Annotated in this window: 47 protein-coding genes (1 of these 47 only partly in view); 27 read left to right on the forward strand and 20 right to left on the reverse strand. The window is 63.3% G+C overall.

Annotated features, from left to right (window positions below):
• The 8 genes from EV688_RS01310 to EV688_RS01345 all read right to left on the reverse strand — a co-directional run.
• Positions 1-396, reverse strand: partial view of a YfgM family protein gene (locus tag EV688_RS01310; protein ID WP_117316578.1) — the 5' portion only. 267 nt of this gene lie to the left of the window's left edge; only the first 396 of its 663 coding nucleotides appear in the window; its start codon is at positions 394-396; its stop codon lies beyond the left edge, outside the window.
• A gap of 11 nt (positions 397-407) precedes the next feature.
• The gene (gene hisS, locus EV688_RS01315) at positions 408-1,688 is read right to left on the reverse strand and encodes a histidine--tRNA ligase (RefSeq protein ID WP_117316580.1); all 1,281 of its coding nucleotides are present in this window, start codon (positions 1,686-1,688) and stop codon (positions 408-410) included.
• Entirely contained in the window at positions 1,685-2,812 is a 1,128-nt protein-coding gene (gene ispG, locus EV688_RS01320) for a flavodoxin-dependent (E)-4-hydroxy-3-methylbut-2-enyl-diphosphate synthase (protein ID WP_117316582.1), read from the reverse strand. The genes hisS and ispG overlap by 4 nt, the downstream gene beginning before the upstream one ends.
• A gap of 47 nt (positions 2,813-2,859) precedes the next feature.
• Positions 2,860-3,663: a type IV pilus biogenesis/stability protein PilW gene (gene pilW / locus EV688_RS01325; RefSeq protein ID WP_117316914.1), complete on the reverse strand. Its 804-nt coding sequence runs from the start codon at positions 3,661-3,663 to the stop codon at positions 2,860-2,862.
• Entirely contained in the window at positions 3,656-4,828 is a 1,173-nt protein-coding gene (rlmN, locus tag EV688_RS01330; RefSeq protein ID WP_162883855.1) for a dual-specificity RNA methyltransferase RlmN, read from the reverse strand. The genes pilW and rlmN overlap by 8 nt, the downstream gene beginning before the upstream one ends.
• A gap of 14 nt (positions 4,829-4,842) precedes the next feature.
• The gene (gene ndk / locus EV688_RS01335; RefSeq protein ID WP_117316584.1) at positions 4,843-5,271 is read right to left on the reverse strand and encodes a nucleoside-diphosphate kinase; all 429 of its coding nucleotides are present in this window, start codon (positions 5,269-5,271) and stop codon (positions 4,843-4,845) included.
• Between the two features lie 119 nt (positions 5,272-5,390).
• Positions 5,391-6,557 carry an IscS subfamily cysteine desulfurase gene (locus EV688_RS01340; protein WP_117316918.1) on the reverse strand — a complete coding sequence of 389 codons (1,167 nt, stop codon included), beginning with the start codon at positions 6,555-6,557 and terminating at the stop codon, positions 5,391-5,393.
• 7 nt (positions 6,558-6,564) lie between these two features.
• Positions 6,565-7,344 carry an RNA methyltransferase gene (locus tag EV688_RS01345; protein ID WP_117316586.1) on the reverse strand — a complete coding sequence of 260 codons (780 nt, stop codon included), beginning with the start codon at positions 7,342-7,344 and terminating at the stop codon, positions 6,565-6,567.
• 144 nt (positions 7,345-7,488) lie between these two features.
• Here EV688_RS01345 and EV688_RS01350 point away from each other — a divergent pair, with 144 nt between their 5' ends.
• A complete protein-coding gene (locus EV688_RS01350) occupies positions 7,489-8,295 on the forward strand; it encodes an inositol monophosphatase family protein (protein WP_117316588.1) in 807 nt (268 codons plus the stop codon).
• A 96-nt stretch (positions 8,296-8,391) separates the two neighbouring features.
• Here EV688_RS01350 and secF read toward each other — a convergent pair whose 3' ends face one another.
• The 3 genes from secF to purL all read right to left on the reverse strand — a co-directional run bounded on the left by secF (position 8,392) and on the right by purL (position 15,215).
• A complete protein-coding gene (secF, locus tag EV688_RS01355) occupies positions 8,392-9,303 on the reverse strand; it encodes a protein translocase subunit SecF (RefSeq protein ID WP_117316589.1) in 912 nt (303 codons plus the stop codon).
• Positions 9,300-11,195: a protein translocase subunit SecD gene (gene secD, locus EV688_RS01360; protein WP_117316591.1), complete on the reverse strand. Its 1,896-nt coding sequence runs from the start codon at positions 11,193-11,195 to the stop codon at positions 9,300-9,302. The genes secF and secD overlap by 4 nt, the downstream gene beginning before the upstream one ends.
• A 96-nt stretch (positions 11,196-11,291) precedes the next feature.
• Positions 11,292-15,215 carry a phosphoribosylformylglycinamidine synthase gene (gene purL, locus EV688_RS01365; protein ID WP_117316593.1) on the reverse strand — a complete coding sequence of 1,308 codons (3,924 nt, stop codon included), beginning with the start codon at positions 15,213-15,215 and terminating at the stop codon, positions 11,292-11,294.
• A 103-nt stretch (positions 15,216-15,318) separates the two neighbouring features.
• Between purL and mltF the strand changes: the two genes are divergently transcribed.
• Positions 15,319-16,761 (forward strand): membrane-bound lytic murein transglycosylase MltF, encoded by a 1,443-nt coding sequence (mltF, locus tag EV688_RS01370; protein WP_117316594.1) that lies wholly within the window; start codon positions 15,319-15,321, stop codon positions 16,759-16,761.
• Positions 16,762-16,771: 10 nt separating this feature from the next.
• Here mltF and tadA read toward each other — a convergent pair whose 3' ends face one another.
• On the reverse strand, positions 16,772-17,269 hold the full coding sequence (gene tadA, locus EV688_RS01375; protein ID WP_205686573.1) for a tRNA adenosine(34) deaminase TadA: 498 nt from the start codon (positions 17,267-17,269) through the stop codon (positions 16,772-16,774).
• 183 nt (positions 17,270-17,452) lie between these two features.
• On the opposite strand from tadA, the gene bchE reads away from it, so the two are divergent.
• Entirely contained in the window at positions 17,453-19,120 is a 1,668-nt protein-coding gene (gene bchE, locus EV688_RS01380; protein WP_117316599.1) for a magnesium-protoporphyrin IX monomethyl ester anaerobic oxidative cyclase, read from the forward strand.
• Between the two features lie 25 nt (positions 19,121-19,145).
• The gene (bchJ, locus tag EV688_RS01385; protein ID WP_240624295.1) at positions 19,146-19,715 is read left to right on the forward strand and encodes a bacteriochlorophyll 4-vinyl reductase; all 570 of its coding nucleotides are present in this window, start codon (positions 19,146-19,148) and stop codon (positions 19,713-19,715) included.
• 24 nt (positions 19,716-19,739) lie between these two features.
• Here the strand turns inward: bchJ and EV688_RS01390 are convergent, their stop codons facing one another.
• Positions 19,740-20,531 carry an SDR family oxidoreductase gene (locus EV688_RS01390; protein WP_117316603.1) on the reverse strand — a complete coding sequence of 264 codons (792 nt, stop codon included), beginning with the start codon at positions 20,529-20,531 and terminating at the stop codon, positions 19,740-19,742.
• 166 nt (positions 20,532-20,697) lie between these two features.
• Between EV688_RS01390 and EV688_RS01395 the strand changes: the two genes are divergently transcribed.
• From EV688_RS01395 to EV688_RS01435, 9 genes are all read left to right on the forward strand, one after another.
• Entirely contained in the window at positions 20,698-22,659 is a 1,962-nt protein-coding gene (locus EV688_RS01395; protein WP_117316605.1) for a serine/threonine-protein kinase, read from the forward strand.
• 15 nt (positions 22,660-22,674) lie between these two features.
• Positions 22,675-23,334: a hypothetical protein gene (locus tag EV688_RS01400; RefSeq protein ID WP_117316607.1), complete on the forward strand. Its 660-nt coding sequence runs from the start codon at positions 22,675-22,677 to the stop codon at positions 23,332-23,334.
• 157 nt (positions 23,335-23,491) lie between these two features.
• A complete protein-coding gene (locus EV688_RS01405; RefSeq protein WP_205686574.1) occupies positions 23,492-24,559 on the forward strand; it encodes an efflux RND transporter periplasmic adaptor subunit in 1,068 nt (355 codons plus the stop codon).
• A complete protein-coding gene (locus tag EV688_RS01410; RefSeq protein ID WP_205686575.1) occupies positions 24,552-27,719 on the forward strand; it encodes an efflux RND transporter permease subunit in 3,168 nt (1,055 codons plus the stop codon). Before EV688_RS01405 ends, EV688_RS01410 begins: the two co-directional genes overlap by 8 nt.
• A gap of 184 nt (positions 27,720-27,903) precedes the next feature.
• Entirely contained in the window at positions 27,904-30,165 is a 2,262-nt protein-coding gene (locus tag EV688_RS01415) for a TonB-dependent hemoglobin/transferrin/lactoferrin family receptor (RefSeq protein ID WP_162883856.1), read from the forward strand.
• On the forward strand, positions 30,162-31,028 hold the full coding sequence (locus tag EV688_RS01420; RefSeq protein ID WP_131917524.1) for a heme/hemin ABC transporter substrate-binding protein: 867 nt from the start codon (positions 30,162-30,164) through the stop codon (positions 31,026-31,028). Before EV688_RS01415 ends, EV688_RS01420 begins: the two co-directional genes overlap by 4 nt.
• Positions 31,025-32,083: a FecCD family ABC transporter permease gene (locus EV688_RS01425; protein ID WP_117316613.1), complete on the forward strand. Its 1,059-nt coding sequence runs from the start codon at positions 31,025-31,027 to the stop codon at positions 32,081-32,083. The genes EV688_RS01420 and EV688_RS01425 overlap by 4 nt, the downstream gene beginning before the upstream one ends.
• Entirely contained in the window at positions 32,080-32,859 is a 780-nt protein-coding gene (locus tag EV688_RS01430; protein ID WP_117316615.1) for a heme ABC transporter ATP-binding protein, read from the forward strand. Before EV688_RS01425 ends, EV688_RS01430 begins: the two co-directional genes overlap by 4 nt.
• A 34-nt stretch (positions 32,860-32,893) precedes the next feature.
• On the forward strand, positions 32,894-33,967 hold the full coding sequence (locus tag EV688_RS01435; protein WP_117316617.1) for a ChuX/HutX family heme-like substrate-binding protein: 1,074 nt from the start codon (positions 32,894-32,896) through the stop codon (positions 33,965-33,967).
• A 52-nt stretch (positions 33,968-34,019) separates the two neighbouring features.
• Here the strand turns inward: EV688_RS01435 and EV688_RS17780 are convergent, their stop codons facing one another.
• Positions 34,020-36,563: a methyl-accepting chemotaxis protein gene (locus tag EV688_RS17780; protein WP_162883857.1), complete on the reverse strand. Its 2,544-nt coding sequence runs from the start codon at positions 36,561-36,563 to the stop codon at positions 34,020-34,022.
• A 413-nt stretch (positions 36,564-36,976) separates the two neighbouring features.
• Here EV688_RS17780 and EV688_RS01445 point away from each other — a divergent pair, with 413 nt between their 5' ends.
• From EV688_RS01445 to EV688_RS17335, 3 genes are all read left to right on the forward strand, one after another.
• On the forward strand, positions 36,977-39,067 hold the full coding sequence (locus tag EV688_RS01445) for a PQQ-dependent dehydrogenase, methanol/ethanol family (protein WP_117316621.1): 2,091 nt from the start codon (positions 36,977-36,979) through the stop codon (positions 39,065-39,067).
• Positions 39,064-40,416, forward strand: a complete 1,353-nt coding sequence (locus tag EV688_RS01450; protein ID WP_117316623.1) for a dicarboxylate/amino acid:cation symporter — start codon at positions 39,064-39,066, stop codon at positions 40,414-40,416. The genes EV688_RS01445 and EV688_RS01450 overlap by 4 nt, the downstream gene beginning before the upstream one ends.
• Positions 40,417-40,555: 139 nt before the next feature.
• A complete protein-coding gene (locus tag EV688_RS17335; protein WP_162883858.1) occupies positions 40,556-40,729 on the forward strand; it encodes a hypothetical protein in 174 nt (57 codons plus the stop codon).
• 673 nt (positions 40,730-41,402) lie between these two features.
• Here the strand turns inward: EV688_RS17335 and EV688_RS01455 are convergent.
• The 3 genes from EV688_RS01455 to EV688_RS01465 are packed head-to-tail and all read right to left on the reverse strand — an operon-like array spanning position 41,403 to position 44,008.
• Positions 41,403-41,675 (reverse strand): acylphosphatase, encoded by a 273-nt coding sequence (locus EV688_RS01455; RefSeq protein ID WP_240624296.1) that lies wholly within the window; start codon positions 41,673-41,675, stop codon positions 41,403-41,405.
• A gap of 4 nt (positions 41,676-41,679) precedes the next feature.
• A complete protein-coding gene (locus EV688_RS01460; RefSeq protein ID WP_117316629.1) occupies positions 41,680-43,122 on the reverse strand; it encodes a dihydrolipoyl dehydrogenase in 1,443 nt (480 codons plus the stop codon).
• Between the two features lie 4 nt (positions 43,123-43,126).
• On the reverse strand, positions 43,127-44,008 hold the full coding sequence (locus tag EV688_RS01465; RefSeq protein WP_117316631.1) for a YihY/virulence factor BrkB family protein: 882 nt from the start codon (positions 44,006-44,008) through the stop codon (positions 43,127-43,129).
• Positions 44,009-44,468: 460 nt separating this feature from the next.
• Here EV688_RS01465 and EV688_RS01470 point away from each other — a divergent pair, with 460 nt between their 5' ends.
• Positions 44,469-44,846, forward strand: coding sequence for a DUF4112 domain-containing protein (locus EV688_RS01470; protein ID WP_117316633.1), 378 nt, complete (start codon positions 44,469-44,471; stop codon positions 44,844-44,846).
• Here EV688_RS01470 and EV688_RS01475 read toward each other — a convergent pair.
• The 3 genes from EV688_RS01475 to EV688_RS01485 all read right to left on the reverse strand — a co-directional run bounded on the left by EV688_RS01475 (position 44,806) and on the right by EV688_RS01485 (position 48,879).
• Complete coding sequence (locus tag EV688_RS01475) at positions 44,806-45,399, reverse strand: nucleoside deaminase (protein ID WP_117316635.1); 594 nt, start codon at positions 45,397-45,399, stop codon at positions 44,806-44,808. The two genes, EV688_RS01470 and EV688_RS01475, sit on opposite strands and share 41 nt — an antisense overlap.
• 97 nt (positions 45,400-45,496) lie before the next feature.
• On the reverse strand, positions 45,497-46,804 hold the full coding sequence (locus tag EV688_RS01480) for an ATP-grasp domain-containing protein (protein ID WP_117316637.1): 1,308 nt from the start codon (positions 46,802-46,804) through the stop codon (positions 45,497-45,499).
• Positions 46,805-46,890: 86 nt separating this feature from the next.
• A complete protein-coding gene (locus tag EV688_RS01485) occupies positions 46,891-48,879 on the reverse strand; it encodes a hypothetical protein (protein ID WP_117316639.1) in 1,989 nt (662 codons plus the stop codon).
• Between the two features lie 131 nt (positions 48,880-49,010).
• Here EV688_RS01485 and EV688_RS01490 point away from each other — a divergent pair, with 131 nt between their 5' ends.
• The 10 genes from EV688_RS01490 to EV688_RS01535 all read left to right on the forward strand — a co-directional run bounded on the left by EV688_RS01490 (position 49,011) and on the right by EV688_RS01535 (position 57,579).
• On the forward strand, positions 49,011-49,400 hold the full coding sequence (locus tag EV688_RS01490; RefSeq protein WP_205686577.1) for a hypothetical protein: 390 nt from the start codon (positions 49,011-49,013) through the stop codon (positions 49,398-49,400).
• A gap of 20 nt (positions 49,401-49,420) precedes the next feature.
• Positions 49,421-50,347, forward strand: a complete 927-nt coding sequence (locus tag EV688_RS01495; RefSeq protein WP_117316643.1) for an aldo/keto reductase — start codon at positions 49,421-49,423, stop codon at positions 50,345-50,347.
• A 34-nt stretch (positions 50,348-50,381) separates the two neighbouring features.
• Positions 50,382-51,062: a DUF6064 family protein gene (locus EV688_RS01500; protein WP_117316645.1), complete on the forward strand. Its 681-nt coding sequence runs from the start codon at positions 50,382-50,384 to the stop codon at positions 51,060-51,062.
• Between the two features lie 48 nt (positions 51,063-51,110).
• Entirely contained in the window at positions 51,111-51,311 is a 201-nt protein-coding gene (locus EV688_RS01505) for a CsbD family protein (protein WP_117316647.1), read from the forward strand.
• Between the two features lie 79 nt (positions 51,312-51,390).
• Positions 51,391-51,582 carry a YqaE/Pmp3 family membrane protein gene (locus tag EV688_RS01510; protein WP_117316649.1) on the forward strand — a complete coding sequence of 64 codons (192 nt, stop codon included), beginning with the start codon at positions 51,391-51,393 and terminating at the stop codon, positions 51,580-51,582.
• A gap of 243 nt (positions 51,583-51,825) precedes the next feature.
• Positions 51,826-52,797 carry a DnaJ C-terminal domain-containing protein gene (locus EV688_RS01515; RefSeq protein WP_117316651.1) on the forward strand — a complete coding sequence of 324 codons (972 nt, stop codon included), beginning with the start codon at positions 51,826-51,828 and terminating at the stop codon, positions 52,795-52,797.
• 26 nt (positions 52,798-52,823) lie between these two features.
• On the forward strand, positions 52,824-53,171 hold the full coding sequence (locus tag EV688_RS01520) for a chaperone modulator CbpM (RefSeq protein ID WP_117316653.1): 348 nt from the start codon (positions 52,824-52,826) through the stop codon (positions 53,169-53,171).
• 105 nt (positions 53,172-53,276) lie between these two features.
• Positions 53,277-53,702: an Hsp20/alpha crystallin family protein gene (locus EV688_RS01525; RefSeq protein ID WP_117316655.1), complete on the forward strand. Its 426-nt coding sequence runs from the start codon at positions 53,277-53,279 to the stop codon at positions 53,700-53,702.
• A gap of 191 nt (positions 53,703-53,893) precedes the next feature.
• Positions 53,894-55,480, forward strand: a complete 1,587-nt coding sequence (locus EV688_RS01530) for an amidase (protein ID WP_117316656.1) — start codon at positions 53,894-53,896, stop codon at positions 55,478-55,480.
• A gap of 515 nt (positions 55,481-55,995) precedes the next feature.
• Positions 55,996-57,579: a long-chain-fatty-acid--CoA ligase gene (locus EV688_RS01535; RefSeq protein WP_117316658.1), complete on the forward strand. Its 1,584-nt coding sequence runs from the start codon at positions 55,996-55,998 to the stop codon at positions 57,577-57,579.
• Positions 57,580-57,671 lie beyond the last annotated feature (92 nt).

Raw genomic sequence — 57,671 nt, forward strand, 5'->3', positions numbered from 1 at the left:
CACCTGATGGATGTCGCTGGACTTGTCAGCCTTTGACACCACCCAGCGCAGTTCGGTTTCGGCCCGGGCAAGATCGCCATCCTCGACCGCCATCCGCGCCAGGTGCAGCACCGCGAAGCGCGCATAGGGGGAACTGCCGAAGTCCGACTTGAGCTGCCCTGCCAGTGCGCGCGCATTGTCCGGATCGGTTTCGCCCTCGCTGCCCATGGCCTGCAGCATGCGCTGGTAAATGGACGAGGCGGCCTGGGACTGTTCCTCGCGACTGGACTGCCAGGCCTGCCAGCCAAAGCCAAGGCTGAGCGCCACCGCGACCGCGATGACGAGATTGCGGCCGTTCTCCTCCCACCAGCGCTTGATGGCTTCGACCTGCTCTTCTTCCGTTCTGTAGGATTCCACGTCAATTGTTCCTAATCGTTGGTCCGCGCCAGGGCCTGCCTGAGCGCGTTGTCAAGTTGGGCCAGCGGCAGCGTCTGCTGACCGCCCTCCCCGCGTAAGAGCTTGAGGGTCACGGCATTGCCCGCGACTTCGTCCTCGCCCCAGATCAGCGCCACCCGGGCGCCGCTGCGATCTGCCTTTTTCATCTGGCTGCGGAAGCTGCCACCGCCGGCGTGCTGTTCGATGCGGCCCGCTGCACCACTGTCGCGAAGTGACTGCACACAGCCCAGTGCGGCGTCCTGCGCGGCATCACCGACGGTCACCACATAGACGTCTGCCGTGCGGGAGGGAGCGGCCAGGTTGAGTTCGCGCAGCAGCAGAATCAGCCGCTCCATGCCCATGGCGAAGCCGATTCCGGGTGTTGAACGCCCGCCGAGCTGCTCCACCAGGCCATCGTAGCGGCCGCCGGCACAGACCGTGCCCTGGGCACCGAGGCGGTCGGTCACCCACTCAAACACAGTCTTGTTGTAATAGTCGAGCCCACGCACCAGACGCGGATTGTGCCGCCACGCCACGCCGGCCACGTCCAGCAGATCACAGAGGCGCTGGAAATCGGCGCGGGATTCGTCGTCGAGAAAATCTGCCAGCGCCGGAGCCCCGTCCAGCAGCGCCTGGGTCTGCGGATTCTTGCTGTCAAGGATGCGCAGGGGATTGCTGGCGAGACGCCGCTGGCTGTCCTCGTCGAGTTCCCCGCGGCAGGTGTCGAGATAGGCCACCAGCGCCTCGCGGTAGCGCAGCCGGCTGTCGCTGCTACCGATGGAGTTGATCTCCAGCGTCACCGCGGAGGTCAGGCCAAGCTCCCGCCACACCCGCGCCAGCAGGATGATGAGTTCAGCATCAATATCCGGCGTTGCGATGCCGAGAACCTCGGCGCCGATCTGATGGAACTGCCGCTGGCGTCCTTTCTGCGGGCGCTCGTAGCGGAACATGGGGCCGGCATACCAGAGGCGGCAGGGCGTGGTGATCAGGTTATGCTGTATCGCCGCGCGCACGCAGCCGGCAGTGCCCTCGGGTCGCAGGGTCAGGCTTTCGCCATTGCGGTCATCGAAGGTATACATCTCCTTCTCGACAATGTCCGTAACCTCGCCGATGGAGCGACTGAACAGCTCTGTGGACTCCACCAGCGGCAGGCGCAGCTGGTCATAGCCGAAGCTGTCGAGCACCGCGGCAACGGTGGTCTCGAGTGTTCGCCAGTCCACGGACTCAGCCGGCAGGATGTCGCTCATCCCGCGAATGGCTCGGATTGCACTCATCCCGAGGTCTTCAGGATCAGGTTTTCCGGGTCGTTGCCCTCGCGTTCGATGCGCGCAGCGCGCTCGCGGATCACCTGCTCGAGGTGATCGAGAAAATCCGCATTGGTAATCTTGTGGTCTGGCTCGCCGTCGACATAAATGAGGTTGTTCGGCGTTGCACCGGTCAGGCCGACATCGGCCTCGCGGGCTTCGCCGGGCCCGTTGACGATGCAGCCGATCACCGCAACATCCATCGGGGTACGGATATCTTCGAGCCGCTGCTCCAGCGCATTCATGGTGCCGATCACGTCAAAGTTCTGCCGCGAACAGCTGGGACAGGCAATAAAGTTGATGCCGTTGGAGCGCAGCTTGAGGCTTTTCAGGATATCGAAGCCCACCTTGATCTCCTCCACCGGATCGGCCGCGAGGGAGATCCTGATGGTGTCACCAATGCCCTCCATCAGCAGCATGCCCAGACCGACGGAGGACTTCACCGTACCGCCACGAAGACCGCCCGCCTCGGTAATGCCCAGGTGCAGCGGCTGCTCAATCTGCTTTGCCAGAAGCCGGTAGGCCGCCACCGCCATGAACACGTCGGATGCCTTGACACTCACCTTGAAGTCCGGGTAGTTGAACTTGTCCAGAATGTCGACATGGCGCAGGGCGGATTCCACCAGCGCCTCTGGCGTGGGCTCACCATACTTGCGCTGCAGGTCCTTGCCCAGCGAGCCGGCGTTGACGCCGATGCGGATGGGAATACCCTTGTCGCGGGCGCAGTCGATGACTTCGCGCACCTTGTCGTCGCGGCCGATATTGCCCGGGTTGATGCGCAGACAATCGACCCCGTATTCGGCCACCTTGAGAGCAATTCGATGATCGAAATGAATATCGGCTACCAGGGGTACCTGGACCTGCGCCCGGATGCGACTGAAGGCCTCTGCCGCCTCCATGCTGGGCACCGAGACGCGCACGATATCGGCGCCGGCATCCTCCAGCGCACGGATCTGCGCCACGGTTGCCGCGACATCGCAGGTCTCGGTGTTGGTCATGCTCTGCACACTGATGGGGGCATCGCCACCCACAGCAACCTTGCCCACGTGAATCTGTCGGCTCTTGCGCCTGACAATCGGAGATTTCGCCGTCATAGCCTACCTGCCCTTACACGCCGTCCGGCGTGCCTGATTCATCCATCTCACGAGTCGCCCGCCTGCCGTGCATACGCGGCATACTCGGGCGACTCCGGGTACAGGTTCCGCAGCGCGAGCGCATAGCTGCCCTCGGCATCGCGGTCACCGGTGGCCTGTGCCAGGCGAACGCCGAGCCAGAGACCCCGGGCCGACTGACGCCGCACCGCGGACCGGTACCGCTCATAGTATTGTGCTGCGGCGCGGTAGTCACCCGCCTTCAGGCGCAAACTTGCCATTTCCAGCAGGGGAATGCTGTTGTTGCCCTGCATGCTCAGCGCGCGGATGAACGCCTCCTCCGCGCCGTCATCATCGGCAAGCGCCAGACGGGACAGCCCCAGGTTGATGAAGGCCCGCGGCCGCGCCTCGTAGAGCGTATCGCGCACCACCGCCTGCAGCTGCTGTTCCGCCTCCTTGAAACGCTGCTGGGAAAACAGGAAAGCGGCATAGTTGTTGCGGGCCCTGGAAAACCGGTCGTCGAGCGCAATGGCACGCTGGTAGCTCGCCTCCGCCATCTCGATTTCACCCGTGCTCTGATAGACCAGTGCAAAGGCCTCATGCACCTCCGGCTTGCGATCGTTGATACTCGCCGCCACCTTGAGGTTGCGCTTGGCCGCGTCCCAGTTGCCGTCGCCGATGTACTTGCGCGCCAGCTCCACTCGCTGGGTGAGCACCTCATCCGGTGATGCCGGCTCGGTGAACACCGTGTCCCGGCTTGTGATGCACGCGCTCAGCGCGAACAGGCACAACAGAATTGGCAGCGCGCGTAACGCACACAGGCTGCCCGACCTCGGCGTGCGCGCCCTAGGCATGTCCATCCACCTGATCCGCCGCCTGCGCCAGACGCCGGTGACGCTCGCTACGCCGGGTTCTGTCGACCACTTCGCCCACCAGCTGGCCGCAGGCGGCGGCAATGTCATCGCCGCGCGTGGTGCGCACGGTCACGATATAGCCCGCGTCGACCAGCACCTGCCAGAAACGACTCACCGCATTGCCGCTCGGGCGCTCGTAGCCGGAGCCCGGAAAGGGATTGAAGGGAATCAGGTTGATCTTGCAGGGGAAATCCTTGAGTAACTGCGCCAGCTCCACCGCGTGTTCGCGCTGGTCGTTGATGCCCGCCATCAGCGTGTACTCGATGGTGACGACGCGCTTGCGGTCGGACTGCGCATCGATATAACGCCGCGCGCTGTCCAGCAGCATGGCAATCGGGTAACGCCGGTTGATCGGCACCAGCTGATTGCGCAGGGCATCGTTGGGGGCGTGCAGCGATACCGCCAGGCTCGCCTCGCTGACGGCGGCCAGGCGATCCAGCGCCGGCACCACCCCCGACGTGCTGATCGTGACACGGCGCTTGGAGATGCCATAGGCCAGATCTTCCATCATGAGGTTCATGGCCGCCACGACATTCTCGAAATTTAGCAGCGGCTCGCCCATGCCCATCATGACCACGTTGGTGACCACGCGCCCCTTGCCCGACTTGAAGGCATCGTAGGACTTGATCGCCAGCCAGACCTGCCCGATGATTTCGGCGGCGGTGAGATCACGCATGAAACCCTGCTTGCCCGTGGAACAGAAGCTGCAGTCCAGACTGCAGCCCACCTGAGACGAGACGCACAGGGTTGCCCGGCCGCCGTCGGGAATGAGCACGGTCTCCACCAGCCCGCCACCGTCGACCCGCACCAGCCACTTGCGCGTGCCATCCGACGAATCGTGCTGACTCTCCACCAGCGGCGGACGCACCTCGGCAATGCCCTCCAGCTTGTCGCGCAGGGCGCGGGACAGGTTGCTCATGCGCTGAAAATCCGTCTCGCCCTCATGGTGCATCCACTTCAGCAGCTGCTGAGCACGAAAGGGTTTTTCACCGATGGATTCGAGCCACGCCACCAGCCAGGCACGCGGCATGCCCAGCAGGTTGATCCGCGGGCTGGGCTGCGCCTCTTGCGTGCTGGCGATCACTGTGGGGATGACCTTGCTCATGGCGGGAGCCGCGCTCAGGCGCGGGAGAACACCTCACTGGAAGCGAAGAAATAGGCGATTTCGCGCGCTGCGGAGCTCTCCGAGTCGGACCCATGCACCGCATTGGCGTCGATGGATTCGGCAAAGTCGGCGCGGATGGTGCCCGCATCGGCCTCTTTCGGGTTGGTGGCGCCCATCAGCTCGCGATTCTTTGCAATCGCATCCTCACCCTCGAGCACCTGGACCATGACGGGGCCTGAGGTCATGAAACCGACCAGATCGGCAAAGAAGGGACGCTCGCGATGCTCCGCGTAGAAGCCGCCGGCGACGTCTTCGCTCAGGTGCAGCATTTTTGCAGCAACCACTCGCAGGCCGTTGTCCTCGAAGCGGGAATAGATCCTGCCGATCACGTTCTTGCCGACCGCATCGGGTTTTACGATAGAAAGCGTGCGCTGCACCGCCATAGGGTTGTCTCCAGCTGTAGCATTGAAAGAATGAACGGTCGGGAGGCTTTGCGCCGTCCCCTGCCGCCGGGTGCAGCATTATACGCGCACGGCGGCGCGGTTTCATCCGCTTTCGGCGCTCAGGGTGCGGCGTGTGCAAGCTCGCCGCGCAGTCGACGCACGCATTCGCTCAGGCGCCCCGCCGCGTACTCCACCTCTTCGTCGGTGGTGAAGCGGCCGAGACTGAGGCGCAGGGAGCTGTGCGCACGCTCATCCGACAGGCCGATGGCCCGCAGCACGTAGGACGGCTCGAGGCTGGCCGAGGTGCAGGCAGAGCCCGTTGACACCGCCAGATCATTCAGGGAAAGCAGCAGCGTCTCCCCCTCGACACCCCCAAAGCTGACGTTCAGTGCCCCGGGCAGGCGGGCGTGTGCATCACCGTTGAGCTGCACATCACCCAGGGCCTGCAGCGCCGACCACAGGCGATCGCGCTGACGCTGCAGCCGCGTCGCCTCCTCGACCCGCTCTGCCGCGGCAAGTCGCGCCGCCGTGCCCATGCCGACGGCCTGGTGCGTGGCCAGCGTTCCCGCCCGCATGCCGCGCTCGTGGCCACCGCCGTGCATCTGCGCCTGCAGGTGCACGCGAGGCTGTCGTCGCACGTACAGCGCGCCAATGCCCTTGGGGCCATACATCTTGTGGGCAGAAAGCGACATCAGGTCGACGTCGAGCGCGCCCACGTCCACGGGCAGCTTGCCGACGCTCTGCGCCGCATCGACATGCAGCGACACCCCGGCCTCACGGGTAACGCCGGCAATCGCGGCGATGTCGTTCACCGTACCAATCTCGTTGTTGGCGTGCATGATGCTGACCAGACGGGTCTCCGGCCGCAGGGCACCGGCAACGGCGTCGGCGGTGGTGCAGCCATTTGCCTCCGGCGCCAGATAGGTCACCTGCCAGCCGAGGGTCTCAAGATGCGCACAGGTATCCAGAACCGCCTTGTGCTCGATGGCCGAGGTCACCATGTGCCCGGGTTCTTCACATTGCCCGGCGATGCCCTTGATCGCCAGATTGTCCGACTCCGTCGCCCCGGAGGTCCAGACGATTTCCCGCGGATCGGCGCCGATCAGGTCCGCCACATCGCGCCGCGCGTTCTCCACGGCCATCTCGGCTTCCCAGCCATAGCGATGGGAGCGCGAGGCGGCGTTGCCGAAAACGCCGTCGAGGGTCAGACAGCCCTGCATGGCCTCGGCAACCCGCGGATCCACAGGCGTTGTCGCCAGGTAGTCAAGGTAAACCGGCTTTTTCATAAGCACCTCATGTCTCCCCGTCGTCGGTTTTCGCGGGCTGCGCGCGACTGCCGGCGCGTGCCACCCACTGCTGGGTGGCGGTCAGGATGCCGCGGAGGATGTTGAGCTCCATCTCGTCCAGTCTGACGCGGCTGTACAGCCGTCGCAATCGCGGCATCAGCTGTCGCGGTGCCGCCGGGTCGAGGAACTCGATGTCTGTCAGGGTTTCTTCCAGATGGGCGTAGAATCGCTCCATGTTTGCCGCCGTGGCAAAGGGCGTGTCCCACTGCGCGTCGGCCTCGGCGGGCAGCGAGTCGGCCACGGCCAGCATGCGCACTTCATAACAGACGATCTGCACCGCCATCGCCAGGTTCAGGGAACTGTATTCCGGTGCGCTGGGAATGTGCAGATGCAGATTGCAGCGCTTGAGTTCATCGTTGGTGAGACCACGGTCCTCGCGCCCGAACAGAATGGAGACGCGCTCGCCGGCGTCGGTATGCTCACCGATACGCGCGGCGCAGCCTCTCGGGTCGAGGAGCGGCCAGGGGATGCGGCGGTCACGTGCGCTCGTGCCGACAATGAACTGGCTGTCGGCAACCGCCTCGTCCAGGGTGCTGACAACGCGTGCCTGTTCCAGCAGGTCAATGGCAGACGCGGCGCGCCACACCGCCTGCGGATCGGGGAACTGCTTCGGCGCGACCAGGCACAGGCGCGACAGGCCCATGTTCTTCATGGCGCGTGCGACACCGCCGATATTACCGGGGTGGGTCGTGTTGACCAGAACGATTTCAATACTCTCTGTGCGCATGGATCAGTCTGTCGCCATCAATGTGAAAAGGACTCGAAGTTTACCAGAGCCGCAGGGAGTCCTGCGCGAGGCGGTCTGTTATACTGCGCGCCGCGCAAAATCCCGACCACAGCGCGCAACACTCGTGAGCACCCGGAAAACACTATGGAACCGATGATTAACATGGCCCTGCGCGCTGCGCGCCGCGCCGGCGAGCAGATTGTCCGGGCGTCGGACGATCTCGAGCGGCTGCACGTGAAGACCAAGAGCGCCAACGATTTTGTCTCGGATGTGGATGAATCTGCCGAAAAGGACATTATCGAGCAACTGAGACGCGCCTACCCGCAGCACGCCTTCCTGGGCGAGGAATCGGGACTGAGCGGGCCAGAGAATGCCGAGTACCAGTGGGTGATCGATCCGCTGGACGGCACCACGAACTTTCTGCGCGGCATCCCTCACTACGCGGTCTCCATCGCCTGCCTGTACCGCGGCAAGCTGGAGCACGCGGTCATTGTGGACCCCGTGCGCCGCGAGGAGTTCACCGCATCGCGGGGTCGCGGCGCCCAGTTCAACGGTCGCCGCATGCGCGTCAGCAAGCTGGACAGCCTTGACGGCGCCCTGCTCGGCACCGGCATTCCCTTCCGCGGCCACAGCGACCAGCACCTCGAGGCCTACGGCAAGAGCCTGGTCACGCTGGCCGGGCAGTGCGCCGGCATTCGCCGCGCCGGCGCCGCATCGCTGGACCTGGCCTACGTGGCCACGGGCCGTCTGGACGCATTCTGGGAGGTGGGACTGTCGCGCTGGGACATGGCGGCGGGCGCCCTGCTGGTGCGGGAAGCCGGCGGACTCGTGTCCGATATCGACGGCTCCGAAAACTTTATGGAATCCGGCAATATCGTGGCGGGCAATCCGAAGTGCTTCAAGGCCGTGCTGCAGGTTACCCGCCCGCTTCTGGCAAAGCCCCGCGCCTGATACGCCACTGGCGCCGCATTTGCCGGGACGACCCTGGCGGCAACCGCCGTCCCGGTCCGTCGCGTCGGTCACCCGCGTCCGGGTGAACGATCAGCCTTACGGCGTGACCTCGTCCTGCTCTGCACCCTCTTTCACCGGGATCATCAGGTCCTCCTTGTTGACCTTCATCGCCAGCAGCGTAGTTGCAGAGACATAGATCGACGAGTAGGTCCCTACCGTGACGCCGACGATCAGGGCCACCGCAAAGGCGTTGATCATGTCGCCGCCGAATATTGCCAGCGCGACCAGCACCAGCAAGGTGGTCAATGACGTAACCAATGTGCGTCCCAGGGTCTCGGTCAGGGAAATATTGATCACCTCCACCGGCTCAATACGCCGCAGTTTGCGGAAGTTTTCCCGTATGCGGTCGGCCACCACGATCGTGTCGTTGAGGGAGTAGCCGATCACCGCCAGCAGCGCCGCCAGCACCGTCAGATCGAAATCCAGCCTCAGGACCGAAAAGAACCCCAGCGTCAGAACCACATCGTGGACCAGGGCCGCGACGGCACCGACCGCGAATTTGAGCTGGAAGCGAAAACCGATGTACAGCATCACCAGACCCAGCGCCAGCAGCATGGCCAGACCGCCCTGCTCGCGCAGCTCGTCACCCACCTGCGGACCGACAAACTCGGTCCGGCGCAGCTCGACGCTGTCGCTGGTTGATCCGCGCAGCGCCTGCAGTACCTCATTGCCGTCCGCGTCCAGATCGGCCGGGAGCCTGATCAGGACATCGCGGTCAGTGCCAAAGCTGACTACCAGGGCACCCGGGTAGCCTCCCGTTTCCAGCGTACTGCGAATGGCATCGAGATCGGCGGAATCACCGTACTCCACTTCCACCAGCGTGCCGCCGGTGAAGTCCAGCCCCCACTCCAGCTGGTTCACGATCAGGGAGCCGAGGGAAACAAGCAGCAGGACCGACGACAGGATGACCGCCAGGCGCCGCTGCCCCATAAAGTTGATCTGTTTCATGAGCGCGCCTCCTGCACGATGTCAGTGCCAATGGAGAGAGACCGCAGGCGACGGCCACCGTAAATAAGGTTGATCAGGGCCCGAGTGCCCATGATGGCGGTGAACATCGACGTCAGGATGCCGACCGACAGTGTCACCGCAAAGCCCTTGATGGGCCCGGTACCTACGGCATACAGGATCACCGCCACGATCAGCGTGGTAACGTTCGCATCGAGAATGGTGACCACAGCGCGACCATAACCCGAGTGAATGGCCATTTGCGGCGACAGCCCCTCGCGCAGCTCCTCGCGTATGCGCGAAAAGATAAGCACGTTGGCATCCACCGCCATACCGACGGTGAGCACGATACCCGCGATGCCCGGAAGCGTCAGCGTGGCCCCGATCATCGACATGAAGGCAATCAGCAGCACCAGGTTCGCGGTCAGTGCAACAACCGCACAGACACCGAACACGCGGTAATAAAGAATCATGAAGAGGACGATCAGCGCCAGACCGTACTGCACGGACTTCACGCCCAGGCGGATGTTCTCGGCTCCCAGCGACGGTCCCACCGTGCGCTCCTCCACAAAGGTCACCGGCGCCGCAAGGGCTCCGGCGCGCAGCATCAGTGCCAGCTCTGACGCCTCCATGGGACTGTCGAGCCCGGTGATCTGGAACTGCGCGCCCAGCGCGCTCTGGATGACCGGCGCGGTCAGCAGCTTCTTTTCATCGTAGGGGACCTTGATGATCTCCTCGCTGCCGTCTTCCGCCGTCTCGTAGCGGGTGCGGAACTTGCGCTCGATAAACAGCACGCCCATGCGGCGCTTGATGTTGTTGCGCGTGGCGCGGGACATCAGCGTACCGCCCTCACTGTCCAGACTGATCTGCACGTTCGGACGACCATTCTCGTCAAAGCTCGCCTGAGCGTTGGAAACCCGCTCGCCGGTGATGATGACGTCGCGCTCCAGCCATTCGAACATGCCCTCGTTGGCTTCGCTGCGGTATTCGAAACGCTGCTTGTCGGTGGCCTCCGCATCAGGACGCGCCACCAGGCGAAACTCCAGGTTGGCGACCTTGCCGAGAATGCGCTTCGCCTCGGCGGTATCCTGGATGCCCGGCAGCTCCACCACGATGCGATTGCGACCCTGGCGCTGCACCAGCGGCTCGGACACGCCCAGCTCGTTTACCCGGTTGCGCAGCGTGGTCAGGTTCTGACTCACCGCGTAGTCGATGATTTCGTCCACGGTCTCCGGCGTCATTTCAGCACGCAGGCTGAAGGTGTCGGCGGAGGATTGCCGGTCGAGCAGCAGTTCCGGATGGTTGTCTGCCACCAGACTGCGGGCTGTCTCCCGGTCGTCTTCGGTGCGGAACTGGGCGACCACAACACGGTCGCCCTCCAGCGCAACGCGGCCGCGAATGCGCTCTTCACGGAGACTGCGCTTGATCGCGTTGAAGTAGAATTCCATGCGGCGCTCGACAGCGGCCTCGGTATCCACCTCGAGCTTGAAATGCACACCGCCGCTGAGGTCCAGGCCCAGCTTCATCGGCTGTGCACCAAGGTCCGACAGCCACGCCGGCGTGGTCTCGGCGAGATTGAGGGCGATGATGAAGCCGTCTCCCAGCGCCCGGGACAAGCGCGCCTGCGCGGCCAACTGGCGGTCGCGATCGCGCAGGCGGATAAGCGCGTTGCGCCCGTCCGACTGGATCACTTCGCCGAAGTGACTGATGCCGGCCTCGTCGAGGGCGTCGGTGGCGCGCTTCAGCGTCGCCTCGTCGATCACCTGGGCGCTGCTTTCACCGGTAATCTGCAGTGCTGGATCGGGGGCATACAGGTTGGGCGCCGCGTAGAAAAGGCCCAACATCAGCACCGCCAGGACCAGCAGGTACTTCCACAGAGGATATTTGTTCAGCATAGAGAGGCTCTGGGTTTCAGTGAGAGGGGGCGCTGTCGGGCCCCAACACGAAAAAAGGCGACATTATAGACCACGGCGGCGGGGTAACAAGGGGCGTCACCCCAGCCAAAGGCGCGCGTTGCGAAACAGACGCTGCCAGGGAGCGGTCTCCCCCCAGTCCCGCGGTGCCCAGGAATACTGCACAGTGCGGACGACACGCTCGGGGTGCGGCATCATGATCGTGACGCGCCCATCAAGACTGGTAACGCCGGCAATGCCCGCCTCAGACCCGTTCGGGTTGGCGGGATAGTGTTGTGCCAAGCCCAGATCGTTTTCAAGATAGCGCAGCGCCACCTGACCCGACGCTTCGCAGCTGTCCAGAGACGCGGCGTCGGCAAAGGTCGCCCTACCCTCGCCGTGCGCCACCGCCACCGGCAGGTGCGATCCGGCCATGTCCGCCAGAAACAGGGACGGTGTCGACTCGATGCGCACCAGCGACAGGCGCGCCTCGAACTGCTCGCTGCGATTGCGCAGGAAGCGCGGCCAGTGCTCGCTGCCGGGCACCAGGTCGCGCAGGGTGGACAGCATCTGGCAACCGTTGCATACGCCCAGCGCAAAGGTCTCCGGGCGGTCGAAGAAGCCGGCGAAGCCGTCATACAGCGCGCTGTTGAAGCGGATGGTTTTGGCCCAGCCCTCGCCGGCACCAAGCACGTCGCCGTAGGAGAACCCACCGCAGGCGACCAGCCCATCAAAGGTGTCCAGTCGCTGACGGCCGGACAGCAGATCGCTCATGTGCACGTCCACCGCGGTAAAGCCGGCGCGGTCGAAGGCGGCAGCCATCTCCAGCTGGCCGTTGACGCCCTGCTCGCGCAGGACGGCCACCCTCGGACGCGCACCCCGGGCAATCAACGGCGCGCTGACGTCGTGCTCCGGATCAAAGGTCAGCCCGGCGCTGAGGCCAGGGTCCGCTGCGCCAATGCGGGCGAACTCCTCGTCCGCGCAGTCAGGATTGTCCCGCAGGCGGGCGATCGCGTGGCTGGTGCTGCTCCAGAGCCGCTGCAGCTCCGACCGCGAATGGCGCAGCAGGGGCTGGCCCTGGCAGGTGATCGCAAGGGCGTCACCTGACACCGCGCGGCCGATCACGGCAAGGCAGTCGGCGATACCCAGATCCTGCGCCCGCGCCCACCATGTCGCCACGTCACGAGTGGCAATCTGCACCACCGCACCCGCCTCCTCATTGAACAGACAGGCCGTTGCGGCGTCAGCGGGCACATCGGCCAGATCCACAGCGAAGCCGCAATGACCGGCGAATGCCATTTCCAGCAGGGTGGTGACCAGCCCGCCGTCGGAGCGATCGTGATAGGCCATGATCGAGCCCTCGGCCAGGCCTGCCTGCACCAGCTGGAACAGGCCGCTGAGATCCTGGGGATTGTCGATATCCGGCGGCACGTCTCCAAGCTCGCCGAACACCTGGCACAGCGCCGAGCCCCCAAGCCGGCTGGCGCCCCGACCCAGGTCTATCAGCAGCAGCAGGGCATCCGCATCAGGCTGCAGTTGTGGGGTCACCGACCGGCGCACGTCCGGCACCGGGCAGAAGGCCGACACAATCAGGGATACCGGCGCCGTGACCGAACGCGCCTCGCCGTCCTGCTGCCAGCTGGTGCGCATGGACATGGAATCCTTGCCCACCGGAATGGTCAGGCCCAGCGCCGGGCAAAACTCCATGCCCACCGCGTAAACGCTGTCGAACAGCACGGCGTCTTCTGTGTCGCTGCCCGCGGCGCACATCCAGTTGGCCGAGAGCTTGATGTCGGACAGCGCCGCAACCGGCGCCGCGCAGATATTGGTGATGGCTTCGGCGACGGCCATGCGAGCCGCCGCCGGCCCGCTGAGCAGGGACAGCGGCGTACGCTCACCGATCGCCATCGCCTCACCGGCAAACCCGGTATAGGAAACGGTGGTGACGGCACAGTCTGCAACGGGAACCTGCCAGGGACCCACCATCTGGTCACGGCAGACCAGTCCGGTCACCGTGCGATCACCGATGGTGATGAGGAATTGCTTGCTGGCTACCGTAGGCAGCTGCAGCACCCGCTGCAGGGCGTCGTCGACGGCGGGCAGCGTCAGTGGCTTCCGCACAGTACCTGTCTGCCTGCGGGCCTCGCGATGCATGCGCGGGGGTTTGCCGAACAGCACGCTCATCGGCATATCCACCGGTACATTGTCGAAGTGCACATCCTGCAGCGTCAGATGAAGGTCCTGTGTCGCCTCGCCAACGACCGCATAGGGGCAGCGCTCGCGGGCACAGATGGCCTCGAAGCGCTCGATGTCCGGCGCGGCGATCGCCAGCACATAGCGCTCCTGGCTTTCGTTGCACCAGATTTCCAGCGGCGACATGCCTGGTTCATCGCTGGGAATGGCGCGCAGGTCGAAGCGGCCGCCCCTGCCGCCGTCCTTGACCAGCTCCGGCAGGGCGTTGGAAAGCCCCCCAGCGCCAACGTCGTGTATGAACGCGATCGGGTTGTCTTCCCCCAGCTGCCAGCAGCGGTCGATCACCTCCTGGCAGCGTCGCTCCATTTCCGGGTTCTGGCGCTGCACCGAAGCGAAATCGAGGGATTCCTGTCCCTGGCCGCTGTCGATGGACGAGGCAGCGCCGCCGCCGAGACCGATCAGCATGGCCGGGCCTCCGAGCACCACCAGCTTTGCGCCCGGCTCAAAGCCGCCTTTTTCCACGTGCCCGGGCGCAATATTGCCGTAGCCCCCGGCCAGCATGATCGGCTTGTGATAGCCCCGCAGCTGCGTGTCACCGTCGCCAATCGGCACCGCCTGTTCGAAGGTGCGGAAGTAACCGCACAGGTTGGGGCGACCGAACTCGTTGTTGAAGGCTGCGGCCCCGACAGGACCCTCCAGCATGATCTGCAGGGCCGAGGCATTGCGCTCAGGCTTGCCGTGGTCGATTTCCCAGGGCTGCAGTGCTCCCGGGAGTCGCAGGTTGGACACGGAGAAGCCGGTCAGACCCGCCTTGGGCTTGGAGCCTCGGCCCACCGCCCCCTCGTCGCGAATCTCGCCACCGGCGCCGGTGCCCGCCCCGGAGAACGGCGCAATCGCCGTGGGGTGGTTATGCGTCTCCACCTTCATCAGCAGGTGCACATCCTCGTCGCGATAGCCGTAGGTGGCGCTGTCCGGCGCGGGATAGAAGCGTGCTGCCCGCTGTCCCCGCACCACGGCGGCGTTGTCCGAGTAGGCCGAGAGCACGTTGTCCCCCGCGCTGTGGTGGGTATTGCGGATCATGTCGAACAGCGAGTGCGGCTGCGGCTGGCCATCCACGGTCCAGGAGGCATTGAAGATCTTGTGGCGACAGTGCTCTGAATTGGCCTGGGCGAACATCATCAGCTCGACATCCGACGGGTTGCGACCCAGGCGGCGAAAGCTGTCGACCAGATAGTCGATTTCATCGGCCGCCAGCGCCAGACCCAGCTCGAGATTGGCGGTCTCCAGCGCCGATTCGCCGCCGGCGAGAATGTCCACGGTGGCCAGCCGTCGAGGCTCAGCAGCGGCAAACAGCCGGTGTGCCGACTCCGGGTTGGGCAGCAGCGCTTCCGTCATGCGGTCATACAGGCACAGGCGCGCCGCCTGCTGCTGCGCGGCCTCAAGCCCGATGGGCCAGCGCAGCAGATAGGCCGTGCCGCGTTCGATTCTGCGAACCGGCTCCTGCAGCCCGCAGCGCCGGGCAATATCCGTTGCCTTTGTCGACCAGGGTGACAGCGTGCCCGGACGGGGTACTGCAACCACCAGCTCTGTGTCCCCACTGTCGTCCGCCGCCAACAGACCCGGATGGTCATGCCCGTCACCGGCCTCGCCGTAATGCAGCAGGGAGCGCAGCACCGCATTGGCCGACGGCGTCAGCGTTCCGGCAGTATCGACAAAGTGCAGAAACTGGCTGGCAAGCAGCTCGACACCGGGGGCCGCCGCGGCAAGACGCTCGGACAGTTTACGCTGCCGGAAGCCCGACAGGGCCGTTGGGCCGGGGAGGATAAGCATGACGAACGTCTCTCAGACTGGGCGGCTTGGAAGCGGCGCATTGTACCTGCTCGCAGACAGCGGGTTAACCATGGCAGCCCGGGAAATCAGGCTACAATAGATTATGATCCGGCATATCCGTCACTGGTACCTGTACTGCAGTCTCGCTGCGTTGATACTCCTGTCTGCCTGTGCCGAGCCAGGAGACAGCCTGTCACGCATTACGGAACGCGGTGAACTGCGCCTGGTCACGCGCAATGGTCCTTCCACCTACTACGTAGAGCGCAATGAGCCGAGAGGATTCGAGTATGAGCTGGCCAGACGGGTCGCCGATGACCTGGGCGTCGCCCTGCGTGTGAGCACCGCGTTTGCCATGGACGAGCTGTTCGACGCGCTGCGGCGGGGCGAGGCCGACCTGGCCGGTGCGGGGCTGACGTCCACCAGCGAACGGCGCAATGCCTACCCGATATCCGCAGCCTACCACCGACATCACCCCCAGGTGGTCTATCGCCTTGGACAGCCGAAGCCTACACAGCCCGGCGATCTGGAAGGCCTGCGGATTGTTGCACTGGCAGGCAGCAGTCATATCGAGCTGCTGGAGAAACTCCATCGCAATTCGGGCATCAATCTCCAGTGGCAGGCCATCAGCGGCACTCACGTCAAGGATATCCTCGAACTGGTGGAGCAGGGCCATGCGGATGCCGCCGTCGTTGACTCGGTGGAATTCAGAATTCAGAAAAACCTGCTGCCGCAACTCGATGTCGCCTTCGATCTGGCTCCCGAGCAGCAGGTAGTGTGGTACCTCAGTCCGCAGGGAGACAGTGACCGCCTCGAGCGCTACCTGGCAGACTTCCTTGCGCGTCTCGAGGCCGAGGGCACGCTGGAGGCGCTCAGGGAAGCCTACTTCGGTCATGTCGACAGCCTGGATCGCGTGGGCTCACAGACCTTCATCGCCAACCTGCGCAACGATCTGCCCACCTACCGTCCGCATATCGAGCGGGTTGCGCGGGAGCACCAGCTCGACTGGGCCCTGCTCGCCGCCATCGCCTACCAGGAATCGCACTGGGACCCGACCGCGGTTTCCTACACCGGCGTTCGCGGCATGATGATGCTCACCACACCGACGGCCGAAGAACTCGGCATCGAAGACCGCGAAGACATCATGCAGAGCCTGCGCGGCGGCGCACGCTACTTCAAGGACCTGCTGCGACGCCTGCCCGACGGCATTGTCGCGCCGGATCGCACCTGGATGGCGCTCGCCGCTTACAATATCGGCATGGGACACCTGGAAGATGCCCGCGTCATCACCCAGCGCCACGGCGGCAATCCCAATCTCTGGGCGGACGTGATGCAGCACCTGCCAAAGCTCGAGCTCAGCGAGCATTTCAGCACGGTGAAGTATGGCTATGCGCGAGGGCGCGAGGCGGTGCGCTACGTGCAGAATATTCGCCATTATTACAATGTCCTGCAGTGGCGATTCATTGCCGAAAACCGGCCACTGCCGCCGCTGGCCATGGATCAGCTGGTGCCGGAGACAATACGCCGGGTGGGTCTGCTGGGGCTGTAGCGAGACCGGCCTATTCCGGCGCTGCCTGGCTCTTGCTTTCCCGGCTCCTGACGGCCCGCCGGGCGCGAAAGAAATCCCTGAGCAGCTCGCTACTGTCCACAGCCAGTATGCCCTCCCGCCAGTTCACGCGGTGATTGTAGAAACCGGCAGCCAGCAGCTGCGCAGCACTGCACACCGCACCGGCTCGCGGTTCCCGCGCCGCGAACACCAGTGTCGACACCCGCGCATGGACCAGGGCTCCGATGCACATCGTGCAGGGCTCGAGCGTCACGTAAAGCGTGGCGTCCGGGTGGCGGTAGTTGCCGACGCGCCACGAGGCATCCCGCAGCGCAACAATCTCTGCATGCGCAGTGGGGTCCGAGGCACTGATGACAGAATTGCAGCCCTCCCCGATCACCTCACCCCGGCTCACCAGAACGGCGCCGACCGGCACCTCGCCCGCATCCCGCGCGCGCCGCGCAAGGCGCAGGGCATGCTCCATATAAAGAGTGTCAGTTTCGGCGCTCATGACGGCCTATCGTGACGGCTGGCGTTGCGCAAGTCACGCACAACAACGCCCCTGCATGAGCGAAGCACAGAAACCCCTGGGCTGACGACGGATCCATTGACATGTGTCAACTACGCTTAACACTTTTTGTCGTTTACTTTGCCTGACGCTGCAGAATACCTGACAAAAGAAGAGGACTTGCTCATGCGAATCGTTTTTGTTCACCCCAATTACCGCTCGGGCGGTGCCGAGATCGCAGGCAGCTGGCCACCCGCCTGGGTCGCCTACCTCGCCGGACACCTGCGCAAGGCCGGCTTCAACGATATTCACTTCATCGACGCCATGACCCACAACCTTCCCGAAGACGAGGTGACGCGCCGGCTGGTGGAACTGCAGCCGGATGTCATCGGCACCACGGCGATCACGCCTTCCATTTACATGGCCGAGCGGGTGCTGGAACTGGCGCGGGAGCACGTTCCCCAGGCACTGCGCGTCCTCGGCGGCATTCACGCCACCTTCATGTACAAGCAGGTGCTGTCCGAAGCGCCCTGGGTCGACGTGATCGTCCGTGGCGAAGGCGAGGAAATCTTTACCGGACTCATGCAGGCGGTCAACCGCGGCGAATACCTGCAGACCCGGGAGCAGATCTGCGGCATCGCCTACCGCGATGGCGACGAGATCGTGGCCACTCCGGCTGCACCCACCATCAAGGACCTCGACGCCCTCGACCCCGACTGGTCCCTGCTCGAGTGGGACAAGTACAAGTACATTCCGCTGAACGCCAAAGTGGCCATCCCCAACATGGCCCGGGGCTGTCCGTTTACCTGCTCCTTCTGTTCGCAGTGGAAATTCTGGCGCGATTACCGGGTGCGCGACCCTATCAAGGTGGTCGACGAGATCGAGAAGCTGGTGAACGAGCACGGCATCGGCTTCTTCATCCTTGCCGACGAGGAACCGACCATCAACCGCAAGAAATTCATCCAGTTCTGTGAAGAACTGATTGCCCGGGACCTGCCCGACAGGGTCAAGTGGGGCATCAATACCCGCGTCACAGACATTCTGCGCGACGAGGAACTGCTGCCCCTGTACCGCAAGGCAGGTCTGGTGCACGTGAGTCTGGGCACCGAAGCGGCGGCGCAGATGAAGCTGGACCAGTTCAACAAGGAAACCTGCGTCGAGGACAACCGCCGGGCCATCGAGCTGCTGCGCAACGCCGATATCTTCATCGAGGCCCAGTTCATTGTCGGTCTCGACAACGAAACGGCGGAAACGCTGGAAGAAACCTATCGCATGGCCTGGGACTGGCAGCCGGATCTTGCCAACTGGGCCATGTACACCCCCTGGCCCTTCACACCCCTGTTCCAGGAGCTGGGTGACAAGGTCGAGGTGTTCGACTTCTCCAAGTACAACTTCGTGACGCCGATCATGAAGCCCAAAGCCATGGATCGCGGCGAGCTGCTGGACCGGGTGATGAACAACTACCGGCGTTTCTACATGCGCAAGGCACTTTTCCACTACCCCTGGCGGGGTACCGGCTTTCGTCGCCGCTACCTGCTCGGCTGCCTGAAGGCCTTCGCCAAAGCGGGTTTCCAGCGCACCTTCTACGATCTCGGCAAGGCCGGCTACTGGGGACCCCAGTCCAAGGACAAGGTGGACTTCCACTTCGACACAACGCGCAAGATCGCCCACGCGCAGCTGGAGGACTGGCAGTCTACCCAGGACCGGGCAGCCCAGGCGCGGGCGCGCAAGCAGTCGGCGCGGGAGGATGCGCTGGAAGAAGCGCTCGAAACGGAGGCGGTGCCAGTGAAACTCTGTGGCGGTGGCACTCAGCAACTCGCCGAGGACGAATCCGACCTCGCTGTCCGCGCCTGAGATGGGCGCGCCAGCGGTGGACTCCGTGGAAGCCCGGATCGGCCCGAACAGCGTGCTTCAGCTGGTGCAGGTCCTCGATGCCCACGTCGGCCAGGCCGCACGGCAAAGGCTGCTGCTGGCGTCGGGTCTCAGCGCGCTGCCCTCCGACAGCGGTCTCATGCCCGAGGGCCCGGCGGCGCGGCTGCACCAGACGCTCCGCCAGCGCTACCCGGAAGCGGCCAGCGCGCTGGCGCAAGAGGCCGGCGAGCGCACGGGTGACTACATCCTCACCCACCGCATTCCACAGCTGGCCCAGCGCCTCCTGCGCAGGCTGCCGCGTCGCCTCGCGACCCGACTGCTGGCCGACGCGATTGGCAAGCACGCCTGGACCTTCGCCGGTTCCGGCGAGTTCCGTGTGCTGCGCAGCAAGCCGCTGACCTTTGAGCTCTGCGACAATCCGATCGTGCGCGGGGAACATGCCGACGGCGTGCTGTGCTACTGGCACGCCGCCGTCTTCCAGCGCCTGTTCAATGAGCTGATATCCCCGGACATCCGCTGCACCGAGACGCACTGCTGCGCTCTCGGCGCCCCGGCATGCCGCTTTACACTGCAGTAAGGTTCGGCGCAGCCCATCGGGGCCCTACTCGGTATCCCAGCTCCCGGACAGCGAGGCATACACCACACCACCGTCGACGGCGATCGTCTCACCGATGACGTAATCGCCGGAGCGCGCGGCGAGATAAATCGCTACCCCCGCCATATCCTCGTCCCGGCCAATGCGCTTGCCCGGTATCGCAGAGGAAATGGCATCGCCGTGGTCCCTGGCCGCGCGGTTCATTTCGGAAGGGAAGGCCCCCGGCGCGATTGCGGTGACATTGATATCGTCCTCCACCAGCCGGGCGGCCATACGCCGCGTCAGGTTGATGACCGCGGCCTTGGAGGCCTGGTAGCTGTAGGTCTCCCAGGGGTTGAGCCGAAGACCATCAATGGAGGCAATGTTGATCAGCTTTGCCGGCCTGCCGTCGCTGGCGGCGGCCTTGAGCGCCGGGTAGAACGCCTGTGACAGGAAAAACGGCGACTTCACGTTCAGGTCCATTACCTTGTCCCAGCCCTTCTCGGGGAAAGTCTCGAAGGGCTCGCCCCAGGCGGCGCCGGCGTTGTTCACCAGGATATCCAGCTGGCTTTCGTGTTTGGCATAGGCCGCGGCCAGCGCCTTGCAGCCCTCCACCGTGGACACATCCATCGGCAGGGAAACGCAGGCATCGCCCAGTTCCGCGGCCACGGCATCACAGACCTCGGCCTTGCGCGAGGAAATATAGACCTTCGCGCCCTGGGCAATGAAGCCCTTCGCTATCATCAGACCAATACCGCGGGAACCGCCGGTGATCAGCGCCGTGCGGCCCCTGAGGGAAAACAATGTTGACATATCCATGCTGTGCTCCTTGCGTGTCCGTCATGTCAGTAATCCGGTTCGCCGCGCCATAAACGCCGCAGGCGGTGCAGCCCGGCGCAGGATCATAACCCGGAGCGGCTGTCGCTTTCGCCCCTGTCCCGCATTCCATATACTCGTGTCATAGACACCAGCAGCAGGGGATCGGGTGGCCAGGGATAATAACCGCAGTGCAGACGACGCCGCGACCGAAGTGGACCCGACGCAGGGTCAGGGCGACAGGCCCGCATCAGCGCCGGAAAGCAACGACTACAGCGCAGACAGCCCGCGTTCACAGACGGCCGGCTTCGATCAGGCGCGCGAACTCGCGGAAAAGGCGGGCAGCGACAAGGGTCGGCTGCTGAAAAAACGCTTTGTGCTGGAGGATGTTCTCGGCGAGGGCGGCATGGGCCTGGTGTACAAGGCCCGCGACCTGCGCAAGGTCGAGGCTGAAGACCGCAATCCGTATGTCGCCGTCAAGGTTCTCGGACAGGGCTTTCGCGAACACCCGCAGGCCTTTGTCGCGCTGCAGCAGGAAGCGGTGAAATCCCAGAAACTCGCACACCCGAATATTGTGACCGTCTACGACTTTGATCGCGATGGCGACACGATCTTCATGACGATGGAACTGCTCAAGGGAGATCCGCTGGACGCCCTCCTTCGCCTCGAAGCCCCGTTCAGCAGGGAAGTCGCGCTGCGCTACTTTCGCGATCTGTGCGCGGGTCTGGAATATGCCCACCAGCGAAGCCTTGTGCACTCCGATCTGAAGCCCGGAAATATCTTCGTGACCACGGGCGGTACGGTCAAGATTCTCGATTTTGGTATCGCGCGGGCCGCCAGCAAAACCGCCCTCAGCCATGACTACGATGCCGGCGACCTCGGCGCGCTCACCCCGGCCTACGCCACGGCAGAAATGGTTCGCGGTGAGCCACCCAGTTTCGGCGACGACATCTATGCACTGGCCTGCGTTCTCTTTCAGATGCTGGCCGGTGAGCACCCTTACGATCGCAAAAGCGCGGCAGCGGCTGCTGAACTGAAGCTGAAACCACGGCGTCCGGAGGGACTGAGCAATCGCGAGTGGGGAGCACTGAGCGCCGCTCTGAGCGTTGACCAGGGCAAGCGCCCTGCCACGATTGCCGCTTTCCGCGAGAGCCTTCTGCCAAAGCGGCGCAGCGGGGCGCTTCTCGCATTCGGAGCCGCTGCCGTTGTCACCCTGGCTGCCGGTGGCTGGTATGCCTACGACCAGCATCGAGAGGAAACCAGGGCGCAAGAAGCGATCGCCGATCGCCTGCAGACTGCCAAGGACTGCTATATCAGCCGGGATTACGCCTGCGCGGCCGAGAACGCGCTGGTCGTGCGCAATCTTGCGCCAGGTAGCAGCGAAGCCGAGACTTTGCTGGCAGCCGCACGCAGCGCGGAGGCAAAAGCCGAGCAGGAGGCAATGATCGATAACCGTCTCAAGGCGGCGAAAGATTGTATCCAGTCCAACGACTATGCCTGCGCGCAACGCCGGCTGACGTCCCTGCTGGATGTCGTGCCAGACCAGTTGGAAGCTCAACAGATGCTGCGGGAGACAAGGGACGCACAGCAAAGCGCACAGATTGCAGCGCTGCTGCAGACAGCGGAGGCCTGTGTGTCCGGCGGCGACATTGACTGCGCCCGCACCGCGCTCGGTGAGGCACAGGCGACCGGCGCAAGCGCCTCGGAATTGATTCCCGTACAGCGCGGCCTGGACGGACTCGTGGAGGCGCGACTGGCGGCGGCAAGAAATCGCCAGGAGCGCGAGCAATTCATTGCCGATGAAGCGCAGGCCTGTCTTGAACGCGAGGATTTTGCCTGCGCCGACGACCGCGTGGGTCTGCTGCGCGATCTCAATCCAGATAATCCTGTAGCCAGTGAACTGGAGCGGGCGATAGCCGCAGGCAGGGAGCAGCGGCAGTTCCGGCTGCAGACGGTGGCCGGATTCCTCAGTGAGGCAGAAACCTGCTTCGCCCGCAAGGACTACAGCTGTGCCATCGCAAAATCCGAATCCGCCCTCTCGATAATCCCGGCATACGCGGCTGCGAAAAAAATGAGAGAACGGGCGAACGAGGCCCAGAAAAAGGCTAAACTCAGTATATCGATAGAATAAACGAGGGACATGGGCATGCGACAGCTGGTATCGATTCTGACACTAACGGCGCTGGCCACCGGTCACACCCAGGCGGGCTTTCTCGACGATCTGTTGAAGACCGCGAAGGATGCCGCCAAGGAAACAGCGGAGGACACCGCGAAAGATCTGGTTGCCGAAACAACGGAGCAGTTGATACGCGGCATGTTTGTTGGCTATACCTCCAGGCAGACCCGGTCGGACACCGAGGTGGCCCGGGAATTCGAGAAGGATCACGGCGATCTGCCGGTCAATGCCCAGGTGTCTTCCTACCGCACGGAAATACAGCCCGGCGCTTCCGTGCGCCCTGGGACGGAGGTCAGGGTGCGGTCCTGGATCGAGGTAACGCCGGGGCGCAGCGGTGACCGGCCCGTCATCGAGGAGCGTCTGACGATCTGGGACAATGAGGACAACTCGATCGCGCTAAAGGGAATGACCAAGGCCGCCGCTGAGCGCGCAGGCGCCTTCCGGGGTGAGTTCACTTTCACCCTGCCCGAGGGCTTGCCACAGGGAGTGTACCCGGTGAGCACCAGTCTCATGCTCAACGGCGAGCCCGTGGGTGACCAGAAGCACGGACTTCAGCTGGTGCTGCGGGTGGCACCAGCTGGCAACCTGACGCTCGTTGCTCTGAACGCCGGGACAAGCCCGATACCCTGAGCCTGGCCAGCCATCCAGGGCGGCACCGCATGGCGTGCTGCAAACGCTTTGCCTTTTCCGGCAAGGCTTCGAACCGATCCGCTGCTCATATCGTACATTCAATTCTTTGCCCGGCGTTTTGTCCGGCTACTCACAAACTGAAACTGGCAGTGCTTCTGTGAAACGTCAATTCCCCGCCCTGCTACGCCCGCTGGCCATTCTTGCCGGCGCCGGCGCCATTGCCGTGTTCATGCTCAGCAGCCGCGAGACGCCGGTTGCCCGCAGCATTGACCAGCCGCTGCCGCTGGTGCAGGCCCAGACCATCCGCAAAACCGATCTCCCGGTCACCCTTGTCGCCCACGGCAATGTCAGGGCCTGGCGCGAACTCGAGCTTACCGCCGAGGTTACGGGCCGGGTATTGTGGGCATCGGAGCGTTTTGAGCCCGGCATGGAAGTCGCCGAGGGAGAGCTCCTGCTGCGGATCGACGCCACCGACTACGAGCTGGCACTGGCAGAGGCACAGCAGTCGCTGGCCAGCGCCGAGCTGACGCTGGCGGATGCCAGGGCCCTTTCACAGAAAGCCCGCGTCAACGAGGCACAGGCGACCGTTGTCGCAGCCAGAGCGCGTATTGCAAGAGCCCGCCGCGACCTCGACAACACCGAGATACTCGCACCCTACAACGCCGTGATCGACACGGCGCTGGTCGAGGTCGGGCAGTTTATCAGTGCGGGAACCGAGGTCGGCCGCATTCTCGGCAGCGACAAGGCGGAAGTGCGCCTGCCATTGCTGCAGCGGGATGTGCTGCTAATCGACGGCGCGGGCGAGGTCGCAGTCACGCTCAGCAGCGGCAGCGGCACGCGACAGCTGCGCTGGACCGGCCGCGTGGCGCGGATTGAATCGCGAATTGACAGCGAGACCCGGGTGATTCCCGTCGTGGTGGAGGTCCCGGAGCCACTCAACACCGAACGTCACGCCACTCCACTTCCCTTCGGCCTGTTCGTGCGCGCTGAGATTGCCGGCAAATCGCTGGCAGATGCGGTGCGCATTCCACAGTCGGCGCTCCACGGCGACAGCGATGTCTTTGTGTTCGAGGACGGCAGACTGCAGCGGCGGACGGTCGACGTGGAGCGACTGCGCGACGGGCTGGCGCTGATCACGTCAGGTCTGGACGACGGCGACCGCGTTGTCACCACCCGCCTGGATCTCATGTTCGAGGGCATGGCGGTAGACCTCGCCGATGAGTGACCTGCGTGCAGCCCACGAGCGCGGGGCCGTTGCGTGGATGGCACGCAACCCGGTGGCGGCCAACCTGCTTCTGGTTATCGTGGTAGTGGCGGGCCTGTTCGCCATCGGCGAGCTGGACAAGGAAATCTTCCCGTCGTTTCCCACGGAGACCTTTACCGTCACCGTTCCCTATCCCGGCAGCTCTCCCGAGGAAGTCGAGCGCGGCATCGTGCTGCGGGTCGAGGAAGCCATACGCGACATCGTCGGCATCAAGGAAATCCGCAGTGAAGCCCGGGAAGGGGTCGGCATCGTGACCGTGCAGATGGTGCCCGGCAGCGACATGGCCCGCGCCGTCAATCTCGCCAAGGTGCGTATTGACGGCATCGCCTCCTTTCCCGCGGATGCCGAGGAACCTATTGTCGAAGAGATCGAGTTCTCGACCCGCGCAATACGTGTGAGCCTTTTCGGTGACATCGAGGCACGCAAGCTGAAGGAGCTGACCGAGCGAGTCCGGGAGGAAGTCCTCGCCCTCGGCGGCATCAGCGAACTGTCGGTCACCGGTGAACGTGACTATGAGATTTCCATCGAACTGTCCGACGAAAAGTTGCGCGCCTACGACCTGACCTTTGACGGCGTTGTCACGGCCATACGCAACAGCTCCCGCGATCTGCCCGGCGGCATCATGCGCACGGATTCCGGGACTGTCACGCTGCGCTCAATATCCCAGGCCTATGACGGTCGAGACTTCGCGCAGCTGACGCTGCTGTCGCGCAACGATGGCACGCAGATACGCCTGGGGGATATCGCCACGGTGCGTGACAGATTTGCCGAGCAGCCCGTGCTGAGCCTGGTGAACGGCCAGCCGGCGCTGACGCTGGATATCGAGCGCGTCGGCAGCCAGGACGTTCTGGAAATCACGGAAAAGGTCCGCAATTACGTCGCCATGAAACAGCAGCAGCTGCCCCCGGGGGTCAGTATCGAGGCCTGGAGCGACGCCAGCATCGTGCTCAAGAGTCGCATTGACCTGATGCTGCGCAATGCCGCCTCGGGTGGACTGCTGGTCATCATCGCCCTGGCCCTGTTTCTCGACCTGTCGCTGGCCTTCTGGGTGGTTGTCGGCCTGCCCTTTGCGGTCTTCGGCTGTCTGGCGACGCTGCACATTTTCGATCTGCCGGTATCGATCAATCTGTTATCGGTATTTGGCTTCATTCTGGTGCTGGGACTGCTGGTGGACGACGCCATTGTCACGGCGGAGAGTGCCTATGCGAGGCTCGAGCAGGAAAGAAAGGGCCTGCAGAGCATTATCGGCGGCGTGCAGCGTGTCTCCACTGCCACCATTTTCGGCGCACTGACCACGGTGGTTGCCTTTGGCCCCAGCCTGTTCGTGAATGAAGGATTTGCCCGCGTGCTGACCCATCTGGGGCCAGTGGTGATGCTGTGCGTCATTTTTTCCCTGATAGAGACCAAGCTGATTCTGCCGGCGCACCTCGCGCACCTGCGTCCGCCGGACCCGGAGGCCATCGCCCGCGGCAATCGCTTCAAGCGGGTCCAGCATGCCTTTGCCAGCGGCCTGCAGAGCTTCGCTCGCGGCCCGTACCAGCGCATGCTGGCGCGCGCGGTCCACTATCGCTACACCACGCTGGCGATTTTTGTCAGCGGCCTGATTATCTGCCTGACACTCATTCCCGCCGGCATTCTGCGGGTTGTCTTCTTCCCCACCATACCGTCGGACGTTATCCGCGTGAGCGTGGACATGCCCCAGGGCACGCCCTGGCAGAAAACGCATGAGTACGCGCATCGCATTGAAGCCGCCGCAAACGCCATGAACCAGCGCCACCGCGAACAGGACCCTGAGGGTCGCGATGCCGTCGTGACCATGCTGCTCACCTCCGAGAGTGACACCAGCGCGGCGCTGCAACTCGAGCTGCTGAAAAGTGAAGATCGCAACATCAGCTCGGACGTGCTCGGACAGTGGCTGCGCGAGGAACTGGGGCCACTGCACGGCGTTCGTTCCTTCCGGGTGGACAGCAGCGCGGGACCAGGCGGGACGCCCATCGACGTTCAACTCAAGGGCCGTGATCTGGATGAGCTGCGCCGGGCCGCAGCCGAGCTCAAGCTTGAGCTGGCGAAAGTAGACGGCACCCGGGACATCCGCGACAGCTTCAACTCCGGCGGACGAGAACTGAACATCAAGGTCACGCCGCAGGGCGAGGCCCTGGGGCTCGGCGACGTCACCCTCGCCAGCCAGGTACGGCAGGCGTTTTTTGGCGCGGAAGTGCAGCGGGTACAGCGCGGTCGCGATGAGGTCCGGGTCTACGTAAGACTGCCGGAGCAGGAGCGCACCCGCCTGGATGCGCTGCAGGAGCTGTGGATCAATCTCCCCGACGGCAGGCGCGTCCCCTTCCCCATGGTGGGCACCGCCAGTGAACAGACGGGGCTCAGCGTGATACAGCGGGTTGACCTGTCCCGCGTGGTCAACGTGCAGGCCGACGTCAACAAGAGCGTCACGTCATCGAGCGAGGTGATTGCGCTGATCGAGCGCAGCGTACTGCCGGACATCCTCGCGCGCCACCCCAGCGTACGCTACGACGTGGCCGGGGAAGTCGAGGAGCAGCGCGACACCTCGTCGGGCCTTCTGTATGGCATGATCATCGTGCTTATCCTGATCTATGCGGCGCTCGCCATTCCCCTGAAAAGCTACCTGGAGCCACTGCTCATCATGTCGGTGATCCCCTTTGGCGTGACGGGCGCGTTCCTGGGACACCTCATTCTCGGGATGGATGTCAGTGTGCTGTCCGCCATCGGCATTATCGGGCTTATTGGTGTGGTGGTGAATGACAGCCTGGTGCTGGTGGACCACATCAATCACTACGTGGATGAGGGGCACGACTGGCGCACGGCGGTGCTGGAAGCCGGGCCCTCGCGATTCCGCGCCATTCTGCTGACCTCACTGACCACCTTCCTCGGCCTGCTGCCCATCCAGCTGGAAACCTCGCTGCAGGCGCAGTTCGTCAAACCCATGGCGACCTCCGTCGCCTTCGGGATTTTCTTCTCCACGGCGGTCACGCTGTTCCTGGTGCCGACGCTGTATTACATCTCCCAGGACCTGCGGCAGATCTTCACCCCCGGCAGGGTGCGCAATCGTGCGCGGGGAACGACCGCGATGGATTCCACGCCCTGAGCCGCCGCCAGCTGCTGATGCAGCTGGCCATCAGAAAACGCCCCTCACGCAGCCACGGTCTCGCCAGCGATCAATGGCGTAGCGCCCCTCATTTCGCGCTCTCCTGAAAAAACTCTTGAATTACGAATGAGAACGATTATATTTTGTATTGCGTTTCACGTTCAATGGCCTTCAGGAGGTTCCCGTGCCTGCCCACCGCACCATTTTCGCAAGCTCATTACTGCCACTCTGCTTTCTGCCCTCACTGGTTATCGCGCAATCCACCTCACCGCCACCAGACAACGCCGCTTCTGACGACCGCGACCCCGCTCTGGAAACGGTGACCGTTGTGGGCACGCGCACCGAGCGCCGCCTGAGTGAAGTGGAAGCGACCATCTCGGTCTACGGACGCGAGGACATCGACCGCTGGCTGGTGCGTGACATTCAGGACCTGATCCGCTTTGAACCCGGAGTCAGCGTCGCCGGCGGCGGCAGCCGTTTCGGCCTCGAGGGCTTCACCATTCGCGGCATCGGCGGTAACCGCGTACTGACCCTGGTCGACGGCATTCGCATGCCAGAGGAGTTTTCTTTCGGCCCCTTCCTCTCGGCCCGGCGCGACTTCGTCGACGTAGACACGATTTCCCGCGTGGAAATCGCCCGCGGTCCCTCCTCCACGCTTTACGGCAGCGATGCGCTGGGTGGCGTGGTGTCAGTGACCACAAGGGCACCGAACGAGTATGTGTCTGCCGAAGAGCCACTGTACCTCGACACCAAGGCAGGCTACTCGAGCGAGGACAACAGCGTCATGGGCTCGCTGAACGCCGCGTACGGTACCGAGCGCGTTGCCGGTCTCATCACCTATACCCAGCGCTCGGCTGAAGAAACACAGACCGCCGGCGACATCGGCGGCTTCGGCAGCGGTCGCAGCAAAGCCGACCCGCAGGCCATCGATACCCGCTCTTTCGGCGCCAAACTCGCGGTCAGTCCCTTCGAGGGACACAACCTCATTTTCGCCCTGGATCTACTGGATGCCGACGTTGACACCACGCTGCTGTCGGATTTCGGCGAGGTAGCGCGCGGGATTGTCACCGATGCGCGCAATGCACAGGATCAGCGGGAACGCTCCCGCTACAGCCTGAGCTATCGCTACGATAGCGCCAGCGGCCTGCTGAACAACGCCCAGGTCACGGTGTACCGCCAGACCTCGGAAACGCAGCAGCTGACGCTGGATGAGCGCACCTCACCGCGGCTCGGCGCCCTCACGCGCGAGCGCCTGTCCACCTTCGAGCAGCAGATCGATGGCCTGTTTGCCCAGGCCAGCCGCTCTGCCCGGGCCTTTGGCGCCGAGCACACCCTGACCTTCGGCGTCGACTGGTATCGCACGGACAATGCCAACCTGCGCGACGGTGGCACCGTCAGTGCGGTCACGGGCGCCGTGGTGCCCGAGTTCGCCCCCCTGCCCACGCGGGATTTCCCGCCAACAGAGGTGGAGAACCGCGCACTCTTCCTGCAGGACGAGATGGTGTTTCTCGAGGGGCGCCTGCGCATCACGCCCGGACTGCGCTATGACGACTACTCGGCCAGCACCCGTCCGGACGACCTGTATTTCAACGGCAACCCCGGAGTCCCCGCGCCCGAGGATTTTGACGATTCCGACCTCACCCTGAAGCTCGGCGCGCTATATCAGTTCACACCGGCAATTGCCGGCTGGGCACGCTACAGCGAGGGCTTTCGCGCGCCGCCTTATGACGATGTCAACGTCGGCTTCTCGAACTTTCTCGGCGGCTACAAGACCATAGCGGCACCCGACCTGGCGTCGGAATCCAGTACCGGCTACGAGGTGGGGCTGCGCTTCAATAATCGCTGGGGCCAGGCACAGCTAGCCGCCTTCACCACTCGCTACGACAACTTCATCGAAGCCAACGTCATCGCGCCCGGGTTCGCGACCAGCGGTGGCATTGACCCGGCGGACGGCCTGCTGACCTTCCAGTCGGTGAATCGCGGCGCGGTAGACATTGAGGGGATAGAGTTCCGCGGGCAGCTGGCCCTTGGCGCCCTCAGCCCCGCCCTCGCCGCATTCTCCCTCGAAGGCGCGGCAGCCTACGCCAGCGGTGAATCCAGCGAAAATATCCCGATCAACACGGTGGACCCGCTCAGCACCGTGCTCGGACTGCGCTGGGCACCCACACAGTCTGCCTGGAGCAGCGAACTGATCTGGAGCTGGTCGGCGGACAAGGACAGCAGCGACATTGACGGTGACCGCTTCGCCACCGACAGCTTTCACCTGTTGGACCTTCTCGTGCATGCCGATCTCTCGGACCGCATCAGCATCGATCTGGGAGTGTTCAACCTGCTGGATGAACGCTACATCCGCTGGGCCGATACGGCGGGGATCGGCGAGGACAATCCCATGCGCTTTTCGCGGCCCGGTCGCAATGTCAGCATCAACCTGAGGGCGGTGTGGTGAACCGGCGTCGGCAAGGTGGCTGGAAATCTGCGCTGGTCGCCGGCTGTCTTTTCCTGGCGGGCACGACGGCGCAGGCCATGAGCTGCGGCGAGGTGGCGGCGGACGCCACACGCATTGCCGTAGCCGGTGGCTCCCTGACAGAGATTCTGTACGAACTGGGCGAGGAGCAGCGCATTGTCGCAGTCGATCGCACGGCAACCTATCCGGACGCCGCGCAGGCCCTGCCGCAGATCGGCTATGTGCGCGACCTGTCCGCCGAGGGCATTCTGTCACTGGAACCCACGCTGGTGCTCGGCGAACACGACATGGGCCCTCCGGAGGTCGTCGCCCAGCTCGAATCCCTCGGCGTGGACATGCTGATTGTGCCAGAGAGCTTTGACACCGCCGGTGTTGCCGAAAAAATCCGCTGCGTGGCGGCAGCGGTGGGCAATCCGTCGGCCGGCGAGACATTGGTGGCGAGCACGCTGGCGCCCCTGGAAAAACAGACCGGGACCGAGGCACGCGGCGTCGTGCTGCTGGGCGTGCGCGGCGGCGCACCCCTCGCGGCGGGCCGCAACACCTCGGGTCACGGCCTGTTGACCATGGCTGGCCTGGACAACGCCATGCGCGACATCGACGGCTGGAAAGGCGTCTCGGAGGAGGCAATGCTACTGGCCGCCCCGGATTTCATCGTCATCACCCAGCGCGGCCTGGATGACGCCGGCGGCATGCAGGCCCTGCTGGCGCATCCGGCACTGCGCCTGACGCCGGCGGCGCAGAACCGGCGCATCATCGCGATGGACGGCATGGCGATGCTCGGCTTCGGCCCACGCACCCTGGCCACCGCCGCAGCGCTGCGCGCAGAGCTGGAGGCAATCCGATGAGCATTGAAATGAGCACAGGCGCCGTGGTGGAGCGGCGCCTGCGTCCGTGGCGCGAAAGTTTGCCGAATCAGCGGCTGCTTCTGTACACCGGCGCACTGATGGCGATCACCCTGATTGCTATCAGCACCGGCGCCGTGGACCTCGATATTGTCGGTTTCCTGCTGGGCACCGCCGACCTTTCTGCACTGCAGCGCAACGTGCTGCTGGAACTGCGCCTGCCGCGGGTTCTGCTGGCCGGTGCGGTCGGTGCGGCACTGGCGATCGCCGGTGCCTGCCTGCAGGGTCTGTTTCGCAACCCACTGGCCGAGCCGCAATTGATCGGCGTGTCCTCCGGCGCCGCCCTTGGCGCCATTTCGATGATTGTGTTTGGCAACCAGCTCTCCATACCGGATGCCCTGATGCCCTTCAGCCTGCCGGTTGCGGCGATCATCGGGGCACTGCTGGTAACCTCGGGGCTGTACGCTCTTGCCTGTCGCCACGGTCAGCGCAACGTGGTTGGCCTGCTGCTGCTGGGCATTGCCGTGAACGCCATGTCGGGCGTGGGTATCGGTCTGTTTACCTGGGTCGCCAATGACGGTGAGCTACGCTCGCTGACCTTCTGGACCATGGGCAGTTTCGGCGGCAATCGCTGGAATACCGTCATGCCCGCTGTTGTTCTGATCGCGCTGGCGCTGGCCATTGTACTGCCGACCGCGCGGCAGCTGGATCGGCTGCAGCTGGGTGAGCTGGAGGCAGAGCGTCTCGGGGTCTGCCTGCGCAGCCTCAAACGCCGCGTGATCTTCGGGGTTGCGGTTGCGGTGGGCGCGGGGGTTGCCGTCGCCGGAACCATCGGCTTTGTCGGTCTCGTTGTGCCGCACATTGCGCGTTTGCTGACGGGTGTGCGACACCGCTCGCTGCTGCCCGCCTCCGCCCTGCTGGGCGCCTGTCTCACTATTGCAGCGGACCTGGGTGCACGCACGCTGGTCGTCCCCGCCGAGATGCCCGTGGGACTCATTACCAGCGCCATCGGTGCGCCGTTTTTCTTCTGGCTGATTCTGCGGGTACGCAACGCATGAGCCTGCTCGCCAGAAATCTTTGTGTGCGACGCAGTGGCCGATGGCTGCTGGCGAATGTCGATATCGAGGTGCAGCCCGGCGAGGTACTTGCCGTCGTGGGTCCCAACGGAGCTGGCAAGTCCACCCTGCTCGGCGCCCTGGCCGGCGACCTGTCGATCGATAGCGGGTGTGTGGAGATGGCAGGGCGGAATCTGCAGCAGATCAGCCTGCAGCAGCGCGCCGAGCGACGCGCTGTGGTTGGACCGCCACCGCAGATGGCCTTTGATTACACCGTGGCCGACGTGGTTTCCATGGGCTGGCTGCACGGTGATCGCTTTGGCAGCGCATTCGCCGCCGACGCCCTCAGCCGTGTCCTGCAGCGCTGCGACCTCGGAGCCCTTCGACAGCGGATATTCATGTCGCTTTCCAGCGGTGAACGGCAGCGTGTGCAGTTTGCCGCCGGCTGGCTGCAGGTCTGGCCAACGCCAGACGACCCGGCCGCGCGGTGGCTACTGCTGGATGAGCCGACGGCGAATCTCGACGTCGCGCACGCTCGGCAGATGCTGCAGCTGCTGCGACATCTCACCGCCGACAATACCGGGGTTCTGGTGGTGCTTCACGATCTGGATCTGGCCACGCGATTTGCCGATCGCGTGCTTCTCCTCGAGAGCGGTCGCGTTGCCGGGCTCGGGACGCCGGACACCGTTATGACGCCTGAGCGGCTGACCGCCGTCTATGGCGCCCCGGTACACGTTGAATACCTGCCAGCCCTGAATCGGCTGGTAGTCATTGCCTGAGGTCTTCTGTCAACACAAACAGCGAGGAACTGTCATGACAAACGCCGCAATTTCATCCCCCCCTGACGCCCGGGCCGCAGAGCTCGCGGAGCACTTTGCCGCCTGGCGCGCGGAGAATCCGCGCGGCTATCTGCGCAACGCCGCCAGTGCGCTCGGCGTCTCGGAGCTGGAGCTCCTGGTAGCGACCGGCGGCAGTGATGTGCAAGCACTGCGCACGGATGACATTCCGGGTCTTCTCGGCGACATTGCTGCCTGGGGAGAACTGCGCACCATGACCCGCAATGACCATGCGGTTCTGGAGCAGACCGGACACTACGAAAATCTGGCGTTTTTCGGCCCCGCGATGGGCCAGACCGTCGGCTCCATCGACATGCGGATTTTCGCCCGTCACTGGGTGCATGCCTACGGGGTGGTGACCCCGGGAAAGTCCGCGCCGCGGTGCAGCGTGCAGTTTTTCGACGCCCACGGCGTGAATATCCACAAGGTGTTCGCCAGCGACCCCACGGCTTATCGCAACCTGTGTGGGCAGTGGGCAGTGCACAACCCGCTTCCCGGTTTGCCCGCCGTCGAGCCAGCCATCCCGGAATCCCCGCGCCCGGACAGCGAGGTGGACGTGGCAGAGCTCCACCGCCGCTGGGATGCGCTGGAAGACACCCACGATTTTATCGGCCTGCTCAGGCGCTGCGCCGTAACACGGACGCAGGCACTGCGGCTTGCCGGCGAGTCCCGCGCAATCCCGGTTACTGCCGAGGCCCTGCAGCTGACACTGCAGCAGACCGCAGACGCGGCGGAGAACGCGATGATCTTCGTGGGTAATCGCGGCCTGGTGCAGATCTACATCGGCCAGATCCAGCGGGTTGTCGCCACCAGCGGCTGGCTCAATATTCTGGATCCGAAGGTAGACCTGCACGTGCGCGACGGCAGCATCAGCGATGCCTGGCTGGTGACCAAGCCCACGCGGCACGGACCGGTGCGCTCGCTGGAGTGCTACGGCAGCAGCGGAGAGACCGTGCTGCAGGTCTTTGGCAAACGCACCGAGACCGACTCAACGCCGCCGGGCATGAACGCCATTTTTGACTCGGTACTGCAGCACTGCAGGACGGGCTGACGTCCCGGCGTCGCGTCGCGTGACCCGCTAGTGGGCCAGGCGACGACGCCCACTAGAACTCTTCCCAGTCCTCATCGGCGGTGGCTGCCGGCGCCGACCCCGAGCGGCGGCCGCTCACCGGTGAGAGCCGGGAATTGATCGAACGTGCCGCTGCACGCTGCGGCGCTTGGCGTGTCGCCGGCTTCGCCGCTGCCTGCTGAGGAGGGCGCAGGCCAGCTCCGTTAGACGGCACTGTCTCGGTCAACCGGAAACGCGAGACCAGGTCCCTCAGCACCAGGGTCTGCTCGTCCATCGACTTGCTCGCCGCGGCAGCTTCCTCGACCAGTGCGGCGTTCTGCTGCGTCACTTCATCCAGCTGCATCACCGCCTTGTTGACCTGCTCAATGCCCGAGGACTGTTCCTCCGAGGCCGCATACAGTTCGGCGATAATGCTGGTCACTTTCTTCACGCTGACCACGATCGCCGACAGTGTTTCACCGGATGAGTCGACCAGACGGGAGCCGTCCTCCACTTTGGCCACGCTGGTTTTGATCAGCGTCTTGATCTCCTTCGCCGCAGCGGCGCTGCGCTGGGCCAGGTTGCGGACTTCAGCCGCGACCACGGCAAAACCGCGTCCCTGCTCGCCGGCGCGGGCGGCCTCGACCGCGGCATTGAGCGCGAGCAGGTTGGTCTGGAAGGCGATCTCGTCAATGACGCTGATGATTTCGGATATCTCACCCGACGACTCGCTGATCGCCTGCATGGCGCTGATTGCCCTGCCAACCACTTCACCCCCCTTCTCCGCCTGCTCCCGGGCATCCCCGGCGAGCTGGTTGGCCTCGCGAGCGTTGTCCGCGCTCGAGCGCACCACCGACGTCATCTGCTCCATGCTCGACGCTGTCTCCTCGAGCGATGACGCCTGCTCTTCGGTGCGCTGCGACAGGTCCAGGTTGCCCTTGGAGATTTCGCCGGCCGAGGCATTGATCGTCGATGCGCTCTCGCGAATGCTGGCCACGATGTCCGTCAGTCGGTCCATGGTGGTGTTGACGTCCACCTTGAGCTGCTCGAACAGTCCGGGGTGATCGGCATCGATATAGCCGGTGAGGTCCCCCTCCGCGAGCCCGGAAAGTACCCTGGCGACATCGGTAAAGCCGGCGCTGAGCGCGCCAACCGTATTGTTTACATCCTCCTGCAGCTGTTTAAAGAGGCCCTCGTAGTCACCGTCAATGCGCCCGCTAAGGTCGCCGGCGGCGAGCTGGTTCATCACGCCAGCAATATCGTTCAACCCGTTCCCGGTCACCTCCATGAGATCGTTGAGGAGACCGGAGACAACGCGCAGGAAACCCTCGTAGGCCTCGACGTCCAGCCGCGCGTCGAACCGGCCTCGGGCGGCGCCGGCGATCAGTGCACGGATCTCGCGCTCTGCCGCCTTTGCCTGGGTGACATCTTCCCACTCGAGCATATTGCCCATGTACTTGCCGTGTTCGCTTTTTATCAGCGTGGCATTCAGCGTGAAGTCGGCCCCGTTGGCCTTGATAACGACACTGGTCGGCATCTTGCGCGCGTCGGAGAGCATGGCCGGCGAGTGCGAGGCGTCCTCGAAAAAGCTGTCAATCGTCTGGCCCTCCAGATGCTCCGGGTCGAAGCCGGGGAAGTGCTCGCGCAGCTTGCCGGCGCGACGCTGCATCATTTTCCGGACAGCCGGGTTTGCATAGACGATTTCGTGCCGGTCATTCGCCAGCATGATGCAGGACCCAGAACCGTCTACCGCAGACGTGAGACGGTCAATCTCGACCTGCTGATCGTGCTCCTTGGTGCCATCTACCGAAAGCCCCACCACCTTGAATGGCCTGCCGCGGTCGTCGAGAACCGGAGAGTAATTGGCGACCACCCAGGTCGGCTTGCCATCCTTGTAGACGCGAGGCACCAGCCCCGAGAAGAACCTGCCGGCACGCAGATCTTCCCACAGCTGAAGGTGCTCCGGATCTTTCGCAAAGTCTGTCGGTACCATGTCATCGAGCGTAAGCGCCTGGATTTCCTCGAGCGTATAGCCGCTGCGTTTGAGATAGCGCTCGTTGGCGTTCAGGATGCGCCCCTCCATGTCGAATTCAAGAATGCCCTGAACCCGCCCGAGGGCCTCCATCAGCCGCGAGAGATTTTTCGCGTTCGCTGTCTCCTCCGCTTCTGCGGTGGCGTCACTGACGAGTTTCAGAATCTTGCAAACCCGTCCGCTGCTGTCCAGAACCGGGTTGTAGATGCCACGAATCCAGATCGTCTCACCTTGCCGGTCAACGCGGGGAAACAGTCCTTCATGGTGCTGGCCGCTGGCCAGAATGCGCCAGAATTCCCGGTACTCGTCACTGTGCGCGTAATCCGGATCGCAGAGCCTGCTGTGGTGCATGCCCTGCACTTCCTCCAGCGTGTAGCCGACGATACTCAGGAAATTTTCGTTGGCCGTGATGATGGTGCCGTCGAGGTCGAACTCAACCAGACCGTGCCCGCGACTCAGCGCCTGCATACTGGCGGCCAGTTCGTCGAACTGCCTCTGCCTATCGCCCTCGGAGGCACCTTCATAGGCCTCCAGACTACGGCTGATGGATCCTTCCCGCTTGTCCATTGACATTCTCCACACTTACAGCGCCACTTACTTGAGATATCGGCGAAACAGGCGTCGACTTTAGCCTCAGCCTCACGTGATTCTGCGCCCGTCGCGACGGCCCTTTCGGCCCGGTTCTGCGACGCCGGCGCATCCTGCCACGCTCTCGGACGCATTACGATCACCATCGGCAAAAGCCTTGACCAAGGTCAATTCTCCTTGACCAACCGCGGGCGCCCGGGACGGACTCACGAGGACCCGCGGCACCAGACGGGTTGGAAAGAAGCCGATCGGGCAATAGCACCAATGGCGGACAGGCCTTTACGGGCAGGCCACTTTGCGGCATGTTGGCTGACGTTCGTAGACTGGCTGGCGCTAATGCGGGCGATACAGAGCGATAAGAATACATAAAGAGATAAATGAGAGCTGGAACCATGAAAGATGCGACGCGCACCTGCCTGCTGTGCTGCCTGATATCGTTGGCGGCCTGCGAGCCGCCGGGGAACGACGCGCTGCCCCCCTCGACCTCGCAAACGTCCAAGGTTACGGCCGATGTCGCGTGGCGCGTCCACGGCCTGAACAATGCAGAGACCCGCTTCAGCACACTGACAGATATCGACACGGGTAACGTCGATCAACTGGAGCTCGACTGGTACTTCGATTACCCCACCCAGCGCGGCCTGGAGGCCACGCCGCTGGTGATCGATGGCGTGATCTACACCACCGGGTCCTGGAGCATGGTTTTCGCCCACGACGCGCGCAGCGGCGAACTGCTCTGGTTCCACGATCCGCAGGTGCCGCGTGACTGGGCAGTGCACCTGTGCTGTGATGTGGTCAATCGCGGCGTCGCTTATCAGGATGGCACCGTTTACTCGGGAACGCTGGACGGGCGACTGATCGCGCTCGATGCAGGTTCCGGCGAGCTTGCCTGGCAGGTGCAGACCACCGATCCCGACAAGCCCTACTCCATTACAGGCGCTCCCCGCATCGTCAAGGACCGCATTATCATCGGCAATGGTGGCAGTGAAATGGGGGTGCGTGGCTATGTGTCAGCCTATGCCGTCGCCGATGGTGAGCTCCTGTGGCGCTTCCATACCGTGCCGGGCAACCCCGCCGACGGTTTTGAGTCCGAGTCGATGCGCCAGGCAGCAGAGACCTGGGGAGGCGGCGCGTGGTGGGACATCGGCGGTGGCGGCACCGTCTGGGACTCCATGGCATACGACCCGGAGCTCGATATGCTCTACATCGGGGTCGGCAACGGCGCCCCCTGGAACCGGCAGATACGCTCGCCGGCGGGCGGTGACAATCTGTTTCTCTCCTCCATCGTGGCGCTCGATCCCGACGACGGCCGCTATCTCTGGCATTATCAGACCACGCCGGGGGAAACCTGGGACTACACCGCCACCCAGCACATGATTCTCGCCAACCTGAACATCGATGGCGCCGAGCGCAAGGTGATTATGCAGGCGCCCAAGAACGGCTTTTTCTACGTGCTGGACCGGGTTTCCGGCGAGCTCATTTCCGCCGAGCCTTACGCCACCGTCACCTGGGCCTCCCACATTGACACGCAAACCGGCCGGCCGGTGGAAACGGCGCAGGCGCGCTACACCGAGGGCGATTCCGGACTGCAGCTGCCCGGGCCCATCGGCGGCCACAACTGGCACCCCATGAGCTACAGCCCGCAGACGGGACTGGTCTACATCCCCATGCAGGACACGCCCTGGGTATACGCGGCGGATGAGAATTTCGAGTTCCGCCAGGGCTACTGGAACACCGGCACCGACAATCTGGTGGCGAGCCTGCCGGACGATCCCGCCATCCGCGACGCGGTGCTGGCCAGCGTCAAGGGCGCCATCGTCGCCTGGGACCCGGTCAAGGCCGAGCCCCGCTGGCGCGTGGATCATGCGGGCCCGTGGAACGGCGGCATGCTGTCGACTGCCGGCAATCTGCTGTTCCAGGGCAACGCCGAGGGCAATGTTGTCGCTTATGCCGCCGACAGCGGCAAAGTGCTGTGGTCCTTTGATGCCCAGACCGGCGTTGTTGCACCACCCGTCACCTACCGGCTCGACGGCAGACAGTATGTGGCCGTGGTCGCCGGCTGGGGCGGTGCCCTGGCGCTGGTGGGCGGCGATGCACTGACGGCCGGGCCGATCCCCAACCGCAGCCGACTGCTGGTGTTCAGCCTCGACGGAGACGCGTCACTGCCACCGGCGCAGGAGACGCCCGTCGTGTTCAATCCACCGCCACTGGACGCAGAACCCGAGCAGGTGGCGCGGGGCAAGGCCCTGTATCTGCAGTACTGCGTGTACTGCCACGGCGATGGCGTGGTTGCCGGGGGTGCGGTGCCCGACCTGCGCGCCCTCACCGCAGAGGGCCATGAGGACTGGGAAAGCATCGTTATAGGCGGCAGGCACTGGAAACAGGGAATGGTCGGATTCTCGGACGCTCTCACCAAGCAGGATTCCATCGACATACAGAGCTACGTGATCGAACGTGCGCATCACGCTCTGCGCGCCGATCGATGAAAACTGCGTCGATACCACTGCACACACGAATTCTGCTTGCGCTCTTCCTGGGCGCGCTTGCCGGCCTGGCTGTCCACAGCCTGGCGGGCGAAGCCCAGTGGACGATCTGGCTGACGGATAATATCGCGGCACCGGTGGGGGAGATCTTCCTGCGCCTGCTGTTGATGACCGTGGTTCCCCTGGTGTTTGCCTCCATCGTCCTTGGCGTGACGGGCCTCGGCGACGTGCGCAACCTGGGCCGCGTCGGCGGCAAGACCCTGGTGTATTTCGTGGCAAGCTCGGCGATCGCCGCCGCGCTGGGCATCATCCTTGTGAATCTCATGGACCCCGGCAGCAGCCTCGACCCCCTTGTGCGTGCCGCGTTGCTGGAGGATTTCAGGGACCAGGCCTCGAGCATGCAGGCGGGCTCACCCGGCTTCGGCGTCGACATGCTGGTGAATATCGTGCCGCGCAACCCGGTCGAGGCGGCGGCGAACATGGACATGCTCGCGGTGATCTTCTTCGCGCTGGTGTTCGGCGTGGCGCTTGCCCTGATACCGCGGGAGCGCGCCGCACCGCTGATCGCCGTTATCGAGTCACTGGGCGATGTCGTCATCAAGATCATCGAGATGGTGATGCGTCTGGCGCCCTATGGCGTGTTTGCGCTGATCTTTGTCGTCACCTCGCGCTTTGGCTGGAGCCTGCTGGCGCAGCTGGGTGTCTACGTGGTGCTGGTTCTCCTGGGCCTGACGCTGCACACCGTGGTTACGCTGTCCCTGCTGGTGAAGTTTTTCGGCGGCATGAAGCCACTGGACTTCTGGCGGCGCAGTCGGGCCGTCATCGTCACGGCCTTTGCCACCAGCTCCAGCAGCGCAACGCTTCCCACCAGCATTGCCGTAGCCGAGCGTGAGCTGAAAGTGCCGCCCACCCTCGCCGGCTTCGTGCTGCCCCTGGGCGCCACCATGAACATGAACGGTACCGCCGTATACGTGGGCATTACCGTGCTGTTTCTGGCGCAGGTTTTCGGCGTGGATCTCACGCTCGGGCAGCAGGTGGTGGTGGCCATGCTCGGCGTGATTACCGCCATCGGCGCAGCGGGGGTGCCGGGCGGCTCCCTGCCCTTGATCATGGTGATTCTCGCCTCGGTGGGGGTGCCGCCCGAGGGCATCGCGATTATTCTCGGCGTCGATCGCATTCTCGACATGGCGCGCACGGTGACGAACGTGACCGGGGATCTGACGGCGGCGGTGTTTCTGGCGCACAGCGAGACGTCACGCGCCGGCCCGACTTTCGAGAACCCGGCTGTCGAAAACCCGGCTTCCGAGAGCCCGGCTCCGGCTGCCGATAATCCGGTTTCCCGTCAGGGATAAGCGGCCCCAAAGTGATGACAAAGCCATTACACTATTGCCCTGAAAACCCCGCTCCGGCTGAACGGCGGCCATGGAACAGCCGGCCATCGGAGTCCCGGGAGAAAACGGGCAGCGCCAAAATACAAAGAGGCAGAGTGACATGAATACACCGATAGCATTGCTCCTTGTGGTTGTTTTTTTACTGGGCGTCGGCCTGTTTGCCAAAGCCTACATACAGGGCATGCGCTTCGGCGAGCGGATGGAAGAGAAAAAGAATCGCAGGAAAGAGGAACAGAAGCAGATGTCGCAGCCGCACCCGACCGACGAGCCCTAGCGAGCGAGGTCGGCCCCGTAGGCGTAATCGGTGCCGAAGCGTCCGGCGTCAGCCACGCCGTCAGCCACGCCGGCAAGCTGCTCCAGCGTCGGCTGGTCGTGAACCCTGGCGGGTTGTCCTGCATGAGAGCTGCCAGGCGGGATTGCGTGGCGAACTCGAGTGCCTGGCGCCAAGAACCATTTATGCTCTCTCTCCACTCATCTATTTCGAAAAAAACTCCGCGGAGACGTTTTTCGGTCACGAAAAACGCCTCGAGCTATAGAGATCGATTATGAAATATCCCGCAGGCCAGTACTGGGCGCAGGGTAGACACATTCTCACCACCGCCACGGTTCCAACTGCGCCGAGACGGCCGCAGCAATGACCGATACGTACAGCCAAGTGTTGATCACCATAATTCGTTTGAGCTTGCGAAACTGCATATCGAGTCTGTCACTCGAATCAAAGAGACGACACCGAGATCGGATCGGAGTGTGCCCGGCAAAGCGCTCTCGGAGCGTTGCGCCATGAGCTTCGCCTGCATGTCGATCCTGCGTTCCGGCACACCCATGCTCCTGAACATGAGGGTCGGCCTGGCCGGTCTTATCCGGGTGCGCAAGACATCGCGTCGCGCCTGACCTCTACACGCTCACTTTTGTCCTCGCGGGCGGCATTCATGAAGCCGCTCAGCCAGCTAATCTCTCACCTCAAACCCCGGAAAGGCCTCAAAAGATACCGGCCCCGATGTCACCGCCTTGACCCTGGCGTGCTTCGGACCCTGCCACAGCCAGTCTTCCAGCTGCTGTAGTGCCTGTGCGCTGCCAGTCGCCTGCAGTTCAACGCTGCCGTCCGGGCAGTTGCGAACCCATCCACTCAGCTCCAGTTCCTCTGCCCTGCGCCGCGTGCTGGCCCGGTAGGAAACCCCCTGCACCTTACCGGTCACCCGGTATCCCCTGGTCTCAGCCACAATCCTACGCTCCCGGCCCGCTCTCGAGGCACTCGTCATCGCACGCTACGCTTTCGTGCAGTCTGGCATTCAGATCCTTCAGTGCCGTACGCACCCCTTCCTCGATCACCGGGTGATAGAACGGCATCCCCAGCATCTCACGCACCGTCATGCGGCCCTGCGCCGCCCAGGCCAGCAGATGGCCGATGTGTTCCGCTGCAGGGCCCAGCATCTCCGCACCCACAAACACGCCACTGCCGCGCTGCGCATACACTTTCAGCAGTCCGCGATTCTTGCCGATGACCTTGCTGCGACCCTGGTCCTCGAAGGAGACTGTTCCAACCGCAAAGCCCTTGCGCTTGGCACCGGACATGCGTCCCACCGGCACCCCCACCGACGCAATCTGCGGATGGGTGAACACCACGGACAGCGGCACCTGCCGCGAGGCGGCCTGCACCTGCGGATAGCGGCCGGCATTGTCGCCGGCGATTCTGCCCTCCTGCGCCGCCTCGTGAAGCACGGCTGCCTGGCCGTTGGCATCGCCCACGAGAAATACCGGGCTGTCACCGCACTGCAGTGTGGCGGTATCGGTCACAGGTATGCCGGCGTCATCCAGGGTCAGGCCGCTGTGGTGCAGGTCGAGGGCCGTCAGGTTGGGCGGCCGACCCGTCGCCACCAGGATGCGCTCAAAGGTCTCGGCAAGCTCGCCCCGCTCCTGATGCGTGAAGGTGATGGCAACGCCGTTATCCGCCGGGGACAGGTCTGCCACTTCGGACCGGGTATCCAGGTAGAAGGCCTCGCTGAAACAGCGTTCGGCATAGTCGCGTATTTCTTCATCGACGATACCGCCGAGGGCGCCGTCGCGACCGAGCAGACGCACGTGCACCCCCAGGCGACTCAGCGCCTGGCCGAGTTCCAGCCCCACCACGCCGGTGCCGAAGACTGCGATGGAAGCCGGTAAGGTTTGCAGTTCGAACAGGCTGTCGTTGGTCAGCAGCCGGTCGCCAAGGCCCTGGAACATGGCGGGAATATGCGGACTGGATCCGGTGGCGATCACGATGCGCTCGGCGCGCACCTCCAGGGCATCACCGACAGCCAGCCTTCCCGGCGCCAGAAACCGCGCGCGTCCCATCAGTTTGTGTGACTCAGGGATGGCCTCCATGGATTCCAGCACCGAGCTGACAAAGGCATCCCGCTCCCGGCGCACGCGCTCAAGCACGGCCTCGCCGTTGATGCGGATGCCCTCCACCGCAACGCCGAACATGGCCGCCCGCGCGGCATCATGGGCACTGTCTGCTGCCGCAATCAGGAGCTTGCTGGGCATGCAGCCCATCCGGGCGCAGGTAGTGCCATAAGTATCGCCCTCAATCAGCACCAGATTGTCCGTGTGTTTGCGGGCGGCGTTGTAGGCCGTGAGCCCCGCCGTGCCGGCACCGATGATGGCAATATCCACCTTGCGCTTATCCATGTCGCTACTCCGCACGCGCCGCAGAGACGCTTTCATCGAGGTTGGTATACCAGGGCAGTCCAGCGCGCTCGCTGCGCTCCAGTTCGGCGATAACCTGCGCCCCCAGCAACAGAATAATCGATCCAACCTCCAGACTGATCAGAAGCACAATAATCGTTGCCAGTGAGCCGTAAATGGCATTTACGAAGGAGACATGAACGAAGTAATACATCATGATCAGCCGCGTCCCCTCCCACAGCACAGCAGCCACGAAGCCGCCAATCACCGCCCGGCGCGGCGAAATGCGCATGATGGGCAGCACCTTGTAGATGGCGCTGAACATGAGGAAGACACTGAAAAAGCTGAGCAGGTAGAGAATGACGCCTGGATCCGGGTACAGGGCATCGACCAGGGCAAACAGCAGAGTGAGCATGAGCAGGCCGACGCCGAGCACCGTCATGAAGGCATAGGGCATGACGACGGAAAACCAGATGCTCCGCCGGGGATTCTCCGGGCGCATGAAGATGATGGCGATCGCGTCTTCCAGCATGCGAAAGGCAAAAGAGCTGAAAAACAGCAGTATTGGAATGCCCGCTATGCCAATGATATCCCGCGAGTCGAGAAAGGCCTTTACCGCGTCCAGCCACAGGTCTGCATGCCCGGGCGCAAAATGCTGCGCCTGGATTGCCATGACGGACAGCAGTTCTTCCTCGTCCACCACCCGGGTGAGCAGGACACCGAGCAGCGCCAGCAGGGGCACCGCCGACATCAGCACGTTGTAACCGACCCCACCGGCGAGAAGGACCCCGTGATTGCGCACGAAGTTGCGCAGGACCCTGCGAGAAAACGGCCAGGTTCGCCGCAATAATCGACCCGCGGAATTGTCACTTTTCGTCGCGTCAGTCAAACGCTGCACCGTCTTGCGCTATTGATGAATACAGACAAGACCCTAGCACAATCTGCCCGTGCAGCGTTGTGGCCGGGCGTACCGACCCTCGAGTGATTTTCCCGCAGGCTGCAAAGACCCTCGCGTTTGCGACGCGCGGCGGTCCCGGCTGAGTACCGCCGCACTGGCCCCCGATTACGCGTTTTACAGCGATCGGGGGGAAGGTTTCACAGGGCTAGTTTTTCGTCATTGACGACAGCATCATGAAAGCCAGTGCGGGAGCGCAGAGTATCCAGATCCAGATGAAGAGTCCCATGTTGAACACCTCCTTTGGCAGGGATTCCCTATAACGGATTAGTACAAACGTCCCACTTCGTCAATGGGTAAATCCATCACAATGCGCCTGTCAGCATGGGTCCGCGGCTCCTGCCTCACGCGCCGCAATGCCACCTCACGACAGCCAGACCGGGAGTAGACACCCATGCCTACGGATAACCTCAACGATGCCGCAGTTCGCAGCCAGTTGATGAAGCTGCAGAAACTGTCCGATCTCATGGACAGGGCCTTTGTCATACCCGGGACGAACATCCGCTACGGGCTTGATCCCATTCTCGGACTTATTCCGGGGGTCGGGGATACCCTGACCCTGGCAGTCTCGCTGTATATCTACAGCAGCGCCAAGCGGGCGGGTGTTCCCTGGCGCAAGCGAGTGCAGATGCTGTGGAATGTCTTTGTCGATTGGCTGATCGGCCTGATTCCCGTGCTTGGGGATCTGTTCGACGTCAGTTTCAAGGCCAACAGCAGGAACATGCGCATCATCATGGACTACGCGAATCGTGGGCCCGATGCGCAGACCTGATGCCCTGCCAGTCCTCCCGCTCAAGTGCGGGCTGCATGCGCCGGAAGCCGGCGTAGCGCGCGATGCCATCGGCGTCCTCGAGCACCTCGACTTGAACCCCCTCCTCCCTGAGAAAGGTCTCAGTGCCTGAGGCATTCGTGACATCACCGATCACCACCCGGGAAAACCCGCGCATCGCCAGCAGCGTCGCGCAGATCCGGCACGGGCTGAGGGACGTGAACAGCGTTGCCGCACTGAAGTCCTGTCGACCCGCATCGCGGATGGCCGAGGTTTCACCGTGATTGTAGGGATGGTTCTCCTGCACCAGGGTATTGTGTCCCTTGCCGAGAATACGGCGGGATTCATTATGGACAATCACCGCGCCTATCGGGCATCCACCCTCGTTGTCACTTTTCTGCGCCAGCAGCACTGCGATGCGCATGAAATCGGCATCGCTACATCGACGCAGAAAACCGCCTGAGAGGAGCGTGGAAAGGCTCGCGGTCGGCATGTGCGCAATGACGTTCAGCGCGCTGTCGCTGATCTCGGTATGTTCATCCAGTAGAGGCAACATGTCGCGCCGATCCTTTTTTTAGGCAAAAAAAAGGGTCAGGACCGGGGCCTGACCCTTCTGAGTACCGTCTCATACAAGGCGGTTTTCGGATAGGCGGCTAGACATAGAAGTCCAGCTCTTCCTGCGCCTTGAGCAGATCCCGCATCTTGATGGGATCGTCGCCGTAGAAGAACACGAGTCCCCAGTGCGTGCCGAAGGCGGAACGATCAGGCACGGTTTCTTCCGTGGGCGCCACCAGTTCGTGGGACTCGAAGTACGGATGATCGACAGTCTCCTTCGGCATTTCCAGCTTGCTGACAACGCGGCGACGCGGATAGACGCCGAAGCACCCTGCATAGCCCTTGGCATCGACCACCTCCTTCGGGAAGAAGGCGTCGACCTCCTCCTTCGTGCTCTTGGGGTCGAACACCAGCATGGAGGCCTGGTAGGCGCTGAAGCCATAGGCGCGCTCGATCAGCTCGAAGGCCTTGAAACCCGGCGGACGATAGGCCACCTCACCGAAGTACATCTCGCCGTCGGCGGTGACAAAGTATTCCGGGTGAATCAGGCCGAACTGGATATCGAAGGTCTTGATCAGCTTCTCGATCTGCTTGGTGATCGCGTTGCGCCAGCTTTCCAGTTCGTTGGTGGCGGGCACGAACACCGAATAGCCCAGCGTCACATACTCGGAGATATTGAGGAACTTGATCTCGCCGTCATGGATCCAGGCCTCGACAGCAAACTCCCAGCCGTCCAGGTGGCTTTCCATCAACAGCGGATACTCTTCATCCGGTATGTAGTCGATCTCTTCCATCGTGCGGATCATGCGATGCCCGAGACAGCCGGCCTTGTCGAAAGCCTTGACGTGAATCGGGTCATCCGGGTCGCCGTCGAGCTTGAGCAGCGTCTGGTTGACGCGCTTCATGAAGCGCACCACGTCTTCCTTCTCGTGTGCTTCCTCGAAAATACCCACGCGAATACCGCCGAGCTGCGCGCGGCGCTTCATCAGTGCCTTGTCGCGGAACAGGATGGACTGTCCGTACATGCGGGGGTTGCCCATGAGCACGGAGTTGATCGCGCCGGACCACTCCACCGTTTCCTCAAACAGCGGAATGGCCACATCGACGCCTTCTGCCTTGAGCGTCTCCGCGATTTCCAGAGAGCGGTCGTTCAGGCGCACGAAGTCCCAGGGGATATAGGGGATCTTGTTGGCTTCGCAGAAGTCCGCGGCCCAGTCGGGGGCGACCACGACATAGCGGCGATCGAATTTCTGCGCCGCCTTGATCGCGTTGACGCTCCAGCCCAGCAGCGCGATGTAGCCTTTGTTGGGATCCTTCGGTGTCTCCGTGCCTTTTACCGAATCCATGGTCGGATCGATCCAGCCTGAAACATCATTGGAAACGGGGGTTTCTGATGATTTCGACATGTGATGCTCTCCTTTTGCCTTGATGAAAAATCGTGACGCGTGATTGCCTGCGGTGCTGTCAGTCTCAAGTCCCAGGGTTCTTCGGACTATCTTCCCAATGCCCAGCTTTCCTGCGCGAGGCGCATGGCCAGGGTGACTTCAGTGGAGGGGATATCGGCTGGTTCGCCCTTTTCGAGCGGGTCGTAATGAAACACGTAGAGCCGGGAGGCGAACCGGGCAACTGGCAGTGACGCTTCTCCGTAGAGTTCACCATTGCCCTGTGTGGAGGTGACGATGTCTTGTCCCCAGTTTTGACCACTGTCATTGTTGGGATTGAAGAAGTATACACGCATTACCCCGGCAGGGTCGAGGGCGAGCCGCTGGATGGTAATGGCGTGCCATCCGAGAAAGCGCGCTGCACTGTCTGTCACGGCAATCCCCGCCGGCTGTGGGTGGATCACCGGGATGTTGCCGTTGTAGAAGGGATGGTAAGCGGCGTAGAAATCGCGGATGAATCCCTCGAAGTCTTTCAGGCCACCGGTAAACACATCGACCGCAATGCGGAAACCGTGTCCGACGTGATCGCCGTGAAACTCGGCATTGACCCATTTGTGAGGATCCTCGCCGCGACCGACGCTGCGCCGGCCCATCTCGAAATAGATGCGATCGAGGTGCGGAACAGTAATCAGCGAAACCGCATCGACATCCACGGGTGGCTCGGCGGCCAGCCCTGCACCCAGCTCGCGGGAGGAAATGCTGTTGCCCTCGAAGCGCATCACGATCTCGTCGTCCCGCGCCGCCCAGGCCACCATCCTCAGCAACTCCGCCGGCGCACTGAAGGCCCACATGGACAGCGCGCGCGTCGACTGGCAGGTGGGGTAATTGCCCTGCCCCACGCCTAGCGGACGACCCAGAACATTGAGCACGTCGGCGAGCAGAAAGCACTCCGGCGAGCGACTGCTGCCGAAAACCGCGGTGATCTTCTGCGCCGCCGCGTCGCACACCGTGAGTCGCAGCTGACGCCACAGCGAGGGCGCCACCGCAGGCGAGTACAGAATGCCGCGCTCCAGCATCATGGCAAGTCCATAGGCGGCCTGGCTGGTCTCGGCAAACAGGGCGTCATCGATCAACCTGTGAATAAGTGCGGGGTAGCAGTGAAAAGCGTCCGCACCTGTATAGCTGAGACCGAGCGCCGTGGGGATGAGCTCGTTCCATCGTTCGCGCAGGTAACGGATGAAGCCTGGCATGTAGGGCGAAACCAGACCGGTGCTGTGCATGGCCCCGGCGAAGGCAATGGCCTCCCGGAGAAGAGCCGCATCGTCCATGCCCGCCAGCCGCTCTGCATACACCTCGAAGCCGGGATCCTCGCGGCAGCCCTCGGTCGGGCTGAACACGGCATCAATCAGCTGCGTGGCGTCGTCGCCGATCTCGCCAGCCAGGGCATCCGGGTTGTGCAGGCAGCCGGCAATCTGGGTCACCATGTGCTTGACGCCGTCCACCTGCACCGGGCGCTGCGCCAGAATGCGCCAGACCTCGGCGACCAGATGCTGCAGCAGATTCCGGTAGCCCAGGTGCTCAAGCAGGTAGCGATACAGAGACTGAACCGCGTACCCGAGTTGCTCCGGCCGCAGCCGGTCGCTCTCCTGCAGGTCGCCGACCACGAGATCCAGGTTCATTGCCATCACCTGGGTCAGGAAATGCTGCGCGTGCTCTGCCGACACCGAGGGGTGCGCGTAGTCGCCGCTGGCGACCGCGAGCAGGCGAATCTGGCTCAGACTCTCGACCAGGGTCGCAACCACGTCGCCGTGGCGCACGGTGCGCACTGCGAGCGAGGGCACCAGCGTCTGAGGATAATCCCAGTCGCTGCCACTGAAGAACCTGGCACCCTCCAGCGCCGGCACGCGGGCATACAGAGTTGCCAACCCGCTGTCATCGAACATCAGCGGACGCGCCGCATCGATAACCTCGAAGACGGGAGAAAACTCGGCAACGGCATTCGCGGCGGCAAGTCGTGCAATGGCGGAATCAAGCTTTGACACCTGCTCGCCTGCATCGCCGCCATCGCTGGGGAAAGGCTCAGGTGCGTCTGGAATCATCCTATTACCATCCCGCCTTGTGTCCGGGATGTCAAATCGGCAGGCAGGCACGATAGGCGTGCAATGCTGGCGAACTTGACTCACCCAACGACACGCCATACTTTCGGAGGATGAACCGGAATCAACCCGGAGTGCCTACACCTCGCCCGTTCGAGTGGCCGGTATTTCTGGCTCACATGCTGTTTCTGCTCGCGGCCTGGACCGTGTTCATCAAGTACCTTTTCCCGCTGGCTTTTGCCGTGTCAGAAGGGGTCCCCTGGACTCGCTACATCTACTGGGACCTCTGGCCCCTCGCCCACGCGTGGCTGGGGTGGGCACTGCTGGCCCGGCCGGGCTACACACGCGCACTGGCGATCGGCATGTCGGTTATCGAGATCATCATCGTCAGCCTGTTCGCTGTGTTCCTGTCGGATCCGGAATGGTCCATCTGGCGCACGAACTGGTTCGTCAACAAGACATTCGTGCTGAGCGGTTTCGTGCTGGTGCTGGTAGCGGCACTGCGGTACCCGGAACGCTTCTGAGATCGGAGGGCAAGTATCCCATGACCCACATTTCACGCAGACGCCTCCTGGGGTTGATCGCAGCCGGTGCCGCCGGGGCGACGCTGAATCCGAGCGCCGCCGATGTAGCACCCGGGATGCGGAAAAAGCCCATTCCATCGAGCGGCGAAGGCATTCCGGTGATCGGCATGGGTACCTGGAAGACCTTCAACGTGGGCGGAGACCGGCAGCTCCGCCTCGACCGCACCCGGGTGCTCGGAGAATTCTTTCGCCACGGCGGCGGCATGGTGGACTGCTCGCCGATGTACGGCTCGGCCGGTGCCGTGATGGGTTTTGCTCTGGCGCAGCTGGACAACACGGATGGCCTGTTCGCCGCGGAGAAAGTCTGGACCAACAATGGGTCCGATACCCGACAGCAGATCGCCAGACTGGAGTCGACCTGGGATATCGCGCCCTTCGACCTGATGCAGATCCACAACCTGGTCGGCTGGCAGGCGCACCTGGAAACAGTGCAGGCGATGAAACAGGAAGGCAGCGTGCGCTATATCGGCATCACGACCTCCCACGGCCGCCGGCACAAGGAATGCGAGCGGATCATGACCCGCGAGGACATCGATTTTTTGCAGCTGACCTACAGCGTTACCCAGCGCGAGGCCGAGCGCCGCCTGCTGCCGCTGGCGCGGGAGCGCGGCATCGCCGTTATCGCCAACCGGCCCTATGACCACGGACCATTGATCAGGCGACTCAAGTCTCGTGAAAAGGTACCTGAATGGGCGGAACAGGCCTTTGACTGCCGAACCTGGGCGGATTTCCTGCTCAGGTTCATCGTCAGTCATCCGGCACTCACCTGCGCCATTCCTGCAACGACGCGGGTCGATCACATGAACGAGAACATGCGGGCCGGCGCCGGCCCGATGCCGACGCCTGAGCTACGCCAGCGAATGGCGCGCTTCATCGAGGCGCTGTGATGCATGATCGCCAGGCATCACTGGCGGACTGCGGATGAATGATCTGAGCAGCTACGCGATCGCGGATTTCGTTCCCTTCACTGCCGAGGTCTATTTCCGGCTGATCGAGCGTGTTTCCGAAACCTGGTGGCCGCTGCACCTGCTGACCCTGACCGCAGGCCTGGCCGCCGCCGGGCTGGCCTGGTCGGGGCAAACCCGCAGCGTCGGCGGCCTGATGGCCGCCGCGCTGGCCTGGGTGAGCGTAACCTTCCTGTTAACGGGCTACGCGAGCCTGAACTGGGCAGGGTCCTGGTTCGGCTGGGCGTTCCTGCTGGCGTCCGCGCTGTTGCTATTATCTGTGCTAACCCAGCCTGCACCCTGCCAAATGCCTGCCCGGACACTGCGCCGTCGCGACCGGGTTCCCCGCCTCGCCGGCCTGGCACTGACGGCCCTCGGCGTGCCCCTTTACCCACTGATCGCACCGCTGGCGGGCCGTGACTGGTCTCAGGCTGAAGTTTTCGGCATTCACCCCGACCCCACCGCCGTCGCCACCCTGGGCATTGCGCTACTGACGCTGCACGGCTACCGGCTCTGGCTCACCGCCATCGTACCGCTCCTGTGGTGCCTGGTTTCCGCCCTGACCCTGCAGGTGCTGCAGGCACCTTCACCGGAACTGCTTTACGCAGCTATCGCTGTGGCCTTGTTAACCTGCGTTAAAGACACACCACTCGGCTAGCTTCAACGTAATCACTCGTTCACTAGAAGTACACGGAGGCATCCTCAGATGGAAGAGCATCAGGCAAAAGGCAAACTGAAACAGTTCAGTGCAGGCATCAAGCAGGAGTGGGGCAAGCTGACAGACGACGAAGTCACTCAGGCCGAGGGCAATATGGAAGAGCTTATCTCGCGCGTTCAGGAAAAGTATGGCGAGAGCCGTGAAGCCATTGCTGCCAAACTCAACGAGCTGAAAGACAAGACGTCCTGAACTCAATTTGCGTCCTCGAAGGCCCTCGCAACAGTGAGTTCCTCCCCGTGGACGCCAGCCACCGAAAAAGGAGAAATCCATGCCCCTGGAACGCACACCGGACAGCTTTCTCAGCGACCTGCTCAAGATTCTGCTGGCCGTCATACTGCCGCCGCTCGGCGTATTTTTTGAAGTCGGGCTGGGCAAGCATTTCTGGATAAACATCATTCTGACACTGCTGGGATTCATCCCGGGAATCATTCACGCCGTCTACATTATCGCGACGCGTTAAGCTTGCGAACGCGGGTGTCACGACCATAGCCGTGCCCGCACTGCGATATACGGCGGCCGGCAGTTTTCACCGAGCCACGCCAGCAAAAGCCCCGCCAGCTCGACGGCGCTCACGCAAACCCCCTCATCATGCCGCACAATTGCCGTAGGGTGCGGACCGGAATTTGTGGAACGCCGAAGCAACCCCTATATTGAAGTGGCAATGGTGTAACGCCCGTTAAACCCTGCAGCGGCGAGGACCCTTATGGAGTTCAAAGACTACTACGCTGTACTCGGCGTGAGCGAATCCGCCACGCCCGAGGAGATAAAAAAATCCTACCGGCGGCTGGCGCGCAAGTACCATCCCGACGTCAGCAAGGAAGAGGACGCAGACGCGAAATTCCGCGAGCTGGGTGAAGCCTACGAGGTATTGAAGGACCCGGAAAAACGCGGGGAATACGATGAGCTGCGCAAGTACGGCGCGAACGCGGACGGATCCTTTGAGCCGCCACCCGGCTGGCACAGCGCCTCCGGCTTCGCTGGCGGCGGTTACACCGACTCGGACGCCCAGCATTTCAGCGAGTTCTTCGAGGAGATTTTCGGTGGCGCCCGGGCAGGTGGCTTCAGCGCGGGCGCCGGACCACGCGGTTCCCACCGCCAGAGGTCCATGCGCGGCGAGGACGTGCACGCCAGGCTCGCCCTGTTCCTCGAGGAGGCCTTTCACGGCTGTGAGAAGCAGGTATCGTTCACCGTGCACGAACCGGATCCCAACGGTCGCCTTGTGTCGCGGCAGAAAACCCTGAAAGTGAAGATTCCCGCCGGCATGCGCGAGGGCCAGCACATCCGCCTGAAGGGCCAGGGCGGCCCGGGCACGGGTGGCGCAGAACCGGGCGACCTGTTCATCGAGGTCCAGCTCGCCCCGCACCCGCATTTCACGATTGAAGGCCGGGACATCGTCGTCGCCGTGCCCATCGCCCCCTGGGAAGCGGCCCTGGGCGCCACGGTGACCGTGCCGACGGTTGGCGCCAAAGTGAACCTGAAGGTGCCGAAGGGCTCCACCAGTGGCCGCCGGCTAAGGCTCAAGGGCAAGGGCCTACCGGGCAAGCACCCGGGTGACCAGATCGTGATACTGCAGATCGCCATGCCCCACAGGCACAGCACGGACGCGGAAAAGCTCTATGAGCAGCTGGCGGAGGCAGAGAAGGACTTCAACCCACGCAGCAGGCTCCACGTGTGAGGCGCCCAGGAACGAGGGAGAACGCAATGAGCAATCCGGATCATACCCTGACGGTGGTGGTGTCAGACGACGACGGCAGCACTTTCACCCTGCGCGAAATCTGCGAACGCGGCGACTGTCACGCCGAGTTTGTGATCAAGCTGGTGGATTACGGCATCATCTCGCCGCGGGAGGAAGCGCCGGAGGCGAGGCGGTGGGAGTTTGACGTTGCCGCGCTGGGCCGACTGCAAAAGGCCCTGCGTCTGCAGCGCGACCTGAAGATGAACCTGCCAGGCCTGGCGATGTCGCTGGAGCTGCTGGATGAAGTGGAGGAGATGCGCCGGGAGCTCGCGCGGCTCAACCAGCAGATGCAGCATCTGATGGGGGAGCAATAACCGACGTGATCTTTGCGTTGGATCAATTGAAAAACCGCATGAACGGACCTATAAAAATAACAGGCAAGCCAGAGATTGCCTCTGGCGGATGAAAGGAGGTGTGTTATGAACCTGATACCACGTAACTCATTGTTTGACCTTGATAGCCTGTTCGATGCCTGGGCGCCGCTGGCAAACAACGGCACCATGAGCGCAAGCGCCTTTTCGCCGAGGGTGGACATTACTGAGAAAAAGGGCCACTACGAATTGACCGCTGAACTGCCAGGGGTCAACAAGAAAGACATCGACGTAACCCTGGAAAACGGCATGTTGACGATCAGCGCCGAGTCCCGCTTTGAAGACCAGGAAGAAAAAGATGGGCGCGTTATCCGCCAGGAAAGGCGCTACGGCAGATACACCCGCAGCTTCAACCTGGGTAACGGCGTCAACGAAGAGGACATCAAGGCAGAGTTCACCGACGGTGTTCTCAAGCTGAGCGTACCGAAGGTAGAGCAGAAAACACCTGCAAGTCATCGTATCGACATTCACTGACAGCCGATCAATGACTCTTGGGGTATACCCCTGGCCCTGCAGGAATGCTGCAGGGCCAGGGGATGCCTGCGTCTCCAGGCAGTGCAGGCCTCGCCCGGCTCCCGCAATCCTTGTAGAGTTCTCCCTCGATTCATCATCGTTGATGGCACCAGCCGATCACCCGTCGCAACATCTCCCACGAGGAAAAACGCATGTATGTACTCTCACGCCAGCTGGTCGCCGCCCTGATTTTCAGCCTGTTTCTTGCATATTCTTCCGCGCAGGCCAGCGCCGCAAACATAGACAGCGCAGCTCCGGACCCCTGGACAGGGGTGGTCGACCTGCACAGGGCCATGCGTGCCGGCGAACTGACGGCCGCCGTGCTCGTGGAGCGGCAGATCGCACGCATCAACGCGCTCAACCCGGTGCTTGAAGCGGTTATTGCTGTTGACCCCACTGCCCGGGCCCAGGCGCGGGAGCTCGACGCCAGAGCCGCCGCCGGCGACTGGGCCGGCCCGCTGCACGGTATCCCGGTCCTTCTCAAGGACAATATCGAAAGTCGCGACCAGCCCACCACCGCCGGTTCGCTGGCGCTGGCAGACAACCGCAGTGGACGCGATGCACCGCTGGTGAGACAACTGCGCGAGGCCGGCGCGGTCATCCTCGGCAAGGCCAACCTGAGCGAGTGGGCGAATTTCCGTTCGGAGCGATCGTCCAGCGGCTGGAGCGGCGTCGGCGGCCAGACGCGCAATCCCTATGACCCGTCACGCAGCCCCTGCGGCTCCAGCTCCGGCTCGGGGGCGGCGGTCGCCGCCGGCATGACCGTGCTTGCCGTCGGTACAGAGACCAATGGCTCCGTGGTGTGTCCGTCCTCGGTCAACGGCATTGTCGGCATCAAGCCTACGGTGGGCCTGGTAAGCCGCACGCACATCGTGCCCATCTCGCACAGCCAGGATACGGCAGGCCCCATGGCCCGCAGCGTTCATGATGCCGTGCTCCTGCTGTCGGCCATGGCCGGCGCCGACGCGGCAGATCCGGCAACGGCAGAACGCCCGACCTGGGCTGTCGAGCATCTCATGTCGCATGTCGGCGCCGAGGGACTCAAGGGCAAGCGCGTGGGTGTGCTGCGCTCATCCGCAGGCTTTCACAGCGAGGTCGATGAATTGCTCGAGTCCGCATTGATCCACATGCGTGAGGGCGGCGCGGCGATAGTCGACGGTCTCGAGTGGCAGGCACCGGAGGACCATTCCCGCGAGGCCTACGAAGTACTGCTGTACGAGTTCAAGCAGGGCCTCAACGCCTATCTGTCTGGCCTGCCTGACGACAGGCTTGCCGCCATGACGCTGGCCGATCTGATCGACTTCAACCGGGACAATGCTGAGGCCGAGATGCCGTGGTTTGCCCAGGAGATTCTGGAGGCCGCCGAAGCCCGGGGCCCCCTCAGCGAGGAGACCTATGTCACGGCGCTCGCGGCGGTGCAAAAGGCCACTCGCGAAGACGGCATCGACAAACTGCTTGCGCAACACGATCTGGATGCATTGATCGCGCCCTCCGGCGCGCCGGCGTGGACCATCGACCTGATCAACGGCGATCACTTTATCGGCGGCAGTTCGTCGCTCGCGGCGCGTTCCGGATACCCCAACATCACCGTGCCGATGGGACAGGTTCACGGCATGCCGGTGGGCCTGTCCATCTTCGGTTCACGTTTCAGTGAACCAGTGCTGGTAGAGATCGCCAGCGGTTTCGAGCACGTCGCCGGCGGCTTTACACCACCACCAGAGCGGCCGGAACAACGATAACCACAGCCTCTGGAGCGCAAAGCCGGTTGCGGCCCTCTCCCTCACATATGGCGCAAGTCTCCCTCGCCGGCACATAGCGCGGGCAACATCCGCGCTTTGCTTCGCTGAAAAACTAGCGTTTACTTTCAGGGTTGGCGTCCGCAAGCCGATCTCCGTGCAGAAAAATCATCAAAAAGGCGAGCGAAGCACAGGTCAAAGGTAGTAATACTTACTGATACCTGAGAGATTTTACATGCGTCATTCCAGCCAGCTGTATCCGTTTCATCGTTCCCGTTACTTTTTGCGTCCTCCAATTTCTCAGGTACAGCGACCGTGGCCGCGTCAGCCGGACACTTTGCGCGCGGGCGCCGATTCCGCACCAAAAGCGTGAGCCTCAGCGCACTTTTTTGGCGCACAAGTTCAATTATCGTTTTTCTGGAGTGCTGCTGTAGCTTGACCGACCTGCTGCGATATTATCGGAGCGGATCGTCTGCCGTACCACGGCGTGTTCTTTGCCAAATGAATGAGGAAAAGCCATGTTCTCGCTGACATCGCTGGCGCGGCGAGCCGCGCAGATAAACCCGGACGCCATCGCGGTGACCGCACCGGGACACAGGGTCCACTGGCGGGAATTCCCGGAGCGCATCGCACGTCTCGCGGGCGGCCTGCGCAATCTCGGTGTCAGACCCGATGACAGCGTGGCGATCCTCGCACTGAACAGCGCCCACTACTATGAATTCTACTTCGCCGTGGCCTGGTCGGGTGGCGTATTCGTTCCGGTCAACACACGACTTGCGCCACCTGAGATACTGCACTGGCTGAGCGACAGCGACACACGCGTGGTCTGTGTAGACGCCACATTTCTGCCGGTGCTGCAGGCAATCGCGCCACAGCTTCCGGACCTTGCACACATTGTGCTGATCGGAGACGCGAGCGGCGCGAGCCGAACGCCGGTGGACGGGGAACTGCCCGACTGGGATAGCCTTGCGCAGACCCGCCCCGTGCCCGATGCTGACCGTCGCAACGACGATATCGCCGGCATTTTCTACACCGGCGGCACCACAGGGCGTTCGAAGGGCGTCATGCTGAGCCAGCAGAACCTGGTGGTGAACGCAATGCAAGCCGCACCGATACTGGAACTGCAGCCCGGCGACCGCTGTCTGCACGCCGCGCCCATGTTCCACATCGCCGACTGGTGCATGTGCGTCGGAATGGCCCTAATGGGTGGATCGAACAGTTTCCTGCCGGCGTTCGAGCCCGGCGCCGTGATGCAGCGGATACAGGACGAAGGCATCGAGAAAATGTTGATGGTGCCGACCATGATCAACATGATCGTCAACCATCCGCACATCGGCGACTTCAATCTGAGCTCGCTGAAAGCCATTATGTATGGTGCGTCACCGATGCCAGAAGCGGTAATCCGCCGCGCGCTCGAGGTATTGCCGGGCACCCGCTTTTACCAGGCTTACGGGCAGACCGAGGCCGCACCGATACTGACCATGCTGCGCCCGGAGTACCACACTACCGTAGGCGACGGCCCCTTCGCAGGCCGCCTGAAGAGTGCCGGGCACGCCTTGCCGGGGGTCGAGCTCACTGTACTCGACGCCGATGACCAACCGGTCCCGAACGGTGAAGTCGGCGAGGTCTGCGCGCGTGGGCCGAACGTCATGCTCGGCTACCGCAATCTGCCCGGGCAGACCGCAGACACCCTGGCCGGAGGCTGGCTGCATACCGGTGACGGCGGCCGGCTCGATGACGATGGCTTTCTGTTCATCGTCGACCGGGTCAAGGACATGATCGTCACGGGTGGCGAAAACGTCTACTCGGCAGAGGTCGAGAATGCGATTTTCCAGCACGAGGATGTCGAGCAGTGTGCGGTGATCGGTGTGCCGGACGAGAAATGGGGCGAGCGCGTCCACGCTATTGTCGTGCCAAAGGCCGGTCGCACGCCGGAAGCGGAGGCAATCGTGGCCCACTGCAGGCAGCTGATTGCAGGCTTCAAGTGCCCGCGCAGCGTCGAGCTGCGCTCCGAGCCCCTGCCCCTGTCTGGTGCAGGCAAAATCCTTAAGACCGAGCTTCGAAAGCCGTACTGGGACCAGCAGAAGCGCAACGTGAGCTGACGGGGGTATTCGCCGCTCGCGCGCTGTAGTTTTTGTGGCTTGCGCTTGACGAGCTCTCTGCGCCGTAGCCGCCTGGCGTATACTGCCACCGG

It is taken from the genome of Chromatocurvus halotolerans, assembly GCF_004340525.1.
Lineage (GTDB): Bacteria > Pseudomonadota > Gammaproteobacteria > Pseudomonadales > Halieaceae > Chromatocurvus > Chromatocurvus halotolerans.

Bases quoted from the DNA above. Each gene is read 5' to 3' on its own strand.
- EV688_RS17780 (WP_162883857.1), bottom strand. From the start codon at position 36,563: ATGGACAAGCGGGAAGGATCCATCAGCCGTAGTCTGGAGGCCTATGAA.
- EV688_RS01460 (WP_117316629.1), bottom strand. From the start codon at position 43,122: ATGGATAAGCGCAAGGTGGATATTGCCATCATCGGTGCCGGCACGGCG.
- EV688_RS01390 (WP_117316603.1), bottom strand. From the start codon at position 20,531: ATGGATATGTCAACATTGTTTTCCCTCAGGGGCCGCACGGCGCTGATC.
- EV688_RS01450 (WP_117316623.1), top strand. From the start codon at position 39,064: ATGAAAACTGCGTCGATACCACTGCACACACGAATTCTGCTTGCGCTC.
- bchE (WP_117316599.1), top strand. From the start codon at position 17,453: ATGCGAATCGTTTTTGTTCACCCCAATTACCGCTCGGGCGGTGCCGAG.
- EV688_RS01430 (WP_117316615.1), top strand. From the start codon at position 32,080: ATGAGCCTGCTCGCCAGAAATCTTTGTGTGCGACGCAGTGGCCGATGG.
- EV688_RS01535 (WP_117316658.1), top strand. From the start codon at position 55,996: ATGTTCTCGCTGACATCGCTGGCGCGGCGAGCCGCGCAGATAAACCCG.
- EV688_RS01435 (WP_117316617.1), top strand. From the start codon at position 32,894: ATGACAAACGCCGCAATTTCATCCCCCCCTGACGCCCGGGCCGCAGAG.
- secF (WP_117316589.1), bottom strand. From the start codon at position 9,303: ATGAAACAGATCAACTTTATGGGGCAGCGGCGCCTGGCGGTCATCCTG.
- pilW (WP_117316914.1), bottom strand. From the start codon at position 3,663: ATGCCTAGGGCGCGCACGCCGAGGTCGGGCAGCCTGTGTGCGTTACGC.
- EV688_RS01505 (WP_117316647.1), top strand. From the start codon at position 51,111: ATGGAAGAGCATCAGGCAAAAGGCAAACTGAAACAGTTCAGTGCAGGC.
- EV688_RS01425 (WP_117316613.1), top strand. From the start codon at position 31,025: ATGAGCATTGAAATGAGCACAGGCGCCGTGGTGGAGCGGCGCCTGCGT.
- EV688_RS01445 (WP_117316621.1), top strand. From the start codon at position 36,977: ATGAAAGATGCGACGCGCACCTGCCTGCTGTGCTGCCTGATATCGTTG.
- EV688_RS01520 (WP_117316653.1), top strand. From the start codon at position 52,824: ATGAGCAATCCGGATCATACCCTGACGGTGGTGGTGTCAGACGACGAC.
- rlmN (WP_162883855.1), bottom strand. From the start codon at position 4,828: ATGAGCAAGGTCATCCCCACAGTGATCGCCAGCACGCAAGAGGCGCAG.
- tadA (WP_205686573.1), bottom strand. From the start codon at position 17,269: ATGAGCGCCGAAACTGACACTCTTTATATGGAGCATGCCCTGCGCCTT.
- ispG (WP_117316582.1), bottom strand. From the start codon at position 2,812: ATGACGGCGAAATCTCCGATTGTCAGGCGCAAGAGCCGACAGATTCAC.
- EV688_RS01500 (WP_117316645.1), top strand. From the start codon at position 50,382: ATGAATGATCTGAGCAGCTACGCGATCGCGGATTTCGTTCCCTTCACT.
- EV688_RS01470 (WP_117316633.1), top strand. From the start codon at position 44,469: ATGCCTACGGATAACCTCAACGATGCCGCAGTTCGCAGCCAGTTGATG.
- EV688_RS01485 (WP_117316639.1), bottom strand. From the start codon at position 48,879: ATGATTCCAGACGCACCTGAGCCTTTCCCCAGCGATGGCGGCGATGCA.
- EV688_RS01515 (WP_117316651.1), top strand. From the start codon at position 51,826: ATGGAGTTCAAAGACTACTACGCTGTACTCGGCGTGAGCGAATCCGCC.
- EV688_RS01510 (WP_117316649.1), top strand. From the start codon at position 51,391: ATGCCCCTGGAACGCACACCGGACAGCTTTCTCAGCGACCTGCTCAAG.
- EV688_RS01350 (WP_117316588.1), top strand. From the start codon at position 7,489: ATGGAACCGATGATTAACATGGCCCTGCGCGCTGCGCGCCGCGCCGGC.
- EV688_RS01525 (WP_117316655.1), top strand. From the start codon at position 53,277: ATGAACCTGATACCACGTAACTCATTGTTTGACCTTGATAGCCTGTTC.
- hisS (WP_117316580.1), bottom strand. From the start codon at position 1,688: ATGAGTGCAATCCGAGCCATTCGCGGGATGAGCGACATCCTGCCGGCT.
- secD (WP_117316591.1), bottom strand. From the start codon at position 11,195: ATGCTGAACAAATATCCTCTGTGGAAGTACCTGCTGGTCCTGGCGGTG.
- EV688_RS01400 (WP_117316607.1), top strand. From the start codon at position 22,675: ATGCGACAGCTGGTATCGATTCTGACACTAACGGCGCTGGCCACCGGT.
- mltF (WP_117316594.1), top strand. From the start codon at position 15,319: ATGATCCGGCATATCCGTCACTGGTACCTGTACTGCAGTCTCGCTGCG.
- EV688_RS01530 (WP_117316656.1), top strand. From the start codon at position 53,894: ATGTATGTACTCTCACGCCAGCTGGTCGCCGCCCTGATTTTCAGCCTG.
- EV688_RS01475 (WP_117316635.1), bottom strand. From the start codon at position 45,399: ATGTTGCCTCTACTGGATGAACATACCGAGATCAGCGACAGCGCGCTG.
- purL (WP_117316593.1), bottom strand. From the start codon at position 15,215: ATGCTTATCCTCCCCGGCCCAACGGCCCTGTCGGGCTTCCGGCAGCGT.
- EV688_RS01480 (WP_117316637.1), bottom strand. From the start codon at position 46,804: ATGTCGAAATCATCAGAAACCCCCGTTTCCAATGATGTTTCAGGCTGG.
- EV688_RS01410 (WP_205686575.1), top strand. From the start codon at position 24,552: ATGAGTGACCTGCGTGCAGCCCACGAGCGCGGGGCCGTTGCGTGGATG.
- EV688_RS01340 (WP_117316918.1), bottom strand. From the start codon at position 6,557: ATGAAAAAGCCGGTTTACCTTGACTACCTGGCGACAACGCCTGTGGAT.
- EV688_RS01345 (WP_117316586.1), bottom strand. From the start codon at position 7,344: ATGCGCACAGAGAGTATTGAAATCGTTCTGGTCAACACGACCCACCCC.
- EV688_RS17335 (WP_162883858.1), top strand. From the start codon at position 40,556: ATGAATACACCGATAGCATTGCTCCTTGTGGTTGTTTTTTTACTGGGC.
- EV688_RS01495 (WP_117316643.1), top strand. From the start codon at position 49,421: ATGACCCACATTTCACGCAGACGCCTCCTGGGGTTGATCGCAGCCGGT.
- ndk (WP_117316584.1), bottom strand. From the start codon at position 5,271: ATGGCGGTGCAGCGCACGCTTTCTATCGTAAAACCCGATGCGGTCGGC.